The 57,671-nt window shown below is 46.7% G+C and carries 36 protein-coding genes and 1 pseudogene (2 of these 37 running past the window's edge); 9 read left to right on the top strand and 28 right to left on the bottom strand.

Annotated elements, in window-relative coordinates:
* Positions 1 to 813: the 5' portion of a carcinine hydrolase/isopenicillin-N N-acyltransferase family protein gene (locus tag C3V43_RS11855; RefSeq protein WP_106069983.1), read on the bottom strand. It extends 429 nt beyond the left edge of the window; 813 of the gene's 1,242 nt are visible here — the first part of the coding sequence; its start codon is at positions 811 to 813; its stop codon lies off the left edge, out of view.
* A 404-nt stretch (positions 814 to 1,217) separates the two neighbouring features.
* Here C3V43_RS11855 and C3V43_RS11850 point away from each other — a divergent pair, with 404 nt between their 5' ends.
* Positions 1,218 to 2,384 (top strand): iron-containing alcohol dehydrogenase, encoded by a 1,167-nt coding sequence (locus tag C3V43_RS11850; RefSeq protein WP_106070587.1) that lies wholly within the window; start codon positions 1,218 to 1,220, stop codon positions 2,382 to 2,384.
* Between the two features lie 153 nt (positions 2,385 to 2,537).
* On the opposite strand, the gene C3V43_RS11845 is transcribed toward C3V43_RS11850, so the two are convergent.
* The 6 genes from C3V43_RS11845 to C3V43_RS11820 form a co-directional block, all read right to left on the bottom strand.
* The gene (locus C3V43_RS11845; RefSeq protein ID WP_235655846.1) at positions 2,538 to 2,879 is read right to left on the bottom strand and encodes a transposase; all 342 of its coding nucleotides are present in this window, start codon (positions 2,877 to 2,879) and stop codon (positions 2,538 to 2,540) included.
* Between the two features lie 207 nt (positions 2,880 to 3,086).
* Positions 3,087 to 6,533: an AAA domain-containing protein gene (locus tag C3V43_RS11840; protein ID WP_106069982.1), complete on the bottom strand. Its 3,447-nt coding sequence runs from the start codon at positions 6,531 to 6,533 to the stop codon at positions 3,087 to 3,089.
* Positions 6,523 to 7,329 carry a twin-arginine translocase subunit TatC gene (gene tatC, locus C3V43_RS11835; RefSeq protein WP_106069981.1) on the bottom strand — a complete coding sequence of 269 codons (807 nt, stop codon included), beginning with the start codon at positions 7,327 to 7,329 and terminating at the stop codon, positions 6,523 to 6,525. The genes C3V43_RS11840 and tatC overlap by 11 nt, the downstream gene beginning before the upstream one ends.
* A gap of 16 nt (positions 7,330 to 7,345) precedes the next feature.
* On the bottom strand, positions 7,346 to 7,561 hold the full coding sequence (locus C3V43_RS11830; protein ID WP_106069980.1) for a Sec-independent protein translocase subunit TatA/TatB: 216 nt from the start codon (positions 7,559 to 7,561) through the stop codon (positions 7,346 to 7,348).
* Between the two features lie 77 nt (positions 7,562 to 7,638).
* Positions 7,639 to 10,119 (bottom strand): bifunctional UDP-N-acetylmuramoyl-tripeptide:D-alanyl-D-alanine ligase/alanine racemase, encoded by a 2,481-nt coding sequence (locus tag C3V43_RS11825; RefSeq protein ID WP_106069979.1) that lies wholly within the window; start codon positions 10,117 to 10,119, stop codon positions 7,639 to 7,641.
* Positions 10,095 to 11,090, bottom strand: a complete 996-nt coding sequence (locus tag C3V43_RS11820) for a GSCFA domain-containing protein (RefSeq protein WP_106069978.1) — start codon at positions 11,088 to 11,090, stop codon at positions 10,095 to 10,097. Before C3V43_RS11820 ends, C3V43_RS11825 begins: the two co-directional genes overlap by 25 nt.
* Before the next feature lie 392 nt (positions 11,091 to 11,482).
* Here C3V43_RS11820 and C3V43_RS11810 point away from each other — a divergent pair, with 392 nt between their 5' ends.
* From C3V43_RS11810 to C3V43_RS11790, 5 genes are all read left to right on the top strand, one after another.
* A complete protein-coding gene (locus tag C3V43_RS11810; protein ID WP_129588758.1) occupies positions 11,483 to 12,298 on the top strand; it encodes a hypothetical protein in 816 nt (271 codons plus the stop codon).
* 63 nt (positions 12,299 to 12,361) lie between these two features.
* Positions 12,362 to 13,651: a DUF4842 domain-containing protein gene (locus C3V43_RS11805; RefSeq protein WP_129588757.1), complete on the top strand. Its 1,290-nt coding sequence runs from the start codon at positions 12,362 to 12,364 to the stop codon at positions 13,649 to 13,651.
* 174 nt (positions 13,652 to 13,825) lie between these two features.
* Positions 13,826 to 15,727 carry a 1-deoxy-D-xylulose-5-phosphate synthase gene (gene dxs / locus C3V43_RS11800; RefSeq protein ID WP_106069974.1) on the top strand — a complete coding sequence of 634 codons (1,902 nt, stop codon included), beginning with the start codon at positions 13,826 to 13,828 and terminating at the stop codon, positions 15,725 to 15,727.
* A gap of 4 nt (positions 15,728 to 15,731) precedes the next feature.
* Positions 15,732 to 17,072, top strand: coding sequence for a Trk system potassium transporter TrkA (gene trkA / locus C3V43_RS11795; RefSeq protein WP_106069973.1), 1,341 nt, complete (start codon positions 15,732 to 15,734; stop codon positions 17,070 to 17,072).
* 42 nt (positions 17,073 to 17,114) lie between these two features.
* On the top strand, positions 17,115 to 18,566 hold the full coding sequence (locus tag C3V43_RS11790) for a TrkH family potassium uptake protein (RefSeq protein WP_106069972.1): 1,452 nt from the start codon (positions 17,115 to 17,117) through the stop codon (positions 18,564 to 18,566).
* Positions 18,567 to 18,686: 120 nt separating this feature from the next.
* Here C3V43_RS11790 and C3V43_RS11785 read toward each other — a convergent pair whose 3' ends face one another.
* From C3V43_RS11785 to C3V43_RS11775, 3 genes are all read right to left on the bottom strand, one after another.
* Complete coding sequence (locus C3V43_RS11785; RefSeq protein WP_106070586.1) at positions 18,687 to 19,952, bottom strand: mechanosensitive ion channel family protein; 1,266 nt, start codon at positions 19,950 to 19,952, stop codon at positions 18,687 to 18,689.
* 298 nt (positions 19,953 to 20,250) lie between these two features.
* Positions 20,251 to 21,270: a DUF4435 domain-containing protein gene (locus C3V43_RS11780; RefSeq protein ID WP_106069971.1), complete on the bottom strand. Its 1,020-nt coding sequence runs from the start codon at positions 21,268 to 21,270 to the stop codon at positions 20,251 to 20,253.
* 72 nt (positions 21,271 to 21,342) lie between these two features.
* Positions 21,343 to 22,173, bottom strand: a complete 831-nt coding sequence (locus C3V43_RS11775; RefSeq protein WP_106069970.1) for an AAA family ATPase — start codon at positions 22,171 to 22,173, stop codon at positions 21,343 to 21,345.
* A gap of 168 nt (positions 22,174 to 22,341) precedes the next feature.
* Between C3V43_RS11775 and C3V43_RS11770 the strand changes: the two are divergent.
* Positions 22,342 to 22,506: pseudogene (locus C3V43_RS11770) on the top strand (EamA family transporter); the annotation flags it as partial.
* Positions 22,507 to 22,885: 379 nt separating this feature from the next.
* Complete coding sequence (locus tag C3V43_RS11765) at positions 22,886 to 24,703, top strand: DUF4091 domain-containing protein (protein ID WP_106069969.1); 1,818 nt, start codon at positions 22,886 to 22,888, stop codon at positions 24,701 to 24,703.
* Between the two features lie 130 nt (positions 24,704 to 24,833).
* Here C3V43_RS11765 and meaB read toward each other — a convergent pair whose 3' ends face one another.
* From meaB to C3V43_RS11750, 3 genes are all read right to left on the bottom strand, one after another.
* Positions 24,834 to 25,937 carry a methylmalonyl Co-A mutase-associated GTPase MeaB gene (gene meaB / locus C3V43_RS11760; protein ID WP_106069968.1) on the bottom strand — a complete coding sequence of 368 codons (1,104 nt, stop codon included), beginning with the start codon at positions 25,935 to 25,937 and terminating at the stop codon, positions 24,834 to 24,836.
* 32 nt (positions 25,938 to 25,969) lie between these two features.
* Positions 25,970 to 27,037, bottom strand: a complete 1,068-nt coding sequence (locus C3V43_RS11755; RefSeq protein ID WP_106069967.1) for a DUF1573 domain-containing protein — start codon at positions 27,035 to 27,037, stop codon at positions 25,970 to 25,972.
* A gap of 66 nt (positions 27,038 to 27,103) precedes the next feature.
* A complete protein-coding gene (locus C3V43_RS11750) occupies positions 27,104 to 32,935 on the bottom strand; it encodes an alpha-2-macroglobulin family protein (protein ID WP_394336141.1) in 5,832 nt (1,943 codons plus the stop codon).
* 1,537 nt (positions 32,936 to 34,472) lie between these two features.
* Between C3V43_RS11750 and C3V43_RS11745 the strand changes: the two genes are divergently transcribed.
* The gene (locus C3V43_RS11745) at positions 34,473 to 36,137 is read left to right on the top strand and encodes an IS1182 family transposase (RefSeq protein WP_106069581.1); all 1,665 of its coding nucleotides are present in this window, start codon (positions 34,473 to 34,475) and stop codon (positions 36,135 to 36,137) included.
* 85 nt (positions 36,138 to 36,222) lie between these two features.
* On the opposite strand, the gene C3V43_RS11740 is transcribed toward C3V43_RS11745, so the two are convergent.
* The 15 genes from C3V43_RS11740 to C3V43_RS11670 form a co-directional block, all read right to left on the bottom strand.
* A complete protein-coding gene (locus C3V43_RS11740; RefSeq protein ID WP_106070585.1) occupies positions 36,223 to 37,680 on the bottom strand; it encodes an aminoacyl-histidine dipeptidase in 1,458 nt (485 codons plus the stop codon).
* A 250-nt stretch (positions 37,681 to 37,930) separates the two neighbouring features.
* A complete protein-coding gene (locus tag C3V43_RS11735) occupies positions 37,931 to 39,094 on the bottom strand; it encodes a Gfo/Idh/MocA family protein (RefSeq protein ID WP_106070584.1) in 1,164 nt (387 codons plus the stop codon).
* A 65-nt stretch (positions 39,095 to 39,159) separates the two neighbouring features.
* Positions 39,160 to 42,351, bottom strand: a complete 3,192-nt coding sequence (locus C3V43_RS11730; RefSeq protein WP_106069965.1) for an efflux RND transporter permease subunit — start codon at positions 42,349 to 42,351, stop codon at positions 39,160 to 39,162.
* A 13-nt stretch (positions 42,352 to 42,364) separates the two neighbouring features.
* A complete protein-coding gene (locus tag C3V43_RS11725; protein WP_106069964.1) occupies positions 42,365 to 43,855 on the bottom strand; it encodes a TolC family protein in 1,491 nt (496 codons plus the stop codon).
* Positions 43,856 to 43,866: 11 nt separating this feature from the next.
* A complete protein-coding gene (locus C3V43_RS11720; RefSeq protein WP_106069963.1) occupies positions 43,867 to 46,953 on the bottom strand; it encodes an efflux RND transporter permease subunit in 3,087 nt (1,028 codons plus the stop codon).
* A gap of 13 nt (positions 46,954 to 46,966) precedes the next feature.
* Positions 46,967 to 48,046, bottom strand: coding sequence for an efflux RND transporter periplasmic adaptor subunit (locus C3V43_RS11715; protein WP_106069962.1), 1,080 nt, complete (start codon positions 48,044 to 48,046; stop codon positions 46,967 to 46,969).
* Between the two features lie 136 nt (positions 48,047 to 48,182).
* The gene (locus C3V43_RS11710; protein ID WP_106069961.1) at positions 48,183 to 49,799 is read right to left on the bottom strand and encodes an O-antigen ligase family protein; all 1,617 of its coding nucleotides are present in this window, start codon (positions 49,797 to 49,799) and stop codon (positions 48,183 to 48,185) included.
* The gene (gene lepB / locus C3V43_RS11705) at positions 49,796 to 50,683 is read right to left on the bottom strand and encodes a signal peptidase I (protein WP_106069960.1); all 888 of its coding nucleotides are present in this window, start codon (positions 50,681 to 50,683) and stop codon (positions 49,796 to 49,798) included. Before lepB ends, C3V43_RS11710 begins: the two co-directional genes overlap by 4 nt.
* Before the next feature lie 60 nt (positions 50,684 to 50,743).
* Positions 50,744 to 52,627 carry a transglutaminase-like domain-containing protein gene (locus C3V43_RS11700; RefSeq protein WP_106042591.1) on the bottom strand — a complete coding sequence of 628 codons (1,884 nt, stop codon included), beginning with the start codon at positions 52,625 to 52,627 and terminating at the stop codon, positions 50,744 to 50,746.
* Between the two features lie 86 nt (positions 52,628 to 52,713).
* Positions 52,714 to 53,403, bottom strand: a complete 690-nt coding sequence (locus C3V43_RS11695; RefSeq protein WP_234819835.1) for a DUF1573 domain-containing protein — start codon at positions 53,401 to 53,403, stop codon at positions 52,714 to 52,716.
* A 160-nt stretch (positions 53,404 to 53,563) separates the two neighbouring features.
* A complete protein-coding gene (locus C3V43_RS11690) occupies positions 53,564 to 54,712 on the bottom strand; it encodes a DUF4934 domain-containing protein (RefSeq protein ID WP_106069959.1) in 1,149 nt (382 codons plus the stop codon).
* 104 nt (positions 54,713 to 54,816) lie between these two features.
* Positions 54,817 to 55,077 carry an NVEALA domain-containing protein gene (locus C3V43_RS11685; protein WP_106042585.1) on the bottom strand — a complete coding sequence of 87 codons (261 nt, stop codon included), beginning with the start codon at positions 55,075 to 55,077 and terminating at the stop codon, positions 54,817 to 54,819.
* Between the two features lie 345 nt (positions 55,078 to 55,422).
* Positions 55,423 to 56,469, bottom strand: coding sequence for a BF3164 family lipoprotein (locus tag C3V43_RS11680; RefSeq protein WP_106042583.1), 1,047 nt, complete (start codon positions 56,467 to 56,469; stop codon positions 55,423 to 55,425).
* Between the two features lie 131 nt (positions 56,470 to 56,600).
* Entirely contained in the window at positions 56,601 to 56,846 is a 246-nt protein-coding gene (locus C3V43_RS11675; RefSeq protein WP_106043429.1) for an NVEALA domain-containing protein, read from the bottom strand.
* A 403-nt stretch (positions 56,847 to 57,249) separates the two neighbouring features.
* Positions 57,250 to 57,671, bottom strand: partial view of an IS110 family RNA-guided transposase gene (locus tag C3V43_RS11670; protein WP_106068911.1) — the end only. Its footprint extends 664 nt past the window's final position; 422 of the gene's 1,086 nt are visible here — the last part of the coding sequence; its start codon lies beyond the right edge, outside the window — the gene reads right to left on this strand; it ends in the stop codon at positions 57,250 to 57,252.

The raw sequence follows: 57,671 nt of genomic DNA, 5'->3' as shown, positions 1-57,671 counted from the left end.
GCCTTGCACCACTACCGAACAAGAAGTGCCGCTACGTGGAATGAAATCATGATCGACAAACCAGCCCGCCCCCTTCGGACAGTTAAAATCACCGCTCCTCAAATCGATGCCAAGCATGCAGTTGCGAAATGAGCGCGAAAGGTCATTGAAGATGCCTTGCGGAGTGACGCCTCCCGTAGCCGAAGCCTTCATCAATACTCGGTCGGCCTCCATATAGCGCACATAGCCTGCACCTTCGTTCACTTTACCCGTGAAAGAGAAGTTGGTACGGGCAATGTAACCGTAAGGAGCATCTTTCGGATCATTGGCGTCATACATCGTATATTTATAATAGTCCACCTCAAACAAGGCCGCACCGCCTTTGGCATCTATCACACCAAAGTTCGCCTCTATCATGCTGGGCTTTGCAATGGTGTCAAGAAAATGTCGGAAGTCTTCTACCGTGGCACAAACCTCCAAAGCGCGATAAATGATACGCCCATTGGCTACACCGCGCTCTTCCCCATCCTTTACTTCAACGAGATTGTAAGACTGGGTGTTCATCAAGGCAAAGCCTGCGGTGTTTGTACCAATCCACGCTTCCTTCAGCTCCGGAAAATTACTACTATTCACATCGGCAATGAAATCATACTTCTCACCTTTTACATAAGCCACATGATTCCGTAGGAAGTCTGTATCGCGGTGTTTCCACAACAACGGACGGCCATCGGGAGTAACCTTGCCGGAGACAACGGCAGAAGTGCAAGCAAAAAGCGGTTCGGCAAAAACAAACGCCGAGAACAAGCTCAACATGAAGGGAATACATTTCATCATAACCTTATCTGTTTTTCTAAAAATGAAATTCACAAAGTTATGATAATCCGAGAAATAAGAAAAGAAAACATTTCGCAAATTCGTTTATATCTTACCAGATAAGCTTTTTGCAGATTGATTTGATGCTGCCCGCCGGGGAATTTGAATTCATGAAAAAAAGATTTGTAAAACACCGGATTTCAAGAAAATCACAGTATCTTTATACTAAGTCTGCCAATGACCGATAAAATAAAAGTATAACGAACTATCCAGATTTCAGATGTAAAGGCATGGGGACTGAACGTTAAACCCGGTTTCTTGAACCACCCCTTAATCGGTCTTTGTCCATGCCTATATCAAAGTTATAAATTATCAAATTATTAACCAACGTACAAATGTACGACCCCTCAAAAAAAAACAGAACTATGTTAGGCAATTTCAAGTATTCAAATTCTACAAGACTTTATTTCGGCGACGACTCGCTGAAATTCTTGGCCGAAGAATTAAAAGCGTATGGCCCTGTGGTACTGCTCACCTATGGCGGTGGAAGCATCAAGCGCAACGGCATCTACAACCAAGTGACCGATATTCTCGGCAGAGCAGGTAAACAAATTGTGGAGTTGCCGGGAGTCATGCCCAACCCCACCGTGGAGAAGCTGTACGAAGGAGCAAAACTGGCACGAGAGAAGAATGTCGATCTTATCCTCGCCGTAGGTGGCGGTTCGGTCATCGACTATGCCAAGGGCGTGAGTGTTTCGGCGTGGTGTAATGAAAATCCGTGGAAAAAATATTACAAACGTCAAGAAGACCCTGATTGTCGCATCATTCCGGTAGGCAGCATTCTCACAATGGTAGGTACAGGGTCTGAAATGAATGGCGGTTCGGTCATCACCAACCATGCCGAAAGTCTGAAAATCGGCAAAGTGTTCGATGAGCGTGTGATGCCTCGCTTCTCTATCTTAAACCCTACATATACCTATACACTGCCCCGCTATCAGATGGTGGCCGGATTCTTCGACATCATGTCGCACCTCATGGAGCAATACTTCTCCAATACCGACGACAACACCAGCGACTATCTGAATGAAGGACTGATGCGCTCTCTGATTCACTCCAGCCGCATTGCGGTTAAAAATCCCGAAGATTACGAGGCACGCTCCAACATCATGTGGACAGCGACATGGGCACTCAACACACTTGTCGGATGCGGCAAGCGGCAAGACTGGATGGTACACATGATAGGCCAAGCCATCGGAGCTCACACGGATGCCACCCACGGCATGACACTCTCCGCCGTCTCGTTGCCTTACTATCACCATATTCTGCCTTATGCCACAGATAAGCTCCGCCGGTTTGCCACAGCCGTTTGGGACATCCGTCCGGAAGGGAAGAATGACCGGCAGGTGGCAGAAGAAGGATTGGCTGCCCTGGAAAGCTGGATGCGTGAAATAGGTGTAGTGCTCAGTATCAAAGAACTTGGCGTAACGGAGGAGATGCTCGAAGGAATAACAGACAGCACCATCATCTTCGACAGCGGTTATCACAAACTGAATCGTGAAGAAATCATCGAGATTCTCAGAAAGAGTCTGTAAAACATGCCGCCATAAAACGACAACGTCACCAAGACATCACAGTTGATAAGCAGGGATATTCCAAACTATTACTGTCCGCTAAACCATAATTATCTACTCCCAACCCATTAACTATTACGTGTTGGGAGTATTTCTGCTTTTGGAAAAGCTTCCTTATATCAAATTCTCTTCTTCCAGAGGTTCTTCCGATGTTTGTTTTAGGAGTAATTTCAAGTCTTCGTCAGGTCGTTCGAAGAACGTATCCATATTGATGTAGTACATCAGGACGATTCTTACCATCGTGGCTAATCCCGAGAAACTCCAAGGCTGTGTAAGTCGTCTTTGCAGGAGTGTCATAAGCAGATTGCCTATGAGTGTCGCACAAACCTGTATCTTGATGGCGTTGGCACTTTCTCCATAAAAGTATCTGAGAGGGAAATTCTGCTTGATTTGCGTGAAGAGTGACTCTATGAGCCATCGTTTGCGGTATATTTCCACGATGGTTTCAAGTGCCATGTCAAAATCGTTGGGCAGCAAGCTCACGAGTTTAGGCTGTCAAAGATAACCCAAAGGGCTGATAATTCACTCACGAAGTATCAGCCCTAAATTTTATACACTAGAAAATGTTTTAATGGACAGCAATGAAATAAGATAGAATATTGAACATCTGTATCATGGTATTGCGTTTCTTTGATTCGAGCGTAAAAATACAGCATCTCAACCCTATTCATAGCCCATCGACTTCAACAGTTCAGAATAGACGGAGTTCAGCTTCAGCAGCGACACCACTCCCGTCATGAACATCTGCTTGCGGGCGCGGGTAAGGGCAACATTCAGCTTCCGGTCAATCGGAACACCGTTCTCTTCCGTCATATTAGCAAGGAATTTCAGTTGGTAAGCGCGATTCACGCAAAAAGAGTAGATAATGACATCCCGTTCGCTGCCCTGAAAGCGTTCTACCGTATCTACAAGTATATCATTCAGAGCAGGCACACACATAGCGGCCAATTCTTTCTTTATCAGGGCTATCTGACTGCGGTAAGGGGTAATGATGCCCAAAGTGCCAGAAGCATCGAAACCGGAAGAGCCGGCATATTGACGATAGACGGCTTCTGCCAGACGGGCGACAATCCGTGCCTCCGAATGATTTACTTTGGCAGACTGCACCGACGGTTCCGCTTCGGAAGGCAAAAAAGCCACACGGCGAGTCAGCAATGGAGCAAACTCACTGTCGCACAATTCGGGAGAAAGAATAAGTTCTCCTTGCTGATGAGGCAGACCGACAGGTTGCAACAAGCCTCCGTAGAAAGCCCGGTTGGGAAAAGCCGCCACCTCCACATTCATACGTCCCTGACGGCACAACATATCGAAAAAAGGCAAAGCGAAGCCTGGCTTTTGAAGAAGATTCCGATACAAACGTTCAAACAGGGAATCTTTCAGATTATACAGCCCCACGGCTCGCAAGGCTTCATCGCCCACCTCCGACTGTACAGAAGATTGCAACACCACAGCCGGAAGCTGCTTATGATCGCCTATCAGAATGAACTTGCCTATGGCATCCTCGCCGGCGGGGTTACGGGCACACAGCAGTCCCAGAAGCTGCGGTTCCAAAATCTGGGTCGCCTCGTCCACAATAGCCACATCGAAGGTTTTCAGCCGGAAAAGCTCGGTTTTGGCAGAAAGTGTGGCAACCGTGCCGACAAACACACGGCAACGGGCAATGCGCTCCTGCACTTGCCTACGGGTGGAGCATGCCTCCAGTACATTCTCCATCAAATGAGGCCGGAACGTCTCGTCACAAGACAACTCGCTGCCGATACGGATAAAATCTATTTCGGGCGTGATGGCAGCCAACGCCTTGCTTATTTCATCAACGGCTCGATTGGTATAAGAGAGCAGCAAGACCTGTTTACCCTCTCCGTAAAAAGCCTCAACCATGCCACGCAATGCACGGGAGGTTTTCCCCGTGCCCGGAGGGCCGACCAACAGAAAATAATCCCTGACGGCACGGGCTTTCATGATAATTCGGGAAAAATCATCCGGGGCCGTAGCAATCTTTTCATCGAAAGAAGGATCGGATTCGGGCAGACGCTGCCCCAGCAACAAATCGCGCCGCCTCTGCGTTGCAGAAAGAAAAGCCGATAGCCCCAGATACATGCTCCGGAACGAGGTGTCCATGTGGTCGTGTTCAATGGCATAGCGACTATCGGTAGGCAGCACGCCCGCATTCTGCTGGGTGGCACGAAGGCGGATGCGTACCTCATCATCAGAAATATGCTCTATATTACCTTTGAATACCATCTTATCGGTCGCATTGTCGACATCCGTATTTCGTTCGTAAAGCACCACCGCATCGCCTTGCCGGAAATTAGGGAGAACCGGCGCCGACAGTGAAGAGGAAGAAACACCCCACCCTGTTCCGGCTGCATCTGCCGGGGAAGATTCGCAAACAGGAGCAGGCAAGGCCAGCAACAAATAAGGTTTACGCACAGCCGCAGCACGGTTTTCCCGAATCTGCAAGTCGTACAGAATCTCCCCGGCCTCGCACTTCTCCGCCAGCGTAGAGAGCCAAAGCGAAGCGGCGCCTGTGCGCCCTTCATAGTCGATATCGCCCGACTTGGAAGTATAGAGTTCCTTGGTTATGAAATTATATAATGTATAGAAATAGCTTTGTTCCAACAGTGAAAGCAAACGAATCCGGTGTGCCACGGCATTGATGGAAGGATAGAGGAAACGCTTCCAGAGCACATTGTCCAGATGCCGCTCGTTCAAGGTAGCGGGATTGATATCCTTCAAGCGTTCGGCCGTATATTGCGGACTGTTGCGCAGCTGAATAGCGTATTCGGCAGCTACAATACGATTGCGCACATCCATCACGCGGCGCACCATTGCCCACGAAGGGCGCGCCGGATAAAGCAACGGGTAGCGGGTATAGAACAGATAGGCCTTCACATACCTGTGATCCATCCCCATGGCATACTCCAGTACAGCCTGATAAAGCAGCATCTGCACCTTATTGTTTTCTTTAGGCTCAATCTTGCCACGGATGGAATATTCGTCAGCCTTGCCCGATTTCATTTCGATGAACGACGACATATCCCTCTGCATATAGTCCAACCGCCCCTGCAATCCCAGCGCCTCACAGATATACGAAGGTTCCAACACCGCATCTGTCCGCTCCAGCTCATAGCCCGGTTCCCGGAAGGTTTCCGTCACGGTACGGCGGATATTCTCAAAATGCCGCTTGCAGTCTGCAAAGAATTCGGCTTCCTTTTCCCTATCGTGCAAATCGGCGCATGCCGCCAGTTCGATGGAATAGGAGCGGAAGGCTTTCTTCATACAGGCCAGATAGTCGGGTGCCTCCTCAGCATGAATCCATTCATCCAGAAAAAGATTGGCAATGTTACCCAGCAACAACGGGCGGGTATTATCGGGTGATTGCAGACGTGCCAGCAGATAATTGGCAGGATGATGCCCGTACTCCCTGAAGCATTCGGCCAAAGAACTGATGTCTATCAGATAATCGGGCTCCAATATGATAAATGAAGGAGTAAGTATGCCGTCCTCGTCTACCGCTACATCCAGCAGGTTGATCTGTGCATGCCTCCACAAAAGCCGGCAGGTTTCGGCAAACTCTTCGTTAATCCGGGGCAGGTTGTAGCGAACACGCAACGGCTCATTGGTCACGGCATCCACAGGCAAGACATACAAATAAGTCTCATCCGAATACTGGAAACAGACACGCATACGCTTCACACGCTGTCTGGCGGGAAGAGCGACAAGATAGGTGGCATCCGCCTGAGGCAGCAAGCCATACAATTCGGACGGAATATCTTCCCCCGTCAGCCGTTTGATGAAGAAGGCTAACGTTTTGGCATCACGCAGCAACGACTCGCGCTGAGGTTCAAGCCGGCGGTTCATCACCGCATTCGAAGTCAGCCGGAACGTATGGAGACGGTTCTGCTCCGCAACAGTAAGACCTACCTTCGACGCCACGAAACTGATTCGTGCCGAAAGGTCAGTCATTTGCAGGCTTCCGTCTTCCATCTGCGTGCGGCACAACTGCTCCAGCAGCTCCCGCATACGCCGATAACAGACATTCGGAGGAAGGGTTTCTTCTTTACAAACCGTCAGCAACAACTCATAATATTCCCCCACCTCATTCTTCATGAGTCAGAGAATGTGGTTTGTCCTTTATCATCAGAATGCTCAATTCATAGAGCAAATAGAGCGGAATAGCCACCACGGACAAAGTGAACGGGTCGCCCGTAGGAGTGATGACGGCCGCAGCAATCACAATGAAGACAATGGCATGACGGCGGTATTTCCGCAAAAACGTCTTGTGCACCAAGCCCAGCAGAGACAGCAACCACGTCACCAACGGCAATTCGAACGCCAGCCCCATGCAGAGTATCAGCATCATAAAGTTATCGATATACGAATTTAATGAGATCTGATTCTCGATGGTTGCGCTCAACTGATAAGTGGAAAGGAAGCGCAAAGTTAGCGGATAGACCATGAAATAGCCCAGCAACACACCGACAAAAAACATCAGCGTACCGATGAACAAGGCTTTCTTCACCCCCCTGCGCTCGTTGGGATAAAGGGCCGGACTGACAAAGCGCCACACTTCATAGAAGAGATAAGGCGCTGCCGTCACCACCGACATCCAGAAAGCGGTGGACATGTGTACAAAGAATGGCGCGGCAAGATTGATGTTGACAAGCTTCACATGAAACTCTTGTGTAAAAAACTCATCCTGCAAATTCAACTCATTTCCTATCCAGCGCAACAAGTCATAGAAGAGAAAATCGCTATGACAAGGAGCCAATACCACCTTATCGAACAGATAAGGCATGAAAATGAAGTAACCCACAGCCAATACAAACCATACACCGAGCACACGAAACAGCACACGACGCAGTTCGTCCAGATGATCCCAAAACGTCAGTTCTTTTTCCGCCATGTAGATGCACAGATTACTATTTCTCCTCTGCCGGTTTATCCAAATCGTCCTTGGCTTTATTGATTTCCTCTTTTGCCTCGTTCACACCGTCCTTGAAGCTTTTCACGCCTTTGCCCAAGCCGCGCATCAATTCGGGAATCTTCTTGCCACCAAAGAGCAGCAAAATGACCAACGCGATGATAATCCACTCAGAACCACTGGGCAGAAGCCCCAATAAAAGAAAGTTCGTCATAACTGTATCGAATTTAATTTGATGCAAAGATAAAATTTAATATGGTTTTCGGCAACAACACGCCCTAATGTTCCTCCCTAATCTTGATAATAGACTCTCTTCACCCGTGTAGACACACTTGTCAGTACCTCATAAGGAATCGTGTCAAGTACGTCAGAAAGAGCCGTTATCGGTAAATTATCACCGAAGATTTCCACACTGTCGCCCTCCTTACAGTCAATATCGGTCACATCAATCATGCAGACATCCATGCAGATATTGCCTACATACACCGCCCGCTTGCCATTCACCAAGCAATAGGCATTACCGTTGCCCAAATGACGGTTCAAGCCGTCGGCATAACCGATGGGGATGGCAGCGATGCGCGATGGACGGGCAAGATGCCCTTTCCGGCTATACCCTACGGTATCTTCTTCGGGGACATCGCGTATCTGGAGGATGGTGGTCTTCAGCGTACTTACATTATTCAGGATGGAATTATCGATAGGGCTGATACCATAAAGACCGATACCCAGACGTACCATATCGAACTGTGCTCCGGAGAAGCGTTCGATACCGGCTGAATTGCAGATATGCCGGAGTATCTTATGCGGGAAAGCCTCCTGCAAGCATGCCGAAGCCGATTCGAATGTCTCAATCTGCCGACGTGTAAAAGCATCGAACTGCGGTGAATCACTCCCAACAAGATGGGAGAAAACAGAACGGGCAATAACGGCGTCTTGTCCTTTCAGTCTTTCGACCAGCCGGGGAATATCCGAGGGAGCGAAGCCCAGCCGGTGCATCCCCGTATCCAGCTTGATGTGAACAGGGAAGTTTGTTATACCTTCCTTCTCCGCCTCTTTAATCAAAGCATCCAGCAGATGGAAGCTATATACCTCCGGCTCCAGCTTATGATCGAACATTGTCTTGAAAGCGGTCATCTCCGGATTCATGATGATGATGTTGGCCGTAATACCCGCCTTACGGAGTTCCGAACCTTCATCGGCAACCGCCACAGCAAGGTAATCCACACGATGCTCTTGCAACGTCTTGGCTATTTCATAAGATCCGGCGCCATAAGCAGAGGCCTTCACCATGCACACCATCTTGGTTTCGGGTTTCAGCTTGCTGCGGTAATAGTTCAGATTAGCTATCATGGCACCAAGATTGACCTCCAGTATCGTTTCGTGCACTTTCTTCTCCAGCATTTCCGTCAAGGCATCAAAACCGAACTTACGCGCACCTTTTATCAAAATTATTTCATTCTCAAGAGGAAGTTCGCCCTGTGCAATCGCACTCATCAGAGTTGCCGTGTCGGGATAAAACGCTTTCTCTATATTAAAACGCGTGGCACACGAAGATATCTCGCTGCCCACACCAATGATGCGTTCAATGCCCCGACTGCTCACTAACTGCGCTACCTGACGATAAAGGGTTGAGGTATTCTGTCCGGTCTCCAAGATATCAGAAAGGATCAATGTTCGTTTCAGACCTTTGGATAGTGAACGACGGTAAAGGAAGTCGAGGGCAATGTCCAGCGAACCAAGATCCGAATTGTAACTATCGTTGATCAGCAGGCAGTTGTTCTTCCCTTCCTTCACTTCCAGGCGCATGGCCACAGGCTCCAATTTTGCCATACGCTCTGTTATCAGTTCGGCAGGAAGCATCAGATAAAGACAGGCTGCCAGACAGTTCAGCGAGTTCTCAATAGCGGCATCATCGATAAACGGCAATGTAAATGTATTGTCCATCTCCAGATACCGATAAGAGATTACGGTACAGTTTTCCTGCTTTTCCACCTTATTTATATATAGAGGACGCTCCATGTCTTTCCGGCTCCATGCAATCTCACGTGCAGAAAGCATCGACTTTGCCACGCAGTTACTGATGAACTCGTCATCGCCATTGTAAATCACCACATCGCAGTTTTTGAATAGCAGAAGTTTCTCCATGCACTTCTCCTGCAAAGAGAAGAAATTCTCTTGATGAGCCCCTCCTATATTGGTAAGGATCCCGATGGTGGGTTTGATGATATTTTGCAATGTACGCATTTCTCCCGGTTCCGATATACCCGCCTCAAAGATGGCAAGTTCCGACTGCTCGTTCATCTGCCATACGGACAAGGGCACCCCTATCTGGGAATTGTAACTGCGAGGCGAGCGCACAATGGCACGTTCGGGACTGAGCAATTGATGCAGCCATTCTTTTACAATGGTCTTACCGTTACTTCCGGTAATGCCGACAACCGGAATTTGAAATCGGGTTCGATGCAGTTCCACCAACCTCTGCAAGGCTTTCAGTGGATTGGAAACCACTAAAAAATTGGCATCTGCCGGCTGCTCTTTTTTAATATACTCAAAGCCCTCTTCTCCAACGACAAAATTACGTACTCCACGGGTATACAAATCTGCGATATAACGTGCACCGTCATTTCGTTTCGTAGTCAAAGCAAAAAACAACGTTTCTTCGGGGAAATTCAAGGAACGGCTGTCGGTAAGCAGCCAATCTATGGTAGCCGGCGCATTCCCCACACGCCGCGCACCGATACTTTCAGTTATGCTTTCAATCGAGTATGACATATCTCTCTCTCATTTTGAAAATCTAAGTACGGATATTTTCCGTTAAGTTGGTCTATTTTTAACACGATTTGTCCTAAAAAACGCTTATACTCATCGGAGGATGGATAGAATGGTTTATGAGACAATGATTTACGTATGTTTTCACTTTCTTCCATTATTTGCAATGCTTCTGTGGTGAAACAAGCCTTCGAGAAACGTTCCCAAATATAACGCACAGCCACTTCGGACGGATGCACCATATCCTCGGCATAGAAACGATAGTCGCGTAACTCGTCGAGCAGCAACTCATAAGCCGGGAAGTAAAAAACATTTTCAACAAAAGTCTTTTGCAGAGCATCAATAGCCAGCAGCAATGTAGCCTTACTTAGCTGGCTGGCATGCATACCGTCGCGTATATGGCGTATGGGGCTGACGGTAAACAATACCTTTAGGTTCGGATTACTCACCCACATCTCGGATAATAAGGAAGTATAGTCTGACACAATTTCCTCCACAGAGAGTTTCCTACGGGTAAATTCCCTTTCCGGCAGCTTGTGGCAATTGCCCACCACTCTGCCGGTCGCTTTCTCTTCGTACACCCAGGCGGTGCCAAAAGTGATGAGCAGGCAATCCGGGCCGTTCTTCAAAACTCCACGGGCATTCTTCAAACACCGGTTAATACCCTCCAGCACATCTTCTGCTTTTTCCGCCGAAAACATGCCGTGATGCATGGCGCTATGCCAAAGCCCGCGATATCGGAATAAATCTTCCTGCGCATATTCTTTCCCGCTCAGCATTTCACGCAAAGCGGCAGAAATAGAATACGGGTTATAAAGCACGCCATAGGGGTTGACCTCACAATGAAATTTGGCATCCTGAAGCCTACTCCCCATGTTGGCAGCAAAACAAGAGCCGAGCAGCATCAAACGGTCAGCCTGTGTCAAACGAGGCAGATTATCGGGAATATCGGTCGCAGTATAAAAAAATGCCATTTCAAGTTTACTTTTCGCTTCTATACACACAAAATTAGAAAAAATAATTCATCTCACCGAACCATTCTCCCATAAAAAAAGTCCATATAGCAAAATGCCCTCGACCGGTCACCCGATCCTTATCCGAGGCGTACCAACTCTGCACCTCCTCCATATCTATACCTGAGGTCTTAGAATTCAGGTATCTATAGAAACGAACCTGATACAGAGTTGGTACGGAGAAGATATGAAGCAAACATACTTTATTTGCTAAAAATATTGATTATCTAAACAATAAAGTTGATTATTTGATTCTATTAATAATATAATTCGTATATTTGCAGCATGAAATTCACTCATTATGAGCGAAACAAGTTATATAATGCAACATTATTTTATACAATAGGATTATTATGAGAAGTAAAAAGATGAATTTTTTCCGCATCCTGCCGATATTAGCTATCGGAGGAATTTTCACATTCATAGGGTGTGACTCATCAAACGATGTTTACAATCCTGACGCCATTAAGGAACAAGCAAAAAAAGCTTTTCCCGTAAAAGACATTGACCCTAACCAGACTTGGGAAACAAGTTCGGTTTGCAAAGCGACCGTATCAGTAAACGAAACAGCCGGTGAAGTTTACACCATTAAAGTATATACAGCCAATCCATACAACAAAGACAGTAAAGCTGCACTGCTTGCCACAACCTCTGTAAGCAATGGAAAAACAGCAAGCTTTGAGTTCGATATTCCGGCTGCGCAGCAGTATGTATATGTGATGAAAGTAGACAGCAAGGGATATAGCTCGGTAAAACCTGTTTTAGTTGAAAACAGCAAGATGGTCGTTTCTTTCGGGGGAGTGAACAATATCGCCGGCACGGTTAGAACAAGAGCTACAGCTACTGTCGTTACTTTCACGGCACCGGATGCTTCTCAGTTCCCTACAAGAGAAACCGTGAAACAGTTGGGCTTGCAACAAACAAACGGACAAATCGGAACAAGTGGGAATTATGAAATCAAGGCATCTGTAAGTTCCATCAACAATTGGGGGAGCAATGCCAATATGTATGTCACGGAAAACGTAACGTTAAGTTCTCTGTATATCGGGCAAAACTCCAAGCTATATATACTTTCCGGAGCAACCCTTACTTTGACATCTTCCGGATACTCATTAGGACAATCCGGTTCTGTAATCAGCGTTGGCAAAGATGCTAAACTTATCCTTTAAAGTGGACAATTGCAAGCTTCTAATTCGAAAATCTATAATGCCGGTACAATAGAAACCGAAAGATTGGATATAGCAGGAAGCGGCTATATTTACAACAACGGCACACTCACTGTCACAAATGCCGTAACTGTTGCCAATTACAATTCTCTTCTCGTAAACGAAGAAGCCATGACTGCTTCTTCATTCGAGACACAAGGCTCCAGTTCTTTCTACAATAGCGGCACAGTTACAATATCAGGTAAGACTCATTTAAGTAGCACTAATCAAAAATGGGAAAATCAGGGTAACTTCAAGACCAAGACAATGGAGATTGAGGCATCAAGTTCCAACCTACTGAACGCTTGCCAATTATACGTTGAAGATGAATTCAGAATAAATACTTCATCTACTACTACCAATAATGCTTTCAAGATGGACGGAGGCGCTTATACAGAATGCGGAAGTTTGTATTTGGACAATGCAAGCGTAGTGATGGGAGGCAAGGCTTTCTTTAATGTGAAAGGTACTGCCACATACAATTACAATAAAGGTGGATTCTACGCTACTGCCCAAGATTTCGCTGTATTGAAAATTGGGAAAGCTGTTCAAAACAAACACGGACAAGGAAATACCATCGGCTATCATGGTAAACTATACGTGGCTTGTAACGACCATTTCGAGGATGGCCTTTCCGGCAGCGTACATTATATCATTTGGGAAGGAGATGCCCAACTGACCGGTGCCGACAATGCAGAAATCAGCATCCCGTCTTCTAATTGTAATCCCGGTTACAACAGCAAGCCAGACAATGGTGGCAACGATACTCCGGCAACCTACGCTTACGCATTCGAAGACATGATGAAGGAAGTGGGCGACTATGACTTCAACGACGTAGTGCTCTATGTATCTGTCCCCTACGACAAGAATGGAAAGAAAGTGATAGACGTAACCCTGAAAGCTGCCGGAGCAACAAAAAAGCTGGCGGTAGGTTTCAACAACAGCGGACAGAAGCAGACTCTCTTTGCCGACGTACATGAGGCTTTGGGTGTTGCGGCAGGTACGCTTGTCAACACCGGCACAGCAACCGGAACAGAGAAAAAAATAACCGTTGAGGTGGCAAGCAATTTCACCTTGACAGAACATGGCGACTTCTATATCACAGACGGAAGCATCGAAAGACATATACCTAACTTCACCGATGGCTTCAAACCCGGTGATGTGCCTTACGGCATCCGCATAGCAAGCAGTAACTGGAAATGGCCGAAAGAACGTGTTGTCATCACGGAAGCTTATGCAGGTTTTGCAGCATGGGCAAATGATGCTACGGCAGCTGCTTCATGGTACAATGAACCGATAAACGGAAAAGTGTATTAATCTTCCAAAGCAACTTCACTTATAACATAAGCAGAAGCATAATCATCCCCTTGCTCCGCCCCCTGCATCACAACAGTGGAAGCCGGAGCAAGGGGATTCACTTTTTTCCGCTAAAACCTCCCTCTATCTGTTTTCTTTTACTATTTTTGCATAACGTAATCTTTCAAACTAGTGATGGAAAAAGAACCTACAGCATATAACTTGCTCAAAACGATTGACTCTCCCGAAGATTTACGCCGTCTCAGCGTCAATCAGCTACCGGAGGTCTGCGATGAGTTGAGACAAGACATCATCAAGGAAGTTTCATGCAATCCGGGACATTTCGCCGCCTCTTTGGGTACGGTAGAACTCACGGTTGCCCTGCATTACGTTTATAATACCCCCTACGACCGCATCGTGTGGGACGTGGGACATCAGGCTTACGGGCACAAAATCCTGACCGGACGCCGCGACGTCTTTTCCAGCAACCGGAAGTTCAAAGGTATTCGTCCTTTCCCCTCACCGGAAGAAAGCGAATATGATACATTCACCTGCGGACATGCCTCAAACTCCATCTCGGCAGCTCTCGGCATGGCAGTGGCAGCCGAAAAGAAAGGAGAAAAAGACCGTCATGTGGTGGCAGTCATCGGTGACGGAAGCATGAGTGGCGGGCTGGCATTTGAAGGTCTGAATAATGTGTCGTCTACTCCGAACAATCTGCTCATCATCCTCAACGACAATGACATGGCCATAGACCATAGCGTAGGAGGGATGAAACAGTATCTCTTTAACTTGACAACCAGCAACCGGTACAATCAGTTACGCTTCAGAATATCCAAACTATTATTCAAGATAGGCGTCTTGAACGAAGAGCGTCGCAAAGCGCTCATACGCTTTGCCAACAGCCTGAAATCCATGGCTGCCCAACAGCAGAATATTTTCGAAGGAATGAATATCCGTTACTTTGGCCCCGTCAACGGACATGACGTGAAGAACATCGCACGCATTCTGCGAGACATCAGAGGGATGAAAGGCCCCAAGATACTGCACCTGCATACCGTGAAAGGAAAAGGCTTCGAACCTGCCGAAAAAGCACCGGATATTTGGCATGCTCCCGGCAAGTTCAATCCGGAGACAGGCAAACGTATCACTACAGACACCAGCAACCTCCCCCCCCTCTTCCAGGATGTGTTCGGCGAGACTTTGTTGGAACTGGCCGAACAGAATCCAAAGATTGTAGGTGTCACTCCCGCCATGCCCACCGGTTGTTCCATGAACAAGTTGATGGAAGCCATGCCCCAGCGCGCTTTCGATGTGGGTATTGCCGAAGGGCATGCCGCCACTTTCTCCGGCGGAATGGCCAAAGAAGGGCTGCAACCTTTCTGCAATATCTATTCTTCTTTCATGCAACGGGCTTACGACAACGTAATTCATGATATTGCCTTGCTGAAACTCCCCGTAGTCCTCTGTCTCGACCGTGCCGGACTGGTAGGCGAAGACGGCCCTACCCATCACGGGGTTTTCGACCTTGCTTATTTCCGTCCCATCCCCAACCTGACCATCTCTTCGCCAATGGATGAGCATGAGTTGCGGCGGCTGATGTACACGGCACAACTCCCGAACAAGGGCCCTTTCGTCATCCGCTATCCCCGCGGGCGTGGCGTATTGCCCGACTGGCGCTGTCCGCTGGAAGAAATTCCCGTAGGCAAAGGGCGCAGGCTGAAGGAAGGGAAAGACCTTGCCGTCATCACGCTCGGTCCCATAGGCAATATCGCTGCACGTGCAATCGGGCGTGCCGAGAAAGAGAACGGTATCTCCATTGCACACTATGACTTGCGTTTTCTCAAACCCCTGGACGAAGATTTACTGCATGAGGCAGGAAGGAATTTCCGGCGCATCATCACCATAGAAGACGGTATGCGTACAGGCGGCATGGGCAGCGCGGTACTGGAGTTCATGGCCGACCATGACTACACCCCGCAGGTAGAGCGGATTGGCGTGCCCGATACGTTCATAGAGCACGGCACGGTGCAAGAGTTGTATCATCTGTGCAAAATGGATGAGGAAGGAATCTATAAAGAATTAATTAAGAAATAGAAAAGTGAAGATAATCATTGCAGGCGCAGGTGCAGTAGGCACACACTTGGCCAAATTACTGTCTCGCGAAAAGCAGGACATTATCCTGATGGACGACGATGAAGAGAGGTTGAGCACACTAAGCTCCAACTTCGACTTGATGACAGTCACCGCATCGCCCACCTCCATAAAAGGTTTGAAAGAAGTGGGTACGGGTGAAGCTGACCTATTCATTGCCGTCACTCCGGATGAGAGCCGAAACATGACTGCCTGTATGCTGGCAACCAACCTTGGTGCAAAAAAGACCCTGGCACGCATTGACAATTACGAATATCTGCTGCCCAAGAACAAAGAGTTTTTCAAGACGCTGGGAGTAGACTCGCTGATTTACCCCGAAATGCTTGCCGCCAAAGAGATCGTATCGTCCATCCGAATGAGCTGGGTGCGCCAATGGTGGGAGTTCTGTGGAGGAGCCCTCATACTGATCGGTGCCAAGATGCGCGAGAAAGCTGAAATACTGGACATACCCCTGTACGAATTGGGAAACTCGGAACTGCCCTATCACATAGTAGCCATTAAACGCGGTGGTGAAACCCTCATCCCACGAGGCAACGACACCATCAAGTTGTATGACATTGTCTACTTCACCACTACCCGGAAATACATCCCCTACATCCGCAAGATAACCGGCAAGGAAGACTATGCCGACGTACGCAACGTGATGATTATGGGAGGTAGCCGGATTGCCGTGCGTACGGCGCAGTATGTGCCCGACTACATGCAGGTGAAGATCGTGGAAAACGATCTGCCTCGCTGCAACCGCCTGACAGAATTGCTGGACGACAAAACCATGATTATCAATGGAGACGGCCGCGACATGGATCTGCTCCTCGAAGAGGGGCTGGCCAATACAGAGGCTTTTGTGGCTCTGACCGGGAATTCCGAGACCAATATTCTTGCCTGTCTGGCAGCCAAACGCATGGGAGTGAGCAAGACGGTGGCGGAAGTGGAGAATATCGACTATATAGGCATGGCGGAGAGCCTGGACATCGGCACCGTGATCAATAAGAAAATGATTGCCGCCAGCCACATCTACCAGATGATGCTGGATGCGGACGTAAGCAACGTAAAAAGTCTGACCTTTGCCAACGCTGACGTGGCGGAGTTCACGGTGAAAGAAGGCTCCAAAATAACCAGACATCCGGTAAAAGACCTCGGTTTACCGAAAGGAACCACCATCGGAGGACTAATCAGAAACGGCGAGGGTCTGGTCGTAACGGGTAATACAGAGATAAAGCCGGGCGACCATGTAGTGGTATTCTGCCTGAGTATGATGATTAAGAAAATTGAGAAATACTTCAACTAAAGAAAGCACGTCGCTACGATGACATGCTGCCCATAAAACGTTATGATACACAAGAAGATGATATGTAAAGTGCTGGGGGATTTGCTTTTGATAGAAACAGCCATGATACTGCTGTGCACAGGTGTATCACTGTTTTACGGTGAAAACGATTTGCCAGCATTCCTCTACACGGCATGTATCACCACCGGTACGGGCATGATACTGGCACTTTTCGGAAGAAACGCCGAACGGCAACTGACACGCCGCGAAGGATACCTCATCGTGTCATTGGCCTGGATTATTTTCTCCGCCTTCGGCATGTTGCCTTTTTACCTCAGCGGATATATTCCCAGTATCACGAACGCATTCTTTGAAACCATGTCGGGCGTGAGCAGCACCGGCTCCACCATTCTGGAAAAGGTGGAAGATTTGCCCCACGGGCTGCTCTTCTGGCGCAGCATGACGCAATGGATAGGCGGATTAGGCATAATCTTGTTCACCATTGCCGTATTGCCCATCTTCGGCATCAACGGCGTACAGGTCTTTGCCGCCGAAGCCAGCGGCCCCACGCACGACAAGGTACACCCTCGCATCGGCATCACCGCACGCTGGATATGGAGTATTTATACGGGGTTGACTTTGATAGCTACACTCCTTCTTGCCATCGGGGGCATGAGTTGGTTCGACAGCGTTTGTCATGCTTTTGCCGCCACCGGTACGGGAGGCTTTTCTACACGGACGGCAAGTATAGCCTACTACTGTTCGCCCTACATAGAATATGTATTGTCGCTATTCATGTTTATTTCCGGCATCAACTTCACATTGATATTGCTGTTCGTCACCGGACACTTCAAGAAGACGTTTCACGATGCCGAGCTGAAGTTCTACTTCTGGTGCATCGTAGGATTCACGTTGTCCATCTTCGCTATTCTCTACCTGAAAACCACCCTTGATGCTGAGACCGCTTTCCGCACATCGCTCTTCCAAGTGATTTCCATCCAGACTTCCACCGGTTTTGCTACCAACGACTATATGACGTGGCCGACAATGGCATGGGGAATGATGCCCATACTGATGCTGATAGGTGCTTGCGCAGGCAGCACCTCGGGAGGTATGAAGTGCATCCGCATCGTCATTCTGGTTCGTGTGATGAAGAACGAGTTCAAGCGGTTGCTGCATCCCAACGCCGTATTGCCGATAAGGATAAACAAGCAGGTGATTGCCCCTACGTTGCAATCCACGGTACTTGCTTTCACTTTCCTTATCCTTTTGATTTGTTTTGCCTGCATACTGATATTGATGGGGCTGGAGATACCGCTGACCGAATCAATAGGCGTAGTGATATCAAGCATCGGCAATACAGGTCCCGGACTGGGAGCTTTCGGCCCCGCCTTTTCGTGGAACGCACTGCCCGATGCAGCCAAGTGGGTCTGCTCGCTGCTGATGTTGCTGGGGCGTCTGGAACTATTCACCGTATTGTTGCTTTTCACTCCCGACTTCTGGAAACGCAACTGATGAACGGGAACGGACTTTAATACGATAAAGCAACAGACTTGCAGCATGCAAGACAAACAGGCCTCTCGAAACGCCTGCCTGATGCCGTGTATTATCAAGCCGATTGCTTTTCCCGATATCTCAGCTCATGTCGGCCGAGAACGCCTGCCGGAAATCTCTTCCAAAGGGTGACTGGAACACCTGCAAATCAAATTCAGGAATGATGGCCAGCACGTGGTCGAAGACATCGGACTGCACAGCTTCGTAGGGCACCCAGTCTTTAATGGCACAAAAGAAATAGAGTTCCATCGGTATGCCGTGGTCGGTAGGTTGCAATTGGCGAACCATGCAGGTCAGCTCCTGATTGATATCGGGAAGGCTCTGCAAATATGCGGTGAGATAAGCACGGAACACCCCTAAGTTGGTCTGGCGGCGTCCGTTGACAAGAATGGAATTATCGATGCCGTGCTCCTCATTATATTGCCTTACCACCTGCTCCGTCTGATCCACATAGTCTTTCAGCAAACGAATCTTGCGATACTTATCCAGCATCTCCGGAGTGCAGAACTTGACGCTGGTCATGTCTATGTTGATGGAGCGCTTCACACGCCTTCCTCCGCTTTCGCGCATGCCGCGCCAGTTCTGGAAAGAGTCGCTTACAAGCAAGTAGGGAGGAATGGTGGTAATGGTATTGTCCCAGTTGCGCACCTTCACGGTGTTCAGCGTCACCTCTATCACCGTACCGTCGGCGCCGTACTTGGGCATCGCAATCCTGTCGCCCACCTTCAGCATATCGTTGGCCGAAAGCTGCACGCCCGACACAAAGCCCATGATGCTGTCTTTGAACACCAACATCAATATGGCTGCCGAAGCACCCAAACCGGCCAACAACGAAAGGGGCGACTTGCCGATGAGTATGCTCACCACGATGATGATTCCCACAAACCAAAGGATGACCTGCACCGTTTGGAGCATCCCTTTCAACGGACGGTCACGAAACTGCTCGCGCTCGCTGTAAACGTTATAGACGGCCTTCAGCAGGGAGTTGATGAAACTAAGCAGAGAAATAATGATGTAAATGCGGCAGAAACGCAGGATTAAGTCCAGCGTAAAAGAGTTTGTCTCGGCAAAGGCCACCGGCACGAAGTAGAAGATAATGACAGGAGCCGCCATACGGCTCAGGTGTACCATCACTTTGCGGTCGAAGACAATATCATCCCAAGAGGCCTTGGTCCGCTTGACCAAACGGGGCACTATCCTGAGCAGGATGCCACGGCACAAAGCATCTGCCGTGAAAGCAATAATCAGTACCACTGCAAATGCCACAAACTGGTCGAGTGTATCGGCCAGGGAGGGAGACATGCCCCAAGAGACCAAGAGCTGATCTATATCCTTCAGTATTTCCATGTTCAAGATATGCAACGCGAGCTTAATAAATCATAATCCGGAAAATATTGGCCGATTAGTTCCCCATTGCCTATTTATAGCGAAGCGCCACAAAGCAAACAAACAGATTCCGCAATATTCACCAAAGACAAAATTACAGAATTGTTTGATTTCACCACCCATTTCTGCAAGTTTTTTTGACTATACGACGCTTGATATTACAATCCGGATAACGTCAGTAGTAATAAACAGTACAATATCCCAACCTCTATCGAAAGAGAACAAAGCCTGTTTCGCCAACCAATATTTCAAAACACCTTTATCTCCGTCTACCGGCATCGGAAGAGCGTTCCAGAAACTCCCTTATATCTTCCTTCAGCCACTGATATAGGTAAAGATTCTTGTAGGCACTGTTTTTCTTCAGCATCACGGACACATTGATCTGACTGTTTTCATAGCCCGTCAGCTCGTTGCGAAACTGCTCGTTGTGTTCGGCCAACCGCTTGATTTCCTGTTCACGCTCACGACGCAGCAACGTGCATACCGGAACGAGGATTTTCATCACCACCGAATCCATGACATGGTGTCCTTGTATGTAAAGATAGGTATTGTCGGGCGTCAATCCCAAGCGTTCCAGTTCTGCGCCCAGTTGTTCCACAGACTCGATGTCTTGCGAAAACCGGGATTGTAGTTCGGTAAGCTTATCTGATACTCTCTGTTGCATCTCGTCCAAACTACGGTAGGGATGGCGCAGGTTTATCTCGTGCAGGCGCACACAGGCATTGAAGTCGTACATCGGAAAAGTATGCAGGTCGTGCCTGCGATAAAACCATACATTCCATAGGAACAGCGGATAAGCAATCTGCGAATAACGCCTCAAGAAAGCAGGGAAATCGAGCACATGCCGGTCGTTCAACGTAGCTTGCACACAGACTTCATGCAAGCTTTCCGCAAAGCAGTGGTAATTCTCAATGGCATAGCCGTAGGTCTGGAAGATGTAGGGATTTTTATTTATTTTATGTGACACCTGTGTAGCTCCCTGCAACAAGAAGTCGTAATCGCTGTCTACACAAGCTATCAGGCTGCGTCCCAACTCTGCCGTGTTCAAAGCATTCATCAGCACCATCTTCTTGCCTTTGGTCAGCGAAGTGGCAGAGGGAAGCATCACTTGGAAATAACATTCGTCGTTTTCAAACTCAGACAGCAGTGTTCGCCAGAAAGCAATGTCATCATAGCTTTCCACATACGCTACAATACGCCTGCGTGCTCTCTTGGGCGCAAGTTTATGAGCGGCATCTAAATAAGCGGAAGTCAGATTATGTCTTAAAGAAGTGGCCACGTAAATCAGGGGTTAGTGGTTAGAGATTAGTGGTTAGCAATCAGGATGGGAACAGCGGCTTATCGCTAAACACTAACGACCGCTAATCACTGTCGAGATTTCCTCAACCTCTGTCACCGCATCCAGCCAGCCTTCCATAATGACCGCAGGAGAATGGGTGGAGAGAATAACTTGGATATTGGGGTTCAAGTCGCGTATCATGCCGATGAGCTTCTGTTGCCATTCTATGTGCAGGGAGGCTTCCGGCTCATCCATGAAAAGCACGCAATGGTTACCGTCGCTCACCAAGACAGTCAGCAAGATGACGAGCATCTGCTTCTCACCGGAAGAAAGCTTGTAGGGCAGAAGGCGTTCATCATCCTGATAGAACACGATGTCGTTGCTTTTGCGATCTATCTTCTTGCGGGTATAGCTGAAGAGGCTGTCTATCATATCCTGGAATTTCCGCTTGGGAAGAGAAAGGGAGGGGGCCATGCTGCGCTGCTTCTCGTCACCGCCAAGCAGTTCTATCATTTTATTGCCTATATTCACCTGATAGTCCAAATAGCGACGCTGAAGCAGATAGAGTTGCCAGTCCAGTTCCGACCGGACATTGGCATCAGCCATGCGGGCAGTAAAATCGCCCATGACGAGCGGCCGGTCGTAACTGCGAATTACATCGTAGGGAATAAATGTCGCCTTCGGATTATCGAAGGATATGCGTACTCCGTTCTTCTCGTCACTCTTCACAGCACCCGACGTCTGCTCCAGATAATTGACCGCACGGTTCAAGATGGTTGTCTTCCCCACCCCGTTGATGCCCGACAGGATATTGACATCGGGACGCAGTTCCCACGCAATATCATACCGATGCCACAACCCGTGTATCTCGATACGTTTGATGTAATTGGCTTGTACTTCCATGGTTTTTCATTTTAATCAAAAGCAAACTTACTGAAAATACTTGAATAATGTGTAGACCGAATAAAGAAATTGTTTTGAGTTTTTTCTGTTTTCAGGAAGAACATGGCACTAAAGATTTCCTGCTTTCAAAAAATAGTCGTTCTTTTGTATCCGTAAATAGGAGAGAATATGAAAAAGAATATTCAAGGACACCTGTTTGCCCTTAGCGCAAACATTCTATGGGGATTAATGGCCCCCATAGGCAAATCGGCCCTGACGGAATTTTCTCCGTTATCCGTCACTACTTTTCGCATGGTAGGCGCAGCAGCTTGCTTCTGGTTGCTCTCGTTGTTTTAAATTTACGGAATTGTCGGCATTCTCATGCTCTGACCTTATATCAAGCTTACTTTAAAAAATTATTACCATGATCTTTTTTATGATACAAGTCACTCACACCCCCTCCAGAAGGTATTCTGAGTGGGGTACAATCAGTCAGGGACTGAAATGGTTTCACTCAGGGACTGAAATGGTTTCAGTCGCCGACTGAATCCCATTCAGTCAGAGAGTGAATCAAAAAAGAGTAGAGAGCGAATCTTTTTTTCTCTGAAATGTAAAAAAAGATGGGTTCGACATAAAAGAAAATGCTTATATTTTCACCCTACTTTCAGGAGTTAAAAAGTAGTCGGCTCTATTCATATCAAGTTTATTATTTATGTAAAACAATACCTTAATTATGCTTAGTATGGAAAAAAAAGTATTCGCATTGCTATGCGGGGTCGTATTCTCCGTCAGTGGATTGGCCCAGAACAGCTCAGGAGTCACTCATTCCGGACAGCCTACCGAACAACCGCCTTTCCCCTTATCTTCTTACAAAGAACTGCCTAACCCCACCCCGACCGATCGGGCCGCATGGCGCAAAGTAAAAGGGATAAACCTTAGCTGGGGAGAGACACATATCCGTTATAAGAAAGAAGTGCCGGCCCCCATCACCAGACCTCAGAAAGGGCTGGAGCTTACGGCGTGGAGAGGCGAACGCATCTCCGCCCAATGGGTTGTCTGGACAGACCGTCCGTTAGCAAGACTTTCTATTTCCATGGAAGATTTAGCTCATAGCAACAAGAAAGACCTTATAAAGCATGAGTGCATCTTATCCGGATTTGTCCGTTACGTCATGACGGACGAGCTGAACAAAGACGGCAACGGTGGCTGTGGTGCCCGTCCGGATGCCGCGGCTTTCGATTCTACATTGGTAGCCGATCCGATAGACCACTTATCTAAAGAACTGGACATCAACAAATGTACCACCCAAAGCGGTTGGCTGTCTATCCGGATTCCCCAAGATGCCGTTCCCGGCACTTATCAGGGAATCGTAACCGTGAAAGACGCCACTGGAAAAATAGACACACTGAACTTGAGAGTCAACGTAAAGGAGCGGGTGTTGCCACAACCCTCCGACTGGAAGTTCCATCTGGATCTTTGGCAAAACCCATTCGCCATTGCCCGTTACCACCAAGTACCGCTCTGGAGCCGTGAACACTTGGAATGCATGCGTCCCTACATGGAACTTTACAGGGATGCCGGTGGGAAAGTTATTACCACATCAATCATGCACAAGCCATGGAACGGGCAGACCTACGATTACTTTGAAACGATGGTGACATGGATAAAGAAAGCCGATGGTTCATGGAGTTTCGACTATACCGTATTCGACCGTTGGGTGGAGTTCATGATGGGATTGGGCATTACGAAAGAAATAAACTGCTACTCCATGGTGCCCTGGCGGCTGTCTTTTCAATACTTCGACCAAGCCACCAACAGTTTACGGGAAATACAAACCAAGCCGGGTGAGCCTGCATACGAAGAGATGTGGCTGGCAATGCTAAAATCATTTTCCGCCCACCTAAAGGAAAAAGGATGGTTTTCAATCACCCACATCTCCATGGACGAACGCCCAATGGAAGTAATGAAAGAGACGTTGAAAGTCATCCGCAAGGCAGACCCTGACTTTAAAGTCTCTCTGGCCGGTGCATTGCACGAAGAACTATCGGAAGAGTTGAACGACTATTGTGTGGCACTGCGTATGAAATATCCGGAAGCGATGAAAGCCCGGCGAAAAGCCGAAGGCAAAGTTACTACCTTCTACACCTGTTGCGAAGAGCCTTATCCCAACACATTCACATTCAGCCCGCCGGCAGAGAGTGAATGGCTCGGTTGGTATGCAGCCAAAGAGGGACTGGACGGGTATCTGCGCTGGGCTTATAACAGTTGGGTCATAGAAGCACTGTTAGACAGTCGTTTTTATACTTGGGCAGCAGGTGATACCTACTTTATCTATCCGGGGGCACGAAGCTCGCTTCGCTTTGAGCACCTGATAGCAGGCATTCAGGCTTTTGAAAAAATCAGGATTCTGAAAGAGGAATATACCCGCACGAACAATCGTGCCGGACTGAGAAGGATAGAAAAAGCATTGAAGCTTTTCGATGAGAAGACACTACGCACAACGCCTGCCTTCGCAGTGATAAAACAGGCCAAGGCGATATTCAACGAATAATATACCTGCATATTATATATGAAACGCGGATGATGCGACTTTATTAGGTTCGCATCATCCGCGTTTCTTATAATCATGTGCGACTTGTCGGTGACTACCACACAGACACGCACCAACTTTTCAGCGTCTTTCAGCTCTTCAAGCCGTCAAAATAGGTATCCAGCAGATTCTTGGCCGCCACAAAAGAAGTAAGGTTTCCTTGCAGCACTTGTCCTTCTTTCTCTTCCAACATCTTTTGAATCTGCGGATTGTGGTAGAAGCTGTCGCGCAACTGTTCGTTGATGGTCTCGTACATCCAATACTTACTCTGCTCATTACGGCGATACTCAAAATAGCCGTTTTCTTTCACAAAGTCGATATACTTATAGACCATGTCCCACACTTCCTTTATACCGAGATTATAGAAACCGGAATAAGTCAGTACTTGAGGCTTCCAGCCACTCTCCGGGGCAGGGAACAGATGCAATGCATTGCGGAATTGTGTCGCGGCCAGTTTGGCCCGTTCCAGATTATCGCCATCGGCTTTATTAATGACAATACCGTCGGCCATCTCCATGATGCCGCGCTTGATGCCCTGCAACTCGTCGCCCGTACCGGCCAACTGTATCAGCAGGAAGAAATCGACCATGGAGTGCACGGCCGTTTCACTTTGTCCCACGCCCACCGTTTCTACAAAGATTTTATCGAAACCAGCCGCTTCGCAAAGCACGATTGTCTCACGCGTCTTGCGTGCCACGCCGCCCAATGAACCCGCTGACGGACTGGGACGAACAAAAGATTTGGGATGAACAGAGAGTTGCTCCATGCGGGTCTTGTCGCCAAGAATGCTTCCTTTGCTCCGTTCGCTACTGGGGTCGATGGCTAAAACGGCCAACTTTCCGCCATACTTTTCCAACACATGCACACCAAATACATCAATAGAGGTACTTTTGCCTGCTCCCGGCACACCACTGATGCCTATACGGACGGAATTGCCCGAATAAGGCAAACACTTCTCTATCACTTCCTGCGCCACGACCTGATGGTCCGGCTTCACACTTTCTACCAGTGTCACCGCCTGACTGAGTACCGTAACATCACCTTTCACAATACCTTCCACAAAATCGGCCACGGACAGTTCCCGTCTTTTCCGTTTCGGACGATTCTTCAAATAAGGATTGACAGACGATGGCTGCTCAATGCCAGCATTGACAATCAAGCCTTTATATACTTCATTATTTTCAGGATGCTCCATAACTACAATGTATTAATGTGAATGATTACCGGCTATCTCTCGATATTGATTTCCACTTTGGGCTGTAGCGGGTCGTTTGTTATCATCAGCAAGCGTAAGTGACGCCGCTTTTTACCGATATTTTTTTTCTCTACCGTTACCCGCAGACGGGTAGTCTCGCCCGGTTGCAATACGCTTTTCTTCAAGTTGGCCCCTACTGCAGGATGAAACACCTGAAGTTTGCTGATTTGCAAAGGAGAACGCCCGCCATTTGTAATCGTTATGGCATGCCATGCTTTCGATTTTTTAGCTAACGCCGCACTCAAGTCTATGTTCTTCGTAGAAAGACGCATGACCGGAGCATTTGCCTTCTCAGTTTCCGTCATTCCCGAGAAGTCCGGTACAAGAATGGCCGAAACGGGTATCTCATTCTCATCCCCCACTTTGTCACCGGAGAAGCGGGAAAGATAAACAGAGGTCTGAGTCAATCCGAAGTCAGCCAGTCTCTCCGAATTCAATGTAAGGGTAATGACGCCTTTCTCTCCCTTTTGCAGCACACCGGGTTCTGCCTCCATTTGCAAATAAGTAGGCAGGTGCATCAGCACCGGTTCATAGGGTCGGTCGGAAAGATTGACCACCCCTATATGGATTACCGGATGCTCTCCGTATTGAATGTCGGGAAATTCAAGACTGTTCTTGTCAATACGTATCTGGCCGATAAGGTATGGATGTGACCGGGTGAAATCCTTTACTTCCCTCACCACTTCACCACTAAAATGCAGATAAGCCACATTGGGGTGTGCATTGCTATAGATTGTTACCGACTTCTGAAAATGTCCCAAAGCCTTGGCATCGAAAGTCACGTTGACTGTTCCTTTTTCTCCCGGGGCAATGGGCGTCTGCGTCCACTGCGCCACAGTACAGGCACAATCAGGTTCTACCTCCGTAAGCACCAACGGAGCATCACCCGTATTGGTTATGATATATTGTACGGTCGCAGGATGTTTCCATTCTATCTGACCGAAACTATACATCTCGGTATTAGATGTGAAACGGGGTTGAGCCACAGCAGCCAATGCCACGACAGAAATAAGATATAAGGCAGTTAAGATACGTTTCATTTATATCGTTTCTAAATTAGAGCAACAAAAATAAGAGTTTTCGATGAGAATGACAAACTTTCATTCTCACTCTATATTTATTATTCCCCCCGTTGAATGTGAAGCATATTCCGGCGCATAAAGACATTGCATGGTGGCCAATCCGGTTTCGTACACTCCGCCGCGAGCTATACGGTAGCTATGCTCCAACACATATACTCCCTTGGTCAAGCGGTCGAAGAAGAAATTGGTTGCGGCATCTTCCACCTCTACATAGTAGCCGAAGCCATTTCCCCAACGATAGCCGGAGAGTGCACCTATCGGCTCGAAACAAGCACCGCGACTATCTTTTAGATGAACGAAATCCATGACACGGTCCAAGCGGATAACCAAACGAGATACAATTTTATCACCTACTGAAAGATGAGTGGTCTTTGTAACCGGTTGCAAAGATTTGATACCATCAGCAGCGACACGCTCTACATATAGTTTCTTCTCTACATTCAACTCGCCACCATGCTGTTTCACATCGGATATGGGCGAAAGATATTGGGCATAAGCAGCTCCCCAAGCGATTCCTTCATCCCGTTTTTCCACGGTGACAGTCTTCGCTTTTAAAACCGGATTTCCCTGCGTATAAGTCTGTTTGACGTAGCCTAAATCAGGAACTGTGGTCTTTGCGGGCGACCATGTTTCGAGCACTTCATCACCCAAAGTGATACGCACATCGCCACGGTTCTCCAACAAGTTGCTGCCCCGACAGAGCAAAGCATAGACAGCATCGGCGGTAGCTACCGGCGAATTCCATGCAGTGGTCTGCTTCTGCTTCAACAACCACAACTTCATCTCTTCCACCAAAGCGCCGTTACCTCCTGCCCTATTCAACGCTTCCATCACGTCCACATGGGCAGAGACCGGCAACATACCCCAACCGTAAGCTTGCTCGTAGAATGCGAAATGCGCTCCTTTCTCATCGGTCTGCACCAGATGCTCTTTCAGAGACGCGATGAATCCGGCCGCTTCGGTCGTACGTCCTGCTGCAATCAAGATAATGGCGGACTGCGCCTTGCGCGCCATCGTTCCGCCCGTAAGATCAGCTCCCACTTTGGAAAGGAAATAACGATATGCCACCTGATTCTCCGTAGGAACTTTCTCACCGCTGAGAGCTATCAGATATAGATAATTCATTGCAGCTTCCGAATTGACAATATATTTCGTTCCGTTCTTCTCTGCCCTGCGAATATCACGATACTCCTCCAAGGCCTGCTTATGCAGATAGGTGAACGCCTGCTTCCTCATGGCACTAACTTCGGAGGGCAGACTATTCTTCGTCAGTAAAGAAAGACGAACAAGCAATTCGGTGATATAGGTAGTCACAAATCTGCTGGTTCTCATTCCCTTACACCAACTCCAGCCACCGTCTCGTCTTTGCAACTCTTTCAGCTTGACAAATGCCGAAGAGTTGCGATTGTTCAGCTGATTTATATCGAACAGAGTAGCGATGCGTGCCTGCCGTTCACTTTCGGCAGTAGCTTCCATCAACCACGGAGATTCGCTGAGCAAGATGTTTTTCACATCCTGATTCTTCTCCAACCGGCTCAGGAAAGTCTCTTTCGTTTCGTCCGACAACCTCCATTTCTCAAACACCGTCTTGATGCGAGGTTGGCTGTTGGCTATAAATCCGGCCAAACTGTTGGCATAATAGGCCGTGGCCCAAGAAATAGCATTGTCATGGTCAGGCAAACTCAATGCCGGCAAAGCCTGCACGGCATACCATGCCGGATTGCCTGTAAACTCTATCGTCAGACGACGATTGACGGCAGTAAGATTGTTGCGGTTAAAAAGGCTGTCCAACGAGAATGTACGGGTCTCTTCACCACGAACAGGCATGGCGATTGTCTCCGTAAGATATACCTTATTACTCAACACCGGCAACAGATGTTGCTCGCCGTCACTGAATGCACCTCCATCGGCAACAAGGCGCACCCCGAGTAAATCATAACGTTCGGTCACATCGAAAAGATAATCTACTGCAACGGTTCTTCCTGCCTCGACAGAAAACTTACGATGTTGAGCAGAGATGACCTTCTCCGTCATCGGATCAAAAATAGTCAGCGTAGCCGTCCCCTGCACGTTCTTTCCTGTGAGATTGGCAATGGAAGCGGCAATCTTTGTTTTGTCACCCACGCGGACAAAACGGGGCATGTTCGGCGTCAGCATGAATTCTTTGGAGGTGACCGCCGTAGCCTCCATCATCCCGGTCATCATGTCTTTGGTATGAGAGTAACCACGGAAGTTCCAGCGCGTAAGACTCTGCGGCATGGTGAACGCAAATGCCACTTCGCCTTGCTCGTTGGTGCGCAGTTGGGGATAGAAGAAAGCTGTTTCGGCAAAGTTAGTACGCAGTCCGGAAACCGGTTGCAGAGATTGCCCGTCATTCTCGTCAGCCTTCCCATCAGCGGAGGCAACCTCTTCCATGTCTTGCACTTCCGCTTCGACATAAGCCAACTCAACAGATTCCGACACAACTTTTTCTTGAAGTACGACTCCGCCATTCATCGCTTTTGTCCGCATTCCTGAGGCCGATATACCTCTTCGAGGACGGCCATACCCTATAGCCATCATCTCTTCCCGCGCCACATCGGGAGTAAAGAAGCGGTCGAACATCCATACTGGAACCGGACGGCTCTTCATCGGAAAATAAATAGAAAAACAGAGGGTTTCATGATAGCTTGTTTTGCGGTGAGCTGCATGGATTTTACTTGAATAATACACCCCTAATAACTGGTTGCGCTTATAAATTTTGTCCAATGAGGCGTCATACATCATAGCCAACATCTCGGCTGCGGCAGGCATACCTTGAGGAGTCTTTATAACCAACTTCCACTCCTCCTCCTGACCGGGACGCAAGCGATCACGGAACACTTCCCACTTCATGTCGAGTTTCCGTTCGACTTGCCGCTTACTCAAATAAACCAGCCGGTTATACATCTCGCCGTTCTTCACAAGATTGAACAGCAAAGTGATACCCTCGCCATAGCGTGCTTCATAGGGATATTCCATACGTACAATGGTATCGTTCAGTTGCAAGACCTTGCTCTCAATACGCTTGCCTTCGCAGAAGGCATCCATCAGTACATAGGCATCCCGACAGGAGGTTCCCAAAAGAAAGGCAGCCGGATGTTGCGCATCGAACTCCAGATTCTCCTTATGATAGAAAAGCGGGGCTGCCTCAATCGGACGTGTATCTTTTTTTGAGAATAGCGCAACACGGTATTTAAAAGATTTCTCGCAATACTCTTTACCATCCAAACTGTCGCAGACAGAAAGTTCCAGACTATAATGACCCGAAGGAAGGTTACCCCATCGCGAAAAGTCCTGAAGCCGATTGGCCATAAACTCACCTTCCATCACAGGACGTTCGGCCGTGATCTTTCCATTTACCGGATTGAGGGGATAAAGACGATAAGTACCTTTCACATCCAAAGGCACATTGTTGCGGTTATTCACACTGAACGTGAAATGCAGGCTGTCTTCCTTACATATATATTCAGGCAGACTGACATGAAACTGATAAGCTTCAGGAGCTACCTCCAGATGATATCCGGCAGTCTGCGTTTCACCGGCTTCGTCCGTCACGGTTACTTCTACATGGTAATTGGAATAATTACCATACAGGTCACGACGACCGGAAGGAGCTTCCAAAACCAGAGGTATGGAAAAATCACCGTCGGCACTCAGCATGATGGTGTCTGCCGATAACTTTTCCTCCGAACGTCCCGGCCCCCATAAACTGCGGGTCACCCTATATGCCAACGGCACATTCTGCACAGTCATGCCGTTAAACGACTTCACGTTACCCGTCAACCGTACCGTTTTTCCATACCGATAGGCTTCGGTCACCGGATTAACGGTAATCTCGAACGTGGGACGTTTGTATTCTTCCACCCTGAAAGAAACTGAAGAAAGAAGAGAGCGAACCTGCACACTGAACACACCATTCAGACAAGCAGTGGGAAGTACGAACTCCGTCGTGAAAGAGCCGAAATCATTTGTACGCAACTTTCGGGAAGCGAGTTCTTTCTGATTCACATCCAACAGCACCAGTTCATACTCTCTACCCTCCAACACACGGGCACAAACACTGTCATCATTTTGTTCATAAGCCACCCCTTTTACGTATACGATTTGTCCGGGACGATAAATAGAACGGTCGGTGAGTAAAGTCATTCGCTCCCACTTCTCATTGTATCGGTTGCTGCTCGGCTGATACAGATAGATGCTCTGCGGCCTCATCGCCCTGTCGTTGCCCTTGCGTGCCACATAGCTTTCTATCCCCTCCTGCCAAGGGAGTATACCTTTTCCGTCGGCACCGGTCACCAGCTCCTTCAGCAGTTTGCGATCTTCCCCGTAGCGCGAATCATAGAAGCTTACTTTCGTTCCGGCAATCGGGTGTCCGGTAGAAGCATCCAGTGTGGCAAATTCCATACGCCCGTCTCCCAACGAAAGTGTCAGTACTTTGAAACGGGTAGTCACCATGAACCTCTCTTCCGCCTCTATATTATCGGCATCGGGCACCAAGCGGACAATATACACCCCTGTTTCTTGCGGCATCGTAACGGAGAAAAGCGTGTCCGAAGCCAGATAAGGCACATCTTCGGGCAGTTTATTCTTCTTGGGCAACGGCTGTAAATCGAAATGAGTGGAAGAGAGTTTGCGCGCCTGCTTGATATAGGTGTTTATTTTCATGTTGCGCTCCATTCGAGGCACTTCCGGAAAAGCAGTAGCATATACATTCAAGGTAAATCCTTTCAGGTTGCGGTAGTTGACATTCATCTTCACTGTTTCACCGGGATAAACGCTTTCCGGAAGAGTTACGCCCAATGCGGGCTGCAATATACCTTCCCGAATATTCTTCAACTCGTCGATGCGCTTGTAGGACGGATAACGCTTCAGTCCTTCATCGCATGCTTTCAAGGCTTCGGCCACGCTGCGGCCATTCGTTCCGGTACGCAGATATGCCGCCTTCTTGATATATGCCTCTGCACAGACTTCGCGATTGCCGAACTCCCTAATCAAATCATCCAATGCCCTGACAGCTGTTTCAGGCTCTTGTTCTTCCGGCATCCGCGTAACTCCACTATACGAGTTACCCTCCACTTTCCAGCTCCAATAATCCAGCGAGCAAAGCACCACGGCATCTTCCATGCCTGTCCGATGACGGTAGACGTTTATCATATTCGCATACACGGCATGGATGCGCGCCTGCATCAGGCTGTCCACATCGAAACCGCTCCAATCCCCATAGACTGATATGGCCCGGTTCGAAAGCAAATGGTAGAGGTCGTGCCGATAGAAACGACTGCCGTCTTCTTGTATAATAAAAGGTATGTATGCATCTGCCGAAGCTTCCAGCAAACGGATAGAGTCCTGCAAAGAGGCGATGGCATGTTCATCTATTTTATTCAGAAACTGCCTCGTGCTCCACTCGCGCACATCATCGGGCGCTTTCTCCTCTTCCAGCAACGTCCTGTTTCGCAAAGCATATCGGTTGTTCCTCATCAGGCCGGCGTACTCATATGCAAGCAACGAATGCAGGATGGACTTGTTCACCAAGTTCTTCTCCGTCCGCACCCACTGTTCCATATATTTCAGGTTGGCATACAGGCTGTCCGGAGTTAGTTCTTCTTGATACTTTTCACGACATACATACGCCTTCAGCATCTGGGGAGCATTTTGTTCCTCTCTACCTTTCCGATAAATTTCATCGGTCAGCTTCACCACTGTTTGCGGCAAACTCTTCTCTTGTGCTTTTTTTACTTGCTTCCACAGTTCGTCATAAGTCTGAGCATGCAATGCAGACAGTCCCAACGTAAGCAGCAATAATAAGATGCTACATTCTTTCAGTCTCTTTCCCATATTCATTTTCTATGTTAGTCTTTGTAATTAACAAAGGAAACAAATAAAAACCAAACAATTGCACTTTTACAGATAAAAAATCTTATTCCGGCTCAGAGAGTATTTTGTTTCAACTTCAAAAAAAAGGATGAGGTTAATATCTCCTATACACTCCATTCCCGAATAGGTTTCATACAATGCACCTAAATTTTGTTGGAATCCGCACTAACCAACACTTCTTACACCAAAATCATCTTAATGCAAACCAATATAAATCAAGACAACGATGCCTGCTCGAAATTCTTTGTTCCCGCATTGCGGATATTTGTTCGCACCGTGCGTTCGTTTGTCCGCACACTGCGTTTTTCTGTTCGCGCCTTGCGAACAGAAAACGTTCCGTGTATCGCACATCTTTATCACGTTCATCAAACAGCTTTTCTATCTATGTAGAACAACTTCACTCTATAGACCCACCTCCGCATGATTGCAGCACGCCCTGCATCGGACAGCAGTCCATACTGCCTCTTCTCTTATCAGGGGCAAGGTGAGCCTGTTGCCAAAGAAACCCATAGGCTTCATTACTGAAAGAACATTCATGGCAAGACTGTTTATAAACCAATCTCCTGAATAAAAAAGGGATGCACTTTTGTGAAGTGCACCCCCATCTTATAATAAACACACATGATGATATGCTTACATCTGAAGACTATAATAGCGCATAGCCTCCATCCAGTTCTTACCGGCCACGGCAAGGACATGCTTTACTGAGTTAACAACCTTTTTTGCCATAATTCTAAGAGTTTCGGAAACAGTTCTGATTCCATATTGATGAATCTCAAAACCATTTCTCAATTAATACCTGTTTTTGGATTCTTTCCATATCCCGGAACAAGAGGTTTCTCCTCTTATTTATTGATGGTATAGCCCATCATCAACATTTCATTCCGGCCCACTTCGGCAAGAATGCGCTTAAGTGTACTCATTACTTTTTTCATAACCTTAAAAAATTAAACTAATACCTGAAAACTTTCTTTAACTATCTGTTATTCCTACTAAACCTTTCTTGTTATCCTATATAATTTGTAGAGAAACATGTTTTACAACACAAAAGTAGAATCTTTTTGGATATCTACAAATAGAAAACGCAGAAAAAAACATGTTTTACAACATATTTCTTGATGCATATCAAAAAGTAACAAGCTCAAACAAGAAGTATGGCCGCAAAAACAAAGAAACCGTCACTTGAACAACTGCTGCGCTGCAACTAACAAATGTCTCTTTCTCGTAGTCTATTTTGAGTTACTAAATTCTATACGAATGTACAGATTAAAAAGGTAATGGATAGTTTCTGTTTGTTACCGATAACACCACAAAATGTATCTTTTTCCGGACTGGCTCATACTGACCTCCTCTAAAAAAAGAGAATGAGTCAGAACCGGAAAAGAGGGTGTGTCAAAATAGACACATCCTCTTTTTTTGCACAAAGCCCCGACTTTCTCAAGCCAGGGCTTTGCTATTTCCTAAAGTTTTTGTAACTTTAGGCATACAAAATTACGTTATGTCAAAGTTACACTTTCGCCCTTACACTTGCAACCAAACGGTGCTTTTTCCACAACGGCTTGATGAAAATATTGCGGAGAACGACCCTGTCCGCATGGTCAACGCCATTGTTGACGGTCTTAATTTGGATAATTTCCGCAAGCTCTACAAGGAAAGCGGTCGTAGTCCATACCACCCGAAGATAATGCTCAAGGTTATCCTCTATGCCTATATGAATAATATCTATTCTTGCCGCAAGATAGAGCAATTGCTCCTGCGTGACATACACTTCATTTGGCTTGCAGGATATGAGAAACCTGATTTTATTACTATCAACCGATTCCGTAATCGTGTCAAGGACGAACTCAACAATGTATTTACCCGGTTGGTTCTTCTGCTCGCGGAGCGTGGCTTTGTAACGCTCGATGTGGAATATATCGATGGTACGAAGATAGAGTCAAAAGCCAACAAATACACTTTTGTATGGCGCAGGACAATAGAAAAGAATCGCACTAAACTGATAGAGAAGATACGCATCCTCCTGCAGCAGGTCGATGATACCATTGCGCAAGAGAAATCCTCGGAGAAAGAGCATGTGGAGTTCACGCCCGCAACATTGAGCGAACTGTCTGCCGAACTTAGAGAAGCCCTTGCCACGCCCCCTGCCGCTACCACCAAAGAAGAGAAAGCACAGTGCAAGAAAAAGGAGAAACAGATAAAGGAACTGGATAAGTACCGTGAGAAACTGCAGGAGTATGACAGCCGTCTTGAACAGATTGGCAGTCGCAATTCCATGTCCAAGACAGACCCTGACGCCACGTTCATGCACATGAAAGAGGATGCCATGAACAACGGGCAGACCAAGCCCGGCTATAATCTCCAGATAGCGACGGAGAACCAGTTCATCACCGACTTTGCCCTGTTTCCCAATCCCACCGACACGCTCACGTTTATCCCCTTTATGGATTCTTTCTTCCGGCGCTATCACCGTCATCCTTCCACCGCCGTTGCCGACTCGGGGTACGGCTCGGAGGAGAACTACCGTTTCATGGAGGATGCCGGCGTGGAGGCATACGTCAAGTACAACCGTTTCCACATGGAACAGCGTCCACATTATACACCGGCCCCGTTCCATCAGGACAGCCTGTACTATAATAAGGAGGAGGATTATTACGTCTGTCCCATGGGGCAGCACATGGAGCGCGTCGGGACAACCCGTGGAAAGACCGCAGGCGGATACCTCACCGAAAGCGCACGCTACCGGGCGCAGAACTGCAAAGGATGCCCGCTCAGATGCAGATGCTACGGGGCAAGGACGGACAGACGCATCATGGAGGTCAACCACAGGCTGAACGAATACAAGGGAAAGGCACGGGAAAGGCTCACTTCCCGGGAAGGCATCAGGCACAGGGGACGGCGGTGCATTGAACCTGAAGCCGTCTTCGGACAGATGAAGTTCGATATGGCATACCGACGCTTCCGGCACTTTGGAAAAGACAAGGTTTTGATGGACTTTGCCTTCTTCGCCATGGCCTTCAACATCAAGAAAATGTGCGCAAAGATGCTCAAGGGGGGGATATCGGGGCTGTCAGACGCATTTACAGCCTTGATTTGTGTCCTGATACGCCTTTTCCGGCCCAATGGAGGCCGTCATGGAAGAAAAACAGAGTTGATTGCGGCATAAGGGAAATCGAGCAGGGAAGACGCGAAAAAACAAAAAAAGAGGATGTGTCTATTTTGACACACCCTCTCGTTTTCTAACTTCCTTTTTACTTCTCCGGTGTCTGCGCCAAAGTAGCCACCAAGAAATCATAGAATTTTGCGACCGTAGGAATATAGACACGCTCGTCGGGAGAGTGAGGCGAACGCAAAGTGGGTCCAAAAGAAATCATATCCAGTCCCGGACAGTTGGCACCTATGATGCCGCATTCCAGTCCTGCATGAATCACTTTCACTGCCGGTTCCACTCCGAATTGCTGCTTGTAAGATAGCTTCATGGCATGCAGAATAGGAGAATCCACATTGGGCTGCCATCCGGAATACCCGCCACTCAGCACCACCTTCATGCCTGCCATGGAGAAACAAGCCGTCAGGCTGTCCGCCAAAAAATCTTTCATCGTGTCGCACGAGCTGCGTGCCAGAATGCGTACCTCGGCTTTTCCTCCGCCAATGAGTACGATAGCCAGATTGGAAGAAGTCTCCACTGTGTCGGGCACCGTAGGAATCATACGCATCACCCCGTTCTGACAAGCCATCAACACATTGAGCATGTTGTCCTGAATCTCTTCGGGGACGATTGCGGCAGGCATCTCCATTTCTTCTATCTTCAGTATGATGCCACTCTCTATGGGTGTATATTCTGCATTGAGCTGCTCTTCATATTCCTTGATATACTCTTCCAGTCCGTCTATGTCTTCGGGGGTAAAAGTCAGCACGGCATGCGCCTCGCGCGGAATGGCATTGCGCATGTTGCCTCCTTCGAAGCTTGCCAGCCGGCAATCAAATTCAATCAACAAGTCGTGCACGATGCGGGCCAACAGTTTATTGGCGTTACCGCGTCCCTGATTGATTTCCAGCCCGGAGTGACCTCCACGCAATCCTTTCAACGTTATCTTACGGGCTACGAAACCTTCAATGGAAGCTTCTTCTTTATATTCCAACGAAGCGGTGATGTCGATACCGCCGGCACAACCTATGTACAACTCGCCTTCGTCTTCCGAGTCGAGGTTCAGCAGGATTTCGCCTTTCAATGTACCCGGTTTCAGACCGAAAGCACCATACATACCCGTCTCCTCGTCTTTCGTAATCAGCACTTCCAGCGGACCATGTTTCAAGTCATCGGCTTCGAGCACCGCCATGGCGGCAGCCACGCCCAAACCGTTGTCGGCTCCCAGCGTAGTACCTTTGGCCTTCACCCAATCACCGTCGATATAGGTTTCGATAGGGTCTTTCGTAAAATCATGAACAGTATCGTTATTCTTTTGCGGCACCATATCCATGTGTGCTTGCAGAATGACGCCCTTGCGATTCTCCATACCCGGAGTGGCGGGCTTGCGAATAATGACATTGCCCACCTCGTCGACAAAGGATTCCAGACCCAACCCTTTGCCGAAGCTTATCAGAAATTCGGTAATCTTTTCCATGTGTCCTGACGGACGGGGGATGCGTGTCAGCGAATAAAAATGCTTCCACACGTTCTGTGGAGCAAGCTGTAAGATTGTACTCATAATCATATTAAGTTGGTTTTCGCAAATATAACGGTAATATTTCTGTTTCGCAAATGTTCTATTACTCATTTTGCATCGGCAAAATATTGCGACCGGGCGCCTGACACATATCATTTTGAAAGCCACTTCATATAATACAATCAGGTAATTCTAGAACAAAAATGTAAAAATGTCACAATGCGGATAAGCTGCCAAGTAACGAATATACTACTGAAGCAAGCGACCTCACCTTCCGTCAGCTTGCGTAGATTCAAAAGTGAAGATTCAGGAAGTCGGGAATATCGACGCGCTCTCCACCACGCCGGGCTGATATTTGCGTCAGTTCAGCCAGACACGACCATTCTGCTGCATCATAAACATCGATGTCGAGGGGCAACCCATGGCGCAAGCAGTATATCAGCCGGCAATCCATGGCATAGTTCATCTCGTTGGGCACACCGCGCTCACTCCCCTCACGCCATAAGTCGGCAGCAGGGCCGCGCATGTATTTGCGCAAGAAAGCCTCCGCGACTTCCCCCTCGAACAAATCGCTCTCGTGCTGCACCTGCGCAAGGGGATATTTTCGGGCAAAGCCTTCCGTACCGCATACAGCCTGAATACGTGAATAGGGACGAGGGGTAGTGCCATCGAACTGCAAGAGTACAGTCACTCCACGCTCGGTGGTGAGCAGCGTCGTGTTGCCATGCCCCAAGAGGCTTTCCGCACCCACAGCTTGTCCCGTGACCGAGACCAAATGGCTGAACCTGTCACCGCGGTGAATACCCAACAACTGTGCTATCGGCCCTATACCATGCGTGGGATATGGGTTACCTCCATGCCAACAGCTCGTTTTGTACCAAGTCTGCGCACCGTGACTTCCCTCCGAGAAACGATTCCTCCAATCGTGGATATAGGCTCCCTCGCAATGCGTAATCGTGCCGAAAAATCCGGCATCGCGAAGCTCCAATGCGGCAAGCGAAAACCAGTCGTAACAACAGTTTTCCGTCATGAAACAGTGCCGGCGGGTTGCTTCGGCAGTACGCACCAGTTCAAAGCACTCTTCCACCGTGGTGGCGACCGGCACTTCAACGGCTACATGCTTTCCACAACGCATTGCCTCCACCGCCATCCGGGCATGACTGCTCCAATCGGTGCAGATATAAATCAAATCAAGATCATCGCGGCGGCACATCTCTTGCCAAGCCGTCTCCCCATAAAAACACAAAGCCTCGGAACGCCCGCTCGTTCGTAACAACGCATTGGCTTCCCCGAAAGAAGAGTCGTCCAAATTGGCAAGGCAGCGTATCTCCGCCCCTTCCACAAAAGTATAACGACGCAAGGTTTGCAGACCGCGTTGTCCCAAACCAATCAAACCGATGCGCACCACGTCTATCGGTTCGCAGCGCAAGCCCAAAGCAGGAGGAGAAATCATCATATTTTTATCGGGTTTCATGAAAGCGAAAAATCACACACGCCTCCACTTCCATAAGACGTGCAAAGTTAATGGAAATCTTTCTTCTTCAACACAAAAACCGGTAAAAACAAGAAGATGCCGATAACGGACATTACCAGCCCCCCGATAGTGCCTGCCGCCAACGGAAACCAAAACGCTTCTTTATCGATGCCTATCATAAAAGGAATGAAGCCCAGAATGGTGGAGACTACCGTGAGGAAAATGGGGATGGCTTTCACATTCCATGCCTTGGTATAGGCACGAAGGGAAGAAAGACGTGGAAAACGACGGCGGATGCTGTTGTATTCATTTAATATATAGATGCTGGCATTTACCGTGATGCCGCATAACAAAACGAAAGAGGCAAAACCTCCCTGATCGAAATTCAACCGAAACCAATAAAACGTAAGGAACACTCCTATATAAGAAACGGGAATCACGAAAATAATGGCAAGCGGCTGCTTCAGCGAATTGAACAAGACACTCGTTGTCAAAAATATGATTGCTATCACTACCAACAAAAGCAGGTATTGCTTGTTGTCTTTCCGATCCCACATCCATCGATTGTTGTCCGACTCCACCGTATAGCCCATCGGAAGGAGTTTGTTGAATTCCTCCAAATCACGCTTTTGCACCTTGTTACCCATCTCTCCCGAGCCAATGTATTCATATTGCAGGCAAAGGCGATATTGCTGGTTCTCCTTGGCAATCTCCTGCGGCATCTGCCCTTTCTCCACCGTGGCCAATTCGGAAAGTTTGTAATACTTGCCGCCCCCTACACCATTAGGAAAAAACCGCATCGCCCAGATATCATATTCTCCCGATTGACGGGAAGAAAGCTTTATTTTCTCCGCCCCTTGCTCCGTTATCACCGAACCAATCTCCATATTCTTGCCGAAGATGGGACGTACAGCAGCAAAAAGGGTTTGTGCATCGATACCCTCTTGTGCCATACGTTCTTTATTCAGTTTGAAATAAAACTCCTGATAATCGTCTTTCCACCATGAAAATTCCGAACTGATGAGCACCTCTTTGATGCGACGGTGTGTCAACAGTTTAGCTTTCAGTTCCTCAGCCCAATGATAAAGTTCATCGTAATTATAACCGTACATTTTGATGCGATAAGAACCTGCGCTTTCACGCACATCGTTGCTGAAGCCCTGATCCTGCAACCCATAAATACCCCAACTGCCACCTCCAAGCTGCAACGCCTTGCTTATCATATTTGCTTTCAACGTATAAGGAAATCCCGTATTCTGGAACTCTTTTTTGAAGTAAACCTGTATACCGGCACGCCGGGGACTATATATGGACGTGTGGAATTGCTTGATTTCCTTAAAGCCGCTAAGATAGGTTTCCATTCGTTTCATCAATGTATTCATCTGTTCCAGTGTACTTCCATTAGGTAAATTAGCGTTGGCATGCAGAACGGTTTCTTCGTTACGAGTGAAATAACTACCCTCATACACTTTTTGCACAAATAGGCGCAAACTGCCGCCCAAGACCTTGTCGACAACAGGTTTCACCGACTCTTTGTATATAGTAGAGCCGAACGTTTTATTATATGTCTCTTTCCATTTCCCCTCTCCTTCCAGTTTCTCGGGTAGCAAAAAGACCGGCAAGCCAAAACCAAGAATTAAAAACGTGCATACCGCCCAACGCCAACGACAGAGAAAACGAATCAAGACAGCATAGCAACGGGCAAAGTACACTGAAAAGCGAAAAGAGGAAAAGGAAAAACGAAAAACTTTTTTTCTCATTCTCAACTTTCTACTTTTCACTTTCTTTTTTCCACTTCTCAACCCTATTTTTTCAATCATTGCCGGAACGAAAAACAACGCTACCATCAGAGATACAGCCAGATTGATGATCACCACTGCGGCAAAATCCTGCAAATTAAGCCGTATCTTTTCATCAAGAAAGAAAATAATGACCAATGCCCCCATCGTGGTGAGCGCGGCAGCCAGCACCGACATAAAAGCTTTCAGATTACGCCTATGCAGTATGTGTTCTGCCATCACAATCGTACTGTCTATCACCAGATTAAGCGAAACAGTAATACCCGCCAGCGAATAAAGTTGCATCTCCAACCCGAAAAAATAATAGAATATAAGTGCTACCGCTATGTTCACAACCAGAGCGGTCACAATCAGAAAAAGATATTTCAACCTGCGTGTAATGAGCCATACAAAAACAAGCAGAATCAGAACCGTCAACCCGGTACGGAAGTAAATTTTATCCAATTCCTCACGTATGTACTCGGTGGCGTCATAATTGGCATGCACTTCATAACCGGCAGGAAGCGCCCGACAAATATCTTCCATCTCATTCATAACCGCACGGCTCAACTGCAACTGATTGGCAGTCTCTTCTGCCGTGATGGAAAGATAGATAGAGTTCAAACCATTGATGCGGTAATAACTCTGCGGTTCTTCCTCCATACGCACAACCGAGACCAATTCGTCCAAGTGAAACAACTTCCCATCGGCAGCAGTCACGGCAATGACAGTAGGGTCAAAGTCCGTAGTATCTCCCTCAGGCACAAGCACCAACCGTATCCATTGCTCGCCGTCTTTACCGGTATCTACATTATGCGTACCCAGAAACTCTTTCCGGTAATGGCGCCGCACAGCCTCCCTTATATCCGACAACGTCACTCCCAATATACGCAATTGTTCGCTATCGTACTCCAACCTCCACTCCATGGAAGTGGCACCGCTGATTTCCACCTTATAAATACCCGAAAGACGCGCCAGCCGCGGTTTGATATGCTCTTCAGCGTACTGCTGTATCAAAATCGGAGCGGAAGGGGCATTCAGAGTATAAGACATGAACGGACGCGAAGCGTTTTCGTCAGGAACTTTCATCCGGATAACCGGATAGCTAGTCCCGGAAGGCAATTGCGGCCATGTTTGCCGGATGACGGTGGAAGCTTCAAAGCGCACTACATCTACATCGGCATGCTTGTCTAGTTCCACGGTAATCCTACCGAAACCATTACCCGAAACAGAATTCAGGTTCTTCACCCCCCGAATACGTGCCAGCATGGATTCCAGCTTACCGGTAACCTCCATCTCCACCACCCTCGACGAAGCGCCCGGCATGCCGAACCCCACGGTAAACCCAGGCAGACTGCGGGACGGATTCAGCTTGACGGGAAGCAACGGCACCAATGCCATACCCACCAAAGCAAGGCAGACAAAGGCAACGATAACGGTGAAAGAAGATGCGGATTTCATGAGCAATGAATGATTAACGGTCAGTGGCTGACGATTGGCGATAATCGAATTTTTCGGAAAGTGAAAAACCCGATGCAAAATCGTGCAAAGTCAACTTACGTATTTTATAATAATTCAGCCAGTAATTCTGTAAGGCAGAGATATAGTTTCGCTGTGCCTCCTGCTGGCGGTTCAGCGAAAGGGTCAGACTGTTGATGTCCGCCTTGCCTATGATAAAACGCTGACGGGTCTCATTGTATGCAAGAATGGCAAGGTCGAGCGCCTCTTCGGCACTTGCCACCAATTCCTGCTGTATATTGAAATCGCTCACTGTCATAATCACCTCCTCTTCAATGCTGACTTCACTTTGCCGGGCGGAAGTTTTTACCACATTCAGGTTGTTCTTCGCCATGTTGTATTTCCCTTTCCTCACTCCCCAATCCACCAATGGAATGGACACACTGACCGACACCATTTCCTGCTGCATGGGACGCTTGTATGCTTCCCCTATTTTTTCAGCCACTTGGTTAAAACCGACACTGGCATTGATACCGGCATTGAACCGAGATTCTTTTTTTGCCTTATCCACGCTCTGTTCGGCTTCCAATATGCTCTGGCGAAGTTCCAAGAATTTAGGATTATTGACCTGAGCAGCCTGCAAAGCTTCATCCACCGATATGGTTAATGATTGCGGACGACTTGGAAGCATCACTCTGATATTCGTGTTTTTTTCCATATTCAGAAAAGAAGCTAAAGAGAACATGGCACGTTTCAATGCACTGGTAGCGTTCTGCAACGTATTGCGTGCATTCACCACATCGAGTTTCAGCGTCAACAAATCTGCACGGCTGATGGCGGCAATCTTCAGGCGTTGCATTCCGATGCGATAAAGAGTATCGGTAGACACGGCGTTCTCTTTCGCCAAGTCATATTCAGCCTGTGCCATGGCAAGGGCAAAGAAGTGAGTGGTGACTTGCTCGGACACCTGTTCGGTATTATAGAGATACTCCTTCTTTACCTTTTCATACTTCAAAGGTTCTATTTTGCGCTCCCAGCGAAAAGGATTATAGCCTACCAAACTTTGAGAATAGCCTAAACGTATCGGCACACTGGTAAACTGAGTATACTTATTGCTGCCGAAGCTACGCATATAACCTAACTCCGTATCTAAATAGAAAGTACCTCCCGTCAAGTCTAAATTCTGTCTGATGGCAAGATTGCCGTAAGCTTGGAAAGATTGCTGACTGCGGTAGATATCAAGGTTTTGCTCCGAATCGTATCGCTTGGTAATGTCACGGTTGTATTGCGCCGGTGTCATGTTCAATGTCAGACTTGGAAGCCGATTTGCCTTGTATGTGCGATATTCCCAATAACCGGCCAGATACATGTTTTTAGTACGAAAAGCCTCCAGCGAACTGTCGTTTGCCAGTGCAATGGCCTGCTGCAAATCAAGCGTTATCCGCTCCTGAGCAGCCACTGCCAATGCTCCTATTGCAAACAGCAAAGTAAGAATCTTTTTTTTCATCTCGATAATTATCAAATCTTCTTGTCTAAAATACTCTTCTCTCTTTGGATAAACCAATATATCAACGGGATAATGAATAAACTCACCAGCGTTCCGATCAACATGGTTCCAATCATCGCTATGGAAAGCGGTTTCTGCAACTCCGAACCCATATCGAATGAAAACAGTAACGGCACCATGGCAAATATGGTGGTCAGCGAGGTCATGATAATAGGGCGAAGCCTCCTTCGGCCGGCTTCGTGAATGGCCTCCAGCAAAGGCATTCCCGTCTTTCTCAATTCATTGACGGCATCTATCTTCAGGATGGAGTCGTTGATGATGATACCGCACGTCACAATCAGTCCGATGGCAGACATCAGGTTCAGCGTATGTCCGCACGCCCACAACAGCAACAATGCGAAAGCCACATCCACCGGTATTTCGAGCAAAACGATAAGCGGTTGTACAAAGCTCTCGAACTGGGCGGCAAGAATAAAGTACATCAACAAAATAGAAATGAAAAGAATCACGACCAATTCATTCAGCATCTTCCGGTTTGAGAAGAAGCTTCCTGAAAAAGCCGTATCCCAATCTCCCGTAGCATCTGCCTCCTGCTTCACACTCTCCATCAATGGTGTGGCATCGGCCACTTCATAGAAACGGAACGGAATGTATTCGCCGTTGCGCCCCGATGTTATCGTCTTCAAGTCCTCCGCCGGCGTCATCTGTATCAACTCACGCAGCGGGACATACTCTTTCTCCCCCTTAGCATCCGTACGGGTCTGTATCAATGTCCGGCGCAACACATCATTTACAGTCTGTTCCTCCCCTACAATACCGATGGGCAAATATTGCCTGAAAGAATGTAACACCGCCACACTATTTTCCTTGAATGCAGTCTTCAATTCACGATAAAGTTCATCATACGAAACATTATACAGCAAGAGTTTTTCTTGCTGTATGCTGATGTTCAATTGATTCTCAAAAGCAATACCTGTAGACGCCATCCCTGTCACTTCGGCAAATCGCTGTTCCAATCCGCGCAATTCATCCGCCACCGGCATCTTCTCCTTGCTACGGGGATAAAGTTCCGCCACCACATCAGCCTCTCCGGTCACGAAAAGCTTCTCGAATACGGTTTCAGGTGGTGAAAAAGATACTATGGCCAACGGATATTCCCGCTTCACCCACCCGAAAACTCTCTTCTGCAAAGGAGCAATCTTTTCCGGCCCGGCAGTCTTGAAATACAATTCCGCTTCCGACGACGAGAGAGCCTGCTCTCGGTTCAACAGATAATCTTGTTGCCCGACGGCCGCCGTCTGTTCCACTGTTTCATCCGCTAACAACTTGAATAGCGCATCTACCCGATGCCTGTTTTCGTCCACATGTATATTTTCATTCCACTCCACACGGGCTATCAATTCGTTTTGGTCTATCTCGGGCATTCGTTCTTTGTCAATGAAATAAAACCAGAAGACACAAAGCGGAACGGATATCACACAAAAAGCGATGCACACCGCCTTATGAGAAAAGACCCAATCGATGCCTGCATCATAAAAACGGTCGAGTGTATGTTCTTTCAACGGATTCTTGATGCGGACGCGGGGCAACCACGACCTGCCGCGTATCCCCACACGATAAACTAGCATGTAGAGCACCGGCAGCAGCATGATACCCGTGAAGTAAGAAACCGACAGCCCCACAGTGACGGCAAACGCTTGGTCATAAAAAAGTGCCCCGGCAATGCCGCTCATAAATATCAATGGCAGAAACACGGCAACGGTAGTCAGCGACGAACTCAGCATCGGCGTAATCACCTCGCTCGTGCCCGCTACGCAAGCCCGCCTCAACGAATATCCCCGCTCGCGATACTGCGAAATATTCTCCGTCACGATAATGCTGCTGTCAATCATCATGCCCAACGCCAGAATCAGCCCGGAGAGGGAGATGATATTGAGCGACATCTTGAACAGATAGAAGAACAAGAAACAGATCACGATAGATACCACCATGCTCAATCCGATGATGAAAGGAGACTTCACATCCCCCAGAAAGAGCACAGCCACGATGCAGATAAACAGGAAACCCAACGAAAGATTCTGTTGCAGGTTGGAGATGGTATAATCCAGCAATTCCGTCTGATCGCGGCTGACACTGAATTCAATCTCCGGATATACCGCCTTGAAATATTCCATTGTGCGGTCTATGGCAAGCTTCATATCATCCATGTTCTCGTCCGCCTGCTTGATGACGGCCAAAGTAACGGCACGTTTGCCATTGCTCATCGAAACTCCCGTTTCCTCGACAGGCACAATGTCCACACGGCAAAAATCACCCAGACGGATGATGCGTCCCTCCTTGCGCAGCAGAATGTTTCTTACATCCTCTTCCGTCCGCAACAAGGTGGAAAATTTAATGTTATACTCATAATAACCGTCGCGCACGGTCATACTTCCCGGCTCCACATTGTTCTGAGCCAATGTCTTCTCCAGTTCTTCTATGGAAAGTCCCAGTACGGCCAGTTTATCAGGGTCAGGTGTAATCTGCAACCGACGTTGCTGCAGACCGGTTACATCCACCATCGCCACCTCGGTCAGTTGCTCGATACGGCGTTTTATCACATTCTCGGCAAACTCGCACAAATCAAGGAAAGCACGTTCATCCGTCTTGCCGTATGCACTGTCATTCTTTAGCGTCAGATTAAGGTAGAACACCGGAATATCCGTAGCACTCGCCTTTATCACTTTCGGACGGTCGGTATCCTTGGGCAGATAGTTCATGGCGGCATCAATCTTTTCGTTCACCTCGATGAAAGCAAGGTCGGTATTGGTTCCATAATCAAAGTTCAGGCGAATGATCCCCGCCCCATCGCGCGTCTCGCTGTTCATATCTTTCAGCTTAGCCACCTGAATGAGCTGCTGACGCAAAGGTTTCACCACGGTATTTTCCAGTTCACGCGCCGAAGTGTTTTGCGCCGACACCTGTACGGTGATCTCCGGGATGGCAATATCGGGCAACAAAGATACCGGCAAAGTGAAATAAGTCACCATCCCGACGATGAAGCATGCCGTGAATGCCATCAGCACGGCAATAGGCCGTTGTATCAAAAATTTAACCATCAATCTCCCGTTTTCAGTTTCCCATTCCTACGACTGAAACCAGTGCTTCATGCGCCAGATTCACATTTCCCGTCACAATCACCGTATCGCCTTCCTGCAAGGCATCCGCCGTCACCGTATAGCTTTTTGTGTTTTCCAATCCGGTCTGCACATAGTTCCATTGTGCCCTCCCATCTTTCAAGGTGAACACCACCTGTTTGCCCGAACGCAACACCACGGCACTTTTGGGTATCACAAGCTGCTTGCCCAACGAGCGGTGCACATGTACCCTGACATTCATGCCACTGAACAATTTTCCTTTATCGCTTACCGCCGCTTTCACCTTTACCATCCCCTTCTCGTCTACCAAAGGATTGATCTGCGCGATTCGACCCTCTTGCACGGCACCGGGTTCCGAATAAGGAGTTACAATCACCCTGTCACCACTCTTTATCAACGGTAGTTCGCTCTCCAAAACCGTAAAATCCACTTCCATTCCCTGAGTACCGATAATGGAGCAAAAAGCTTTCGATGCATCGGTTTCATTGAAAGGCTTGGAAAAAAGATTCGCCACTACTCCATCGAAAGGGGCAGTCAGCATAGCATGCTCCTCTTCGTATTCCGCAAGTTCGTATTGAAAGAAAGCCTGATCATAACCACTCTTCACACGGGCCAACTTCATGATGTCGGCGGGTATATTCTCCTTGCTGTCCACCGGATATCCCTGCCCGATCAGCACATCCTGCAACTCAAGCTTCGCTTTTTCCAAAGTCTCCGCAGCTTGTGCTTTCTTATTCTTCAAACGAAACTTATCCAGTTCTGCCAACTTTTGGCCTTTCACCACACGGTCGCCGTTCTTCACGTAGATATGCGCCACCACTCCCGCCGTTTCAAACCTCAAATCGGCCATCGCTTCGGCACTCACCTTTCCGTTGCTCACCAATTCATGGTCAAAGACCTCCCGTTTCAAGATTTGTACGGTCACTTCGTTCTTATTATCCGGCAATACGGTCGCCACCCCCGCTTCGGCAGCATTTTCTTTCTTACCTCCGGAGCAGGCCGTTAGCAGGCCGACCGCCATGCAGAGCAGGTATCTATGACTCTGTGCTTTCATGTTCACACTCTATTATTCAAGTAAATAATGTCACTAAATTACTAATTAAATTGAGAGCCTGTTTAATTTCCTTCAAAAAGTTTCTTTATCCGGCTCCTTTTCAACCTTTCCCTCTTTTTATTCCTCCATAGCCCGTTTATTCCTTTTTTCTCATTTCCTCTCTCATTTGGCGTATGGCGGTGGAATGCACTTTCGGTTCCTTCGTCAACACAATCTGTTTCATCTTTTTAAACTTTTCCGGCTGCCTGAAATCCGGCTCCGCATAAAGCTTAGCCAACAAATAGTAAGGGTAAATACGTCCCGGCAGGCGATGTATAGAACGGATGAACCATTTTTCCGCAGTCCGATAGCCGCCTGTTTGCTGGTAGTTCTTACCTATAATATTCAGTATCATAGGGTCATTGCTCCGCTGTAAAGCCTCTTTCAGAATGAGGTTGGAGGCTTCAAACTTTTGTGCCTTATGCAACACATGTCCATATTCAAATAAAAATGCAGCACGCTCTTTCAGCAAAGGATATAGGCGTTCATAATCTTTCTCCACCACTTGGCTGGCACCAGCATTATACAACACCTTTGCATTCATCCATTCGCGGCAAGCCTGCTCCACTCGTAAATCGTTCTTCAGACGAAAACCGGCAACTCCCGCCACCACTATTGCCAATATCAGCCATTGCCAACGATTACTGTCCGAAACACAAGCCGCAAGCAATGCCACCGATGTCACAATGAACACCGGCAGTTGTAGCGGATAAGAAGAAAAGGAAAAGACTATCAAAGAGAGAATAGCTCCGCAGATGCCATAACGCCCTTTCCGCATCCCCACGCAAAGACAGAGCACGACAATGCCCAGTAGGCACAAAGCCAATGGAATGCCCAACTCCACTGCCATTTGCAGATATTCATTGAAAGCATATTCGGGACTTCCCGCCACACGTTCCTCCCACTCTTCATAATCACCCGCTGCAAAATACGCTTCCTGCGCATTACCGTATGCCGCAGCAAAAAGTCCCACGCCATGTCCCGTCAACGGCTTCTCTGCAATGGCCATGCAAGTCATCCTCCACATAAACAGCCGTCCGCGTGCCGAGTCGGGCTTCAAAGCGAACAACAAGCCACCGGCCAATACCAAGACACACAATCCACCGGTCGCCGTCATTGCCATCTGCCCTTTGTGCCATCGCCAATAAGCGCATAGCCTATCTTTCCAATCTTTATGCAAGCCATACACCCACAAGCAAGAAACTCCTGCCGCCAGCCAGGCAGAGCGGCTCATGCCTGCCGGAAGCGCACAAACGATCAGCAGCCCCACACCACCCGAAACCACACATTCCGCAGTTTTTTTTTCTTTCTTACAGCCTGCCATCCATTGATGCAGGCATAGCGGAAGCACCATGGCCAGATAGCCCGAATAAGGACCCGGATTGAAAAAAGAGCCGGTCAAGGCAAACAAAGAATGACGGGAAACAACAAAACCGTAGAGCTGGCACACACCCCATGCGGCCTCCACTCCACCCCCAAAAATCAATGCCCAAGAAATGCAGTTTTCTAAATCACACCCCTCTCTCTTTGTCCGAAACGCCCACGACACCAAAAAGCAAAATGCAGCCGTTAAAGCTGCCTTGTCAAACCAAACCCACTGCCCTATGGTTTCCGCATTGGGCAATCCGGAAGAAGTGGCGCATACCAAAGACAATAAGACCACGCAAGCCATGCCTTCCGATACTCCTGTCAATATATTCCTCACCGCCATCATTCTATTCCTTTAAATATCCTGTGCCATCTCACTTTACCCCTATCCACATCCACCGATTTCCACACCATCCATGCGCGCCCCACGATGAAAGGTTCGGGCAACAATCCCCAGTAGCGGGAATCCTGTGAATTCTCGGCCTTATCACCCGCTACGAAATAATAGTTCTCACAAAAGCGATATTCATGTATCACACTGTCGTTCAACGACACATTTCCGACTTCATCTATCCGCAACCGGCTTTTCTGCTCCCACCCCACCAATTGCCTGTACAGCAACCACGACAAGCTATCCATCTTCACCACCTGCCCTTTGGCAGGAACGGGCAACGGCCCAAACTCCTTCACCGTCCACCCCTTTTTTTTGTTCCACGGAAAAGTGTTCATTTCCACACCCGTTGCGCCACTGTCCGGCAATTGTGCAATTTCTCTTTGGGCAGGCAGGTAACCCACCGCCTCATCGTGCCCGAAAATCTTGTAATACCCTCCCTTTATCTCCAGCGTATCGCCCGGCACGGCCACACAACGCTTCACGTAATACCTCATCACATCAAACGCAATGCTGTCCCATCGTTGCGGCCGATAAGGAAAGTTAAACACCAGCACATCGTTCCGTCTAAACTTCCGCCATCCCGGCACACGGTGTATCTCCACCTCCTTTCCATCCACGGCATCAAAGATATTGAACAAACGTGCGCCACCCGAACATTTATCCACCAGAATGCAGTCTCCCGGCCACAACGAAGGCTGCATGGAGTCCGAAGGAATCTTGAAAGAGGTAACAACAAACACCTGCAACACAACCAGTATCACAGCAAGCATACACAAGTAAAACAACACGTTTACCATTCTGTCCAGTCTCTTAAATAATCGCTTTCGCTCCTTCATCGTACTTCTCTTTTTGGTACACAATATTATCGGCCAGCTTTTCTTTTCAATCCGTATTATTTATCTTAAATGTCCCAGAAAATATTGTTTTCCTCCTTCCCACAAAAATATTTGCTCTTCTATTCCTTTCGTACAATTGTGTAACCTCAATACCGCATTCCCCGGCACTCCGTCAAACTCCACAAAGTCATCATCAGCCATTTTCCGTCCCAAAGAAACCCATCCCTCTGTTCCATTTTGGTATAACAACTCATACACTTCACCCTTTGTCACAAAATTATCATCATTGCGTGGCGTGAACTTCATCCCTCCCAACCTAACAGAAGCCCCCAAATCAAACAACAACTCCACCTCGCTTTTATACGATTGATAAAAAGAAAGCCTATCATTATCCCATGCTTTTTCTATTCCAAACTGCGTTCCTTTCGCTTCCGGAACAGCTTCCTCCACCACTCTGAAATCCACCTTTTCCATTCCGAGGGTATCGGTATAAAATTCCATTTCGGCAATTTCCAAACGTCTCTTCAAAGGTGAACAAATCCTGATATACCTGTATGCAGACGCCGAATGCATCTTTATGTATCGTGTCAAATCCAGCGTACTGTCATTCAACACCGCCAATATCTCCGCATTTACAAAATCTTTTCGATTGCATCCTTCCAAACGCATGCCATTCATTCCATAAAGGTGATTTTTCTGATGCACCGTTATCGGATATTTACGGTTAAGCCTGACTTTCAGCCGACAAACAGTGTCAGGTTCAAATACCCTTACTTCTTTTCCGTCCGGCATAAAGCAATAACCATTCTCAATCCACCTCTCTCCGTTTCTTCCCACCGGCATATAGATAACATCAGGTTCTATGTTCTGCACAATCCCATACTTCCCCTTAGCAGCGTAGCGGGCTATCGGCATCCAGCCTTCAAAAGCATACATGGCGAGAAATCCATCACCTTTCCGCTGCACCGGAAAACTAACACTGTTATTGCCGAAATACTCCTCTGTCACATCGCATAAATAAAAGTCACCGTCATAAGCAGGTATTTCCGCCTGATCAAAAAAAGAGCGATACACTTTCCCCTTACGCCTCCAGTTTTTCCAATCACGTTTCACCTCGGCTTTGTTATATTCTATCGGAATTGTCGCTCCTGTAGTATCTTTCAGCATATTCCATACATGCGAATGCCTCACCTCCGGCGAGTATTTGTACTGATCTATAGCCGAAGGAATACCCAGTGCACGCAATAAATAAAGCACAAAGTCACAATACTCATGACATGTACCTACCCTGCATTCCAACAAGAAAAGCGCACCATGATGAGGAAGATTGAAATCCGCAGAGTATTTGTATCCGGTACGAACTATCGGATGTTCCATTATCTTCGCCGCCGCCTCTACCACATCTGTTCCTGTGTAGATTGAATCAAGCAGTGGCAAAAAACGAGCTTTGTACACTTTCCTCCACCGTTCCAACGGTTCGTCTGCAATACGATAAGGAAGTATATATTTACAGAAATCTTCGAAAGAATAATATTTTCCCCAAGGAACTTCTTGCCATGTTTCAAAAGCAATATCAATATTCTCTATCAGATAATCGGCAGTCATTATCTGTGCGTCATATCTCTTTGGCAGTGTTTCGCGCGAAATCCGTTTCCACTTCTGTACAACCTCTTTCTTATCAGCCCATGTGTCCCTCAGAGCCTGCCTCACACTATCTGCTTCCGACAGCACGTAAGCAAACTTTTCTTTCATATTGGCAATAAGAAAGCGAGCGGCACGTAATTTCAGTTCATCATGTTTATAGTATTCCAAGACTTGTTCCAGCTCTGCTCTATTCTCACCGGCAAATACCAATGTTTCTTCCACTCTGCGCTCCTCTCTTGTTGTGCAAGCAGCCAAACAGCACCCCAACCATATCAGCATGGATATATAAACTTGCTTCATGTTAACTTATTCTTATAACCAAAGGAGTATCTTTCTCTCTTATGTTTTCCAATCTTTTTAATACGTCTTCAGATAAGTGCTTTTTCCTATTTTGCATTCCCGCTAACGTATAATATTATCGGAGATTCTTTTACATTACAATATACTGTTATCATTCTTTCAAAATAGCCACGTTGTTCAGCTTTATAGCAAACCTTAAGTTCTAACTTCTGCCCAGGTTGTACAGTCTCTTCATCATAAGAAACTGTAGTGCAATCACAAGAAGTCAAAGTACTATCTATAACAAGTGTTTTTTTCCCTATATTTCGTAGGAAAAAACTACGAAATTGAGGAACTTTGTAAGAAAATTCTCCCAAATCAAGCATAGTAGAACTTAAAGACATTTCAGGCTGAGTATTATTGGCTCTTCCCAATTCTTTCTTATAAAGCATCCAAATACTATTATTTCTTATCGGATTCCCAACAAGTATTATCTTATTATCTCTATCTAAAAGAAAAAACTGAAACTTTGAGTCTTTATTCAAACTATTCAAATTATAAAAAGAATTTGTAGTATCTATAAACACCGGATAATCAAATCGATGTTTATTCAACAAGCTTTTTATTACTGAATAATTATTACTATTAATAATGAATAAAAAAGAAACCTCCTCATTCACTTTTCTCATTTCTCTAATCTTTACCGACCACTCGTCCAAAGCCAAGTTACATTCCATACATTTTGCAGAATCTATATAGGCAACCAATTTAAACTCTTTAGATAATAAAGAATCCATTATAACATTGTTCAACATCTCCAATGGAAAAGAAATAGACTTTCCTTGCATTTTACTCACTATGTCTGATATTCTTTCTTTTTCTTTTGAAAAGGGATTGTTTCTGCAAGACATAAAGAAGATGCAACTCAATATAAATAATATACACCTACAACACATCTTATTTTTTCTTCAAATGATAAACAAGTAATACTGTACCACCTTCATTCATTTTTTTTAAGAAAGAGGAAGGTATAACATCTTTTTCTTGCACGTTATCATAAATCATTAGGTTCAATACACAAACAATTTGATTTTCATCCATAAAAACAGGGAAATTAAAGTCTCTAATTGTCAACTTACTAAAAAAATTCAAAACTCCCTCATAGCTTTTAATCATATACTTACCTGTTTTTATATCAAGACAAAACAAAGCTTTATTAGAGCCATAAAACATCGTTGCTAAAAACATTCTACCATTAAAGAAAGGGGTCTCATGGAAATAATTAAATCCACCAAATTTTCTTTCCGAAACAACATTCCTATAATCCATTCTAATATCATCAGGAATCGGCGTGTCATTCAGAGAGAGTATATATCTATTTGCCAATTTACCAGACTGTTCAAATAAAAAAATTTCGTCAGATATTGGATAATGATACACTATATTATTTCCACATCTTCTAAAACTTCCAATTTTAAGCTGCCCCTTGGTATCCGTTTCTTGGAATGGTAATATCTTGTGAATTATATTATATTGTTTATCAACTAATAAGACTTTTGCTTCAGTATAGATACTCCCATCCATTCCTAATAAAAAAGTTGATTCATTAGTTACAACAAAACTGTTTATCCCGGAAAATTTACCAATATAACTATATTCTTCTCGAAAAGAACCATCTAAGTTATATTCAATAATCTTTTTATTACGAATGTCCAAAAGAAAAATACCATGATCATTTACGTCAAAATCAAAGGTTCTGAAAAACTCTCCAGGTCCTCCTCCTTTACTCCCAACCATAAATAAAAACCTTCCTGACAAATCGAAAACTTTTACAGATTCTGTACCAAAAAAATCCAACACATAGATGCGCCCATTTTTTATTATACATTTATTTATATCTTTCAGCAATGCTTCCTCTTTCGAGTCCTCCAAAGATATAAATGAAAGTGAATCTACATATTCACCCATATCAAGAGTTTTAGAGAAAGTATTAACAGAACAAACTTCTTTCATCCCATCAGAAATAACAAAATTCACCTTTTCTTTATTTTTGCAAGCAACAAGAATAATAGATAGAACAAGCGTTAAACATAAGCTACGAAACATTTCTCTTCCTTTTTTTAATTATACAAATTAAGTTTCGTGATTTTATTTATCTGAAAAATTCAAACATAGAACCACGAAACTTAAGAAATCATATTACCATCTCATTATTTACATAAGACAGCTGTACACGGAGCGGTATTTTCGCATTTACAATGTATCCCGTCACCAGTAAACCAGAAAGGACAATCATACAATTCACTTGGGCCGCTATTACCATTACTATTAGCTTCGTCTCGTGCCAGTGCTTCCACATTAGCCAGCAATAAGTCAGACACCGTTTCTGCTCTCTGCGACTGATAGGCATTGTAGCCTGCAAATACTGCAACTACGGCAACTATCAAAATTGCAAAAATTTTCTTACTCATGTTTCTTTTTTTATGAGTTTAATAATCTGTTTTTCATTTCTTTCCGTATCTATCCTTTCAACGGAAAACGCAAGCATATTGCGTATTCACGATTTATCTGCTACCTTTGCCGTGACCTCCTTTCTTTAGCGGGTTATGGAATGGGTGAAACCGGATATTCCAAGAATCAAGTTTATCACCCATTCCTTTTATTTATATTCACACAAATCTTTTATTCTTTATCAAATGATGGAAGCAAAAATCTAAAAAAGATACAGAAACGGCAAATTTCCTGCCTGACAAAGTCTGACAAACACTCTTTTTTCTTCATTGTCAGACTTTGTCGGGTGATATCAAAATGACATTTCAATAAGTATATTCCACAATATGATTGTCAGGCCGATTGCTCACACCATAAATTTTATTTCGTTTTTTATCCACACAGAAAGTAAATATAGGGGCATCCAGAATATAAATTGTCTGCGGAACACCATCCCACGAGAAAGAAAACAATCTCTTGCAGAACGAGCTATGATCCTTTTCATCTACATACCCTCCATTATACAATACAAATAATTTATCACCTGCACTTTCCGGTGCAAAATAGGCATCCCGGTTCTTTCCCTTCACTTGCCGGGAAGTAATTCCATTTGCATCATGCACCTCTTTAAAATAAGAGAAGAAATGCTCCGGACCATGTATTCTCTTTTGCAACACTCCGGCAGCATTGTATATATCAATCAAGTCCGTCATATAATAACAAATGGCCAACCTATCCGTTCCATTGGAAGCAAATCCCATATAATAGGCATCCGTCCTTTCCATGTCAGAATAATCTATGGTCGAAACGGGGAAACCGGCAAATTCATTAACTTTTTTTCCCGTCCCATCAAAAACATACAATTGATGCTCTTTAAAATACGGATAGCCTACCAGTTTATCGCCAAGTATTTGCATGCTGGAGTTCACATTCTCCTCCAACTTTGTCTTGGTTGTCGGACGGGGTTCTGCATTTTCAATAAAATCCCTCAAGTCGTATTTATAAACTACAGAGGTTGCCATATCGACTATCTGCACACATGTTCCATCATTGTCAATAAACGAGGGCATCAACATTTCATCCGGGCCTTGTCCCCTTACCAGACGTTCGCCTATTTTCTTTCTTGTATTCAGATTATACACATTGCATAACTTCTCTCCTCCATATTCCAATGTAACCAATATGGAGTCATAAACTTGCAATTCGCTCGGATTCATGACCAAGTCATCAAATTCCAACAAATTTCCTTTCAATTCTATTTCAGCCTCAAAATCATTAAAACCAAAAATACGGGCATCCATATATCTATCTTTCTGCGAACAAGAAAATAGCATACAAGCACCCAATAACAAAAATACGACTTGCTTTTTCATTCTTTTGCTTTTTTAGATGAGGGTGTGTCAAAATGCCCTTTTTGAAAAAACTCCCCCTGCCACAGATAGCTGTAGCAGGGGTAAATTCTTATATTTTGGCATTATGACACACCCTCATCATTCGTTCTATTTTAATTCTTTCTATATGGCTCACAAACGGAGGTAACTCCTCCATAAATTCTTGTACACCTCCAGCCAGAGCAATAGTGACATACTTCTTCACATGAATGGGTTCCACCTTCTCTTGAGGCCAGTGCTTCCACATTAGCCAGCAATAAGTCAGACATCGTTTCCGCTCTCTGCGACTGATAAGCATTGTAGCCTGCAAATGTTGCAACTACTGCAACTATCAAGATTGCAAAAGTTTTCTTTTTCATTATTCTCTTTCCATTTAAAATCCAAACAAAGTTGGATAATTCATTAATAATTAACTTTAGTTTCATATCTTTTTGTCAGGATGTTAAGAGGAAGTAGGCTCTGCTGAGGAGCAACCTACCAGCAATAAGCATCCTAACGGTACGCAGTAATGCTACTTTGGGAGGCGGTTACACGCCTCTCTTTTTGTATTACTGATATCGTCTGATATGGCTAAGAAAACCTAACCATAATCCTATGGTAAAACAAACTTTCCACAGCAGACACCACACAAGGGGCTGCAAGTTCCTTTATCAGTCAAACCATTAATGAGGATTACAAACTTTTTTAAGCGGACTTCAAAGCCGCAAAGTAATGATAGTATTTTCCTCAAAAGAAAGTTGTTTTACCTTATAGGATTCTGTATCATTTGACAACACACGGTATATATTCCTTTTCATGTTTGAGTACATAATATATTCTGTTTACAAGCCGTCTGGCAATCTTTATGATTGACTTCTGGGGATTCATACGTTTACGGTATTCCGTATAGGCTACAGTCATTGCAGGATCCTTACGGATTGCAATCCATGCAGCTTCCACCAACAGGCAGCGGAGCATGAAATGGCGACGTACCGTTATATCCCCTGTGCCGTTACTCTCACCGCTCGAATGGCACATGGGTACCAGACCGATGAAAGAAGCCAGATGGTCCTCATTCCTGAAACGGACTATACCGTCAAGTTCAACCATCAGGGTAGCAGCTGTAGTAACGCCTATTCCGGGAACAGAAGTCAGAAGACGTATCGGCCTCTCAAAAGGTGCGTTACGTGATATCTCACGGATGG

The sequence above is a fragment of the Prevotella heparinolytica genome (genome assembly GCF_002998535.1).
Classification (GTDB): Bacteria; Bacteroidota; Bacteroidia; order Bacteroidales; family Bacteroidaceae; genus Bacteroides; species Bacteroides heparinolyticus.
The sequence above is the reverse complement of the archived record's forward strand: the minus strand, read 5'-3'. Positions and strand labels throughout refer to the sequence as shown.

Bases quoted from the DNA above. Each gene is read 5' to 3' on its own strand.
- C3V43_RS11755 (WP_106069967.1), bottom strand. From the start codon at position 27,037: ATGAAACGTATCTTAACTGCCTTATATCTTATTTCTGTCGTGGCATTG.
- C3V43_RS11745 (WP_106069581.1), top strand. From the start codon at position 34,473: ATGTCAAAGTTACACTTTCGCCCTTACACTTGCAACCAAACGGTGCTT.
- C3V43_RS11740 (WP_106070585.1), bottom strand. From the start codon at position 37,680: ATGAGTACAATCTTACAGCTTGCTCCACAGAACGTGTGGAAGCATTTT.
- C3V43_RS11720 (WP_106069963.1), bottom strand. From the start codon at position 46,953: ATGGTTAAATTTTTGATACAACGGCCTATTGCCGTGCTGATGGCATTC.
- tatC (WP_106069981.1), bottom strand. From the start codon at position 7,329: ATGGCGGAAAAAGAACTGACGTTTTGGGATCATCTGGACGAACTGCGT.
- C3V43_RS11830 (WP_106069980.1), bottom strand. From the start codon at position 7,561: ATGACGAACTTTCTTTTATTGGGGCTTCTGCCCAGTGGTTCTGAGTGG.
- C3V43_RS11845 (WP_235655846.1), bottom strand. From the start codon at position 2,879: ATGGCACTTGAAACCATCGTGGAAATATACCGCAAACGATGGCTCATA.
- C3V43_RS11820 (WP_106069978.1), bottom strand. From the start codon at position 11,090: ATGGCATTTTTTTATACTGCGACCGATATTCCCGATAATCTGCCTCGT.
- C3V43_RS11700 (WP_106042591.1), bottom strand. From the start codon at position 52,627: ATGAAGCAAGTTTATATATCCATGCTGATATGGTTGGGGTGCTGTTTG.
- C3V43_RS11735 (WP_106070584.1), bottom strand. From the start codon at position 39,094: ATGATGATTTCTCCTCCTGCTTTGGGCTTGCGCTGCGAACCGATAGAC.
- C3V43_RS11750 (WP_394336141.1), bottom strand. From the start codon at position 32,935: ATGGGAAAGAGACTGAAAGAATGTAGCATCTTATTATTGCTGCTTACG.
- C3V43_RS11675 (WP_106043429.1), bottom strand. From the start codon at position 56,846: ATGAAAAAGAAAACTTTTGCAATCTTGATAGTTGCAGTAGTTGCAACA.
- C3V43_RS11710 (WP_106069961.1), bottom strand. From the start codon at position 49,799: ATGATGGCGGTGAGGAATATATTGACAGGAGTATCGGAAGGCATGGCT.
- C3V43_RS11690 (WP_106069959.1), bottom strand. From the start codon at position 54,712: ATGTTTCGTAGCTTATGTTTAACGCTTGTTCTATCTATTATTCTTGTT.
- C3V43_RS11685 (WP_106042585.1), bottom strand. From the start codon at position 55,077: ATGAGTAAGAAAATTTTTGCAATTTTGATAGTTGCCGTAGTTGCAGTA.
- C3V43_RS11680 (WP_106042583.1), bottom strand. From the start codon at position 56,469: ATGAAAAAGCAAGTCGTATTTTTGTTATTGGGTGCTTGTATGCTATTT.
- lepB (WP_106069960.1), bottom strand. From the start codon at position 50,683: ATGAAGGAGCGAAAGCGATTATTTAAGAGACTGGACAGAATGGTAAAC.
- C3V43_RS11810 (WP_129588758.1), top strand. From the start codon at position 11,483: ATGAGAAGTAAAAAGATGAATTTTTTCCGCATCCTGCCGATATTAGCT.
- C3V43_RS11790 (WP_106069972.1), top strand. From the start codon at position 17,115: ATGATACACAAGAAGATGATATGTAAAGTGCTGGGGGATTTGCTTTTG.
- C3V43_RS11695 (WP_234819835.1), bottom strand. From the start codon at position 53,403: ATGGATTCTTTATTATCTAAAGAGTTTAAATTGGTTGCCTATATAGAT.
- C3V43_RS11825 (WP_106069979.1), bottom strand. From the start codon at position 10,119: ATGTCATACTCGATTGAAAGCATAACTGAAAGTATCGGTGCGCGGCGT.
- C3V43_RS11840 (WP_106069982.1), bottom strand. From the start codon at position 6,533: ATGAAGAATGAGGTGGGGGAATATTATGAGTTGTTGCTGACGGTTTGT.
- C3V43_RS11725 (WP_106069964.1), bottom strand. From the start codon at position 43,855: ATGAAAAAAAAGATTCTTACTTTGCTGTTTGCAATAGGAGCATTGGCA.
- dxs (WP_106069974.1), top strand. From the start codon at position 13,826: ATGGAAAAAGAACCTACAGCATATAACTTGCTCAAAACGATTGACTCT.
- C3V43_RS11785 (WP_106070586.1), bottom strand. From the start codon at position 19,952: ATGGAAATACTGAAGGATATAGATCAGCTCTTGGTCTCTTGGGGCATG.
- C3V43_RS11730 (WP_106069965.1), bottom strand. From the start codon at position 42,351: ATGAAATCCGCATCTTCTTTCACCGTTATCGTTGCCTTTGTCTGCCTT.
- C3V43_RS11775 (WP_106069970.1), bottom strand. From the start codon at position 22,173: ATGGAAGTACAAGCCAATTACATCAAACGTATCGAGATACACGGGTTG.
- C3V43_RS11715 (WP_106069962.1), bottom strand. From the start codon at position 48,046: ATGAAAGCACAGAGTCATAGATACCTGCTCTGCATGGCGGTCGGCCTG.
- meaB (WP_106069968.1), bottom strand. From the start codon at position 25,937: ATGGAGCATCCTGAAAATAATGAAGTATATAAAGGCTTGATTGTCAAT.
- C3V43_RS11765 (WP_106069969.1), top strand. From the start codon at position 22,886: ATGCTTAGTATGGAAAAAAAAGTATTCGCATTGCTATGCGGGGTCGTA.
- C3V43_RS11850 (WP_106070587.1), top strand. From the start codon at position 1,218: ATGTTAGGCAATTTCAAGTATTCAAATTCTACAAGACTTTATTTCGGC.